The 54,938-nt window shown below is 68.6% G+C and carries 56 protein-coding genes (2 of these 56 running past the window's edge); 22 read left to right on the forward strand and 34 right to left on the reverse strand.

Annotated elements, in window-relative coordinates; all coding sequences use genetic code 11:
* The 7 genes from J4H86_RS24000 to J4H86_RS24030 all read right to left on the reverse strand — a co-directional run.
* On the reverse strand, positions 1–436 hold the 5' portion of the coding sequence (locus tag J4H86_RS24000) for a glutamine amidotransferase (RefSeq protein ID WP_236540566.1). It extends 311 nt beyond the left edge of the window; 436 of the gene's 747 nt are visible here — the first part of the coding sequence; its start codon is at positions 434–436; its stop codon lies beyond the left edge, outside the window.
* 73 nt (positions 437–509) lie between these two features.
* Positions 510–1,586 (reverse strand): phosphotriesterase family protein, encoded by a 1,077-nt coding sequence (locus tag J4H86_RS24005; RefSeq protein WP_236540568.1) that lies wholly within the window; start codon positions 1,584–1,586, stop codon positions 510–512.
* Positions 1,583–2,623 carry an ABC transporter permease gene (locus tag J4H86_RS24010; RefSeq protein ID WP_236540570.1) on the reverse strand — a complete coding sequence of 347 codons (1,041 nt, stop codon included), beginning with the start codon at positions 2,621–2,623 and terminating at the stop codon, positions 1,583–1,585. The genes J4H86_RS24005 and J4H86_RS24010 overlap by 4 nt, the downstream gene beginning before the upstream one ends.
* The gene (locus tag J4H86_RS24015) at positions 2,620–3,387 is read right to left on the reverse strand and encodes an ATP-binding cassette domain-containing protein (protein WP_236540573.1); all 768 of its coding nucleotides are present in this window, start codon (positions 3,385–3,387) and stop codon (positions 2,620–2,622) included. Before J4H86_RS24015 ends, J4H86_RS24010 begins: the two co-directional genes overlap by 4 nt.
* Before the next feature lie 2 nt (positions 3,388–3,389).
* A complete protein-coding gene (locus J4H86_RS24020) occupies positions 3,390–4,397 on the reverse strand; it encodes a substrate-binding domain-containing protein (protein WP_236540575.1) in 1,008 nt (335 codons plus the stop codon).
* On the reverse strand, positions 4,394–5,323 hold the full coding sequence (locus J4H86_RS24025; protein ID WP_236540577.1) for a carbohydrate kinase family protein: 930 nt from the start codon (positions 5,321–5,323) through the stop codon (positions 4,394–4,396). The genes J4H86_RS24020 and J4H86_RS24025 overlap by 4 nt, the downstream gene beginning before the upstream one ends.
* Positions 5,320–6,135: a BtpA/SgcQ family protein gene (locus J4H86_RS24030; protein WP_236540578.1), complete on the reverse strand. Its 816-nt coding sequence runs from the start codon at positions 6,133–6,135 to the stop codon at positions 5,320–5,322. The genes J4H86_RS24025 and J4H86_RS24030 overlap by 4 nt, the downstream gene beginning before the upstream one ends.
* Before the next feature lie 177 nt (positions 6,136–6,312).
* On the opposite strand from J4H86_RS24030, the gene J4H86_RS24035 reads away from it, so the two are divergent.
* Positions 6,313–7,335 carry a LacI family DNA-binding transcriptional regulator gene (locus tag J4H86_RS24035; protein WP_236540580.1) on the forward strand — a complete coding sequence of 341 codons (1,023 nt, stop codon included), beginning with the start codon at positions 6,313–6,315 and terminating at the stop codon, positions 7,333–7,335.
* Between the two features lie 201 nt (positions 7,336–7,536).
* On the opposite strand, the gene J4H86_RS24040 is transcribed toward J4H86_RS24035, so the two are convergent.
* Positions 7,537–8,703 (reverse strand): M20 family metallopeptidase, encoded by a 1,167-nt coding sequence (locus J4H86_RS24040; protein WP_236540582.1) that lies wholly within the window; start codon positions 8,701–8,703, stop codon positions 7,537–7,539.
* Positions 8,704–8,799: 96 nt separating this feature from the next.
* On the opposite strand from J4H86_RS24040, the gene J4H86_RS24045 reads away from it, so the two are divergent.
* Positions 8,800–9,282, forward strand: coding sequence for a GNAT family N-acetyltransferase (locus tag J4H86_RS24045; RefSeq protein ID WP_236540584.1), 483 nt, complete (start codon positions 8,800–8,802; stop codon positions 9,280–9,282).
* Between the two features lie 13 nt (positions 9,283–9,295).
* Here J4H86_RS24045 and J4H86_RS24050 read toward each other — a convergent pair whose 3' ends face one another.
* Entirely contained in the window at positions 9,296–10,054 is a 759-nt protein-coding gene (locus J4H86_RS24050; RefSeq protein WP_236540586.1) for a hypothetical protein, read from the reverse strand.
* A gap of 146 nt (positions 10,055–10,200) precedes the next feature.
* Positions 10,201–11,430: an FAD-dependent oxidoreductase gene (locus tag J4H86_RS24055; RefSeq protein WP_269134499.1), complete on the reverse strand. Its 1,230-nt coding sequence runs from the start codon at positions 11,428–11,430 to the stop codon at positions 10,201–10,203.
* Between the two features lie 232 nt (positions 11,431–11,662).
* Between J4H86_RS24055 and J4H86_RS24060 the strand changes: the two genes are divergently transcribed.
* Positions 11,663–12,082 (forward strand): Imm7 family immunity protein, encoded by a 420-nt coding sequence (locus J4H86_RS24060; RefSeq protein WP_236540590.1) that lies wholly within the window; start codon positions 11,663–11,665, stop codon positions 12,080–12,082.
* An 18-nt stretch (positions 12,083–12,100) separates the two neighbouring features.
* Here J4H86_RS24060 and J4H86_RS24065 read toward each other — a convergent pair whose 3' ends face one another.
* Complete coding sequence (locus tag J4H86_RS24065) at positions 12,101–12,907, reverse strand: PIG-L family deacetylase (RefSeq protein ID WP_236540592.1); 807 nt, start codon at positions 12,905–12,907, stop codon at positions 12,101–12,103.
* A 222-nt stretch (positions 12,908–13,129) separates the two neighbouring features.
* Positions 13,130–16,528: an AAA domain-containing protein gene (locus tag J4H86_RS24070; protein ID WP_236540594.1), complete on the reverse strand. Its 3,399-nt coding sequence runs from the start codon at positions 16,526–16,528 to the stop codon at positions 13,130–13,132.
* A gap of 286 nt (positions 16,529–16,814) precedes the next feature.
* On the opposite strand from J4H86_RS24070, the gene J4H86_RS24075 reads away from it, so the two are divergent.
* Positions 16,815–17,657, forward strand: a complete 843-nt coding sequence (locus J4H86_RS24075) for an NAD(P)H-binding protein (RefSeq protein ID WP_236540596.1) — start codon at positions 16,815–16,817, stop codon at positions 17,655–17,657.
* A 102-nt stretch (positions 17,658–17,759) separates the two neighbouring features.
* Here the strand turns inward: J4H86_RS24075 and J4H86_RS24080 are convergent, their stop codons facing one another.
* Both J4H86_RS24080 and J4H86_RS24085 read right to left on the reverse strand, forming a co-directional pair.
* The gene (locus tag J4H86_RS24080) at positions 17,760–18,548 is read right to left on the reverse strand and encodes a carbon-nitrogen hydrolase family protein (protein WP_236540598.1); all 789 of its coding nucleotides are present in this window, start codon (positions 18,546–18,548) and stop codon (positions 17,760–17,762) included.
* A 73-nt stretch (positions 18,549–18,621) separates the two neighbouring features.
* Positions 18,622–19,836 carry an MFS transporter gene (locus J4H86_RS24085; protein WP_236540600.1) on the reverse strand — a complete coding sequence of 405 codons (1,215 nt, stop codon included), beginning with the start codon at positions 19,834–19,836 and terminating at the stop codon, positions 18,622–18,624.
* Positions 19,837–20,220: 384 nt separating this feature from the next.
* Here J4H86_RS24085 and J4H86_RS24090 point away from each other — a divergent pair, with 384 nt between their 5' ends.
* Positions 20,221–20,718 (forward strand): DUF2690 domain-containing protein, encoded by a 498-nt coding sequence (locus J4H86_RS24090; protein ID WP_236540601.1) that lies wholly within the window; start codon positions 20,221–20,223, stop codon positions 20,716–20,718.
* 9 nt (positions 20,719–20,727) lie between these two features.
* Here the strand turns inward: J4H86_RS24090 and J4H86_RS24095 are convergent, their stop codons facing one another.
* Positions 20,728–21,381 (reverse strand): isochorismatase family protein, encoded by a 654-nt coding sequence (locus tag J4H86_RS24095; RefSeq protein WP_236540602.1) that lies wholly within the window; start codon positions 21,379–21,381, stop codon positions 20,728–20,730.
* A 175-nt stretch (positions 21,382–21,556) separates the two neighbouring features.
* On the opposite strand from J4H86_RS24095, the gene J4H86_RS24100 reads away from it, so the two are divergent.
* A complete protein-coding gene (locus tag J4H86_RS24100; RefSeq protein ID WP_236540604.1) occupies positions 21,557–22,000 on the forward strand; it encodes a MarR family winged helix-turn-helix transcriptional regulator in 444 nt (147 codons plus the stop codon).
* 21 nt (positions 22,001–22,021) lie between these two features.
* On the opposite strand, the gene J4H86_RS24105 is transcribed toward J4H86_RS24100, so the two are convergent.
* The gene (locus J4H86_RS24105) at positions 22,022–22,366 is read right to left on the reverse strand and encodes an ArsR/SmtB family transcription factor (protein WP_236540606.1); all 345 of its coding nucleotides are present in this window, start codon (positions 22,364–22,366) and stop codon (positions 22,022–22,024) included.
* 144 nt (positions 22,367–22,510) lie between these two features.
* On the opposite strand from J4H86_RS24105, the gene J4H86_RS24110 reads away from it, so the two are divergent.
* From J4H86_RS24110 to J4H86_RS24130, 5 genes are all read left to right on the forward strand, one after another.
* On the forward strand, positions 22,511–22,996 hold the full coding sequence (locus J4H86_RS24110) for a nucleoside deaminase (protein ID WP_236540607.1): 486 nt from the start codon (positions 22,511–22,513) through the stop codon (positions 22,994–22,996).
* A 153-nt stretch (positions 22,997–23,149) separates the two neighbouring features.
* On the forward strand, positions 23,150–23,623 hold the full coding sequence (locus J4H86_RS24115; protein WP_236540609.1) for a nucleoside deaminase: 474 nt from the start codon (positions 23,150–23,152) through the stop codon (positions 23,621–23,623).
* Between the two features lie 912 nt (positions 23,624–24,535).
* A complete protein-coding gene (locus tag J4H86_RS24120) occupies positions 24,536–25,666 on the forward strand; it encodes a TRM11 family SAM-dependent methyltransferase (protein ID WP_236540611.1) in 1,131 nt (376 codons plus the stop codon).
* A gap of 145 nt (positions 25,667–25,811) precedes the next feature.
* On the forward strand, positions 25,812–26,024 hold the full coding sequence (locus J4H86_RS24125; RefSeq protein ID WP_236540613.1) for a hypothetical protein: 213 nt from the start codon (positions 25,812–25,814) through the stop codon (positions 26,022–26,024).
* A 99-nt stretch (positions 26,025–26,123) separates the two neighbouring features.
* The gene (locus J4H86_RS24130; RefSeq protein ID WP_236540615.1) at positions 26,124–26,588 is read left to right on the forward strand and encodes a DUF6069 family protein; all 465 of its coding nucleotides are present in this window, start codon (positions 26,124–26,126) and stop codon (positions 26,586–26,588) included.
* Positions 26,589–26,647: 59 nt separating this feature from the next.
* Here J4H86_RS24130 and J4H86_RS24135 read toward each other — a convergent pair whose 3' ends face one another.
* The 3 genes from J4H86_RS24135 to J4H86_RS24145 form a co-directional block, all read right to left on the reverse strand.
* Entirely contained in the window at positions 26,648–26,836 is a 189-nt protein-coding gene (locus tag J4H86_RS24135) for a ferredoxin (RefSeq protein ID WP_236540617.1), read from the reverse strand.
* Entirely contained in the window at positions 26,833–27,747 is a 915-nt protein-coding gene (locus J4H86_RS24140; RefSeq protein ID WP_236540619.1) for a pyridoxamine 5'-phosphate oxidase family protein, read from the reverse strand. The genes J4H86_RS24135 and J4H86_RS24140 overlap by 4 nt, the downstream gene beginning before the upstream one ends.
* A 70-nt stretch (positions 27,748–27,817) precedes the next feature.
* Positions 27,818–28,270 (reverse strand): VOC family protein, encoded by a 453-nt coding sequence (locus tag J4H86_RS24145; protein ID WP_236540621.1) that lies wholly within the window; start codon positions 28,268–28,270, stop codon positions 27,818–27,820.
* A 169-nt stretch (positions 28,271–28,439) separates the two neighbouring features.
* Between J4H86_RS24145 and J4H86_RS24150 the strand changes: the two genes are divergently transcribed.
* Entirely contained in the window at positions 28,440–28,991 is a 552-nt protein-coding gene (locus J4H86_RS24150) for a CGNR zinc finger domain-containing protein (protein ID WP_236540622.1), read from the forward strand.
* 73 nt (positions 28,992–29,064) lie between these two features.
* Here the strand turns inward: J4H86_RS24150 and J4H86_RS24155 are convergent, their stop codons facing one another.
* Both J4H86_RS24155 and J4H86_RS24160 read right to left on the reverse strand, forming a co-directional pair.
* Positions 29,065–29,661 (reverse strand): flavin reductase family protein, encoded by a 597-nt coding sequence (locus tag J4H86_RS24155; protein WP_236540623.1) that lies wholly within the window; start codon positions 29,659–29,661, stop codon positions 29,065–29,067.
* Positions 29,658–30,218 (reverse strand): NAD(P)H-dependent oxidoreductase, encoded by a 561-nt coding sequence (locus J4H86_RS24160; RefSeq protein ID WP_236540624.1) that lies wholly within the window; start codon positions 30,216–30,218, stop codon positions 29,658–29,660. The genes J4H86_RS24155 and J4H86_RS24160 overlap by 4 nt, the downstream gene beginning before the upstream one ends.
* A 182-nt stretch (positions 30,219–30,400) precedes the next feature.
* On the opposite strand from J4H86_RS24160, the gene J4H86_RS24165 reads away from it, so the two are divergent.
* From J4H86_RS24165 to J4H86_RS24175, 3 genes are all read left to right on the forward strand, one after another.
* Entirely contained in the window at positions 30,401–30,631 is a 231-nt protein-coding gene (locus J4H86_RS24165; protein WP_236540625.1) for a hypothetical protein, read from the forward strand.
* Between the two features lie 95 nt (positions 30,632–30,726).
* Positions 30,727–31,746, forward strand: a complete 1,020-nt coding sequence (locus J4H86_RS24170; RefSeq protein WP_394356533.1) for a zinc-binding alcohol dehydrogenase family protein — start codon at positions 30,727–30,729, stop codon at positions 31,744–31,746.
* Between the two features lie 549 nt (positions 31,747–32,295).
* A complete protein-coding gene (locus tag J4H86_RS24175; RefSeq protein ID WP_236540626.1) occupies positions 32,296–32,877 on the forward strand; it encodes a PadR family transcriptional regulator in 582 nt (193 codons plus the stop codon).
* Positions 32,878–32,926: 49 nt separating this feature from the next.
* Here J4H86_RS24175 and J4H86_RS24180 read toward each other — a convergent pair whose 3' ends face one another.
* From J4H86_RS24180 to J4H86_RS24205, 6 genes are all read right to left on the reverse strand, one after another.
* Positions 32,927–33,619 carry a DNA alkylation repair protein gene (locus J4H86_RS24180; RefSeq protein ID WP_236540627.1) on the reverse strand — a complete coding sequence of 231 codons (693 nt, stop codon included), beginning with the start codon at positions 33,617–33,619 and terminating at the stop codon, positions 32,927–32,929.
* 167 nt (positions 33,620–33,786) lie between these two features.
* A complete protein-coding gene (locus J4H86_RS24185) occupies positions 33,787–34,038 on the reverse strand; it encodes a CD225/dispanin family protein (RefSeq protein WP_236540628.1) in 252 nt (83 codons plus the stop codon).
* Positions 34,039–34,645: 607 nt separating this feature from the next.
* Positions 34,646–35,824: an allantoicase gene (alc, locus tag J4H86_RS24190; protein WP_236540629.1), complete on the reverse strand. Its 1,179-nt coding sequence runs from the start codon at positions 35,822–35,824 to the stop codon at positions 34,646–34,648.
* 68 nt (positions 35,825–35,892) lie between these two features.
* A complete protein-coding gene (gene gcl, locus J4H86_RS24195) occupies positions 35,893–37,611 on the reverse strand; it encodes a glyoxylate carboligase (RefSeq protein ID WP_236540630.1) in 1,719 nt (572 codons plus the stop codon).
* Positions 37,612–37,762: 151 nt separating this feature from the next.
* Positions 37,763–38,656 carry a 2-hydroxy-3-oxopropionate reductase gene (locus tag J4H86_RS24200; RefSeq protein WP_236540631.1) on the reverse strand — a complete coding sequence of 298 codons (894 nt, stop codon included), beginning with the start codon at positions 38,654–38,656 and terminating at the stop codon, positions 37,763–37,765.
* Positions 38,657–38,746: 90 nt separating this feature from the next.
* Complete coding sequence (locus tag J4H86_RS24205) at positions 38,747–39,562, reverse strand: hydroxypyruvate isomerase family protein (RefSeq protein ID WP_236540632.1); 816 nt, start codon at positions 39,560–39,562, stop codon at positions 38,747–38,749.
* Between the two features lie 523 nt (positions 39,563–40,085).
* Between J4H86_RS24205 and uraD the strand changes: the two genes are divergently transcribed.
* The 4 genes from uraD to J4H86_RS24225 all read left to right on the forward strand — a co-directional run bounded on the left by uraD (position 40,086) and on the right by J4H86_RS24225 (position 43,876).
* Entirely contained in the window at positions 40,086–40,628 is a 543-nt protein-coding gene (gene uraD / locus J4H86_RS24210; protein ID WP_236540633.1) for a 2-oxo-4-hydroxy-4-carboxy-5-ureidoimidazoline decarboxylase, read from the forward strand.
* On the forward strand, positions 40,625–40,963 hold the full coding sequence (gene uraH, locus J4H86_RS24215; RefSeq protein WP_236540634.1) for a hydroxyisourate hydrolase: 339 nt from the start codon (positions 40,625–40,627) through the stop codon (positions 40,961–40,963). The genes uraD and uraH overlap by 4 nt, the downstream gene beginning before the upstream one ends.
* A gap of 83 nt (positions 40,964–41,046) precedes the next feature.
* On the forward strand, positions 41,047–41,943 hold the full coding sequence (gene pucL / locus J4H86_RS24220; RefSeq protein ID WP_236540635.1) for a factor-independent urate hydroxylase: 897 nt from the start codon (positions 41,047–41,049) through the stop codon (positions 41,941–41,943).
* A 481-nt stretch (positions 41,944–42,424) separates the two neighbouring features.
* Positions 42,425–43,876, forward strand: a complete 1,452-nt coding sequence (locus J4H86_RS24225) for a nucleobase:cation symporter-2 family protein (RefSeq protein ID WP_236540636.1) — start codon at positions 42,425–42,427, stop codon at positions 43,874–43,876.
* A 107-nt stretch (positions 43,877–43,983) separates the two neighbouring features.
* Here J4H86_RS24225 and allB read toward each other — a convergent pair whose 3' ends face one another.
* From allB to J4H86_RS24260, 7 genes are all read right to left on the reverse strand, one after another.
* Positions 43,984–45,330 (reverse strand): allantoinase AllB, encoded by a 1,347-nt coding sequence (gene allB, locus J4H86_RS24230; RefSeq protein ID WP_236540637.1) that lies wholly within the window; start codon positions 45,328–45,330, stop codon positions 43,984–43,986.
* A gap of 134 nt (positions 45,331–45,464) precedes the next feature.
* Positions 45,465–46,781, reverse strand: coding sequence for a DUF6986 family protein (locus J4H86_RS24235; RefSeq protein WP_236540638.1), 1,317 nt, complete (start codon positions 46,779–46,781; stop codon positions 45,465–45,467).
* 156 nt (positions 46,782–46,937) lie between these two features.
* A complete protein-coding gene (locus J4H86_RS24240) occupies positions 46,938–47,972 on the reverse strand; it encodes an NAD-dependent epimerase/dehydratase family protein (RefSeq protein WP_236540639.1) in 1,035 nt (344 codons plus the stop codon).
* Positions 47,969–48,586: a dTDP-4-dehydrorhamnose 3,5-epimerase family protein gene (locus J4H86_RS24245; RefSeq protein WP_330932451.1), complete on the reverse strand. Its 618-nt coding sequence runs from the start codon at positions 48,584–48,586 to the stop codon at positions 47,969–47,971. The genes J4H86_RS24240 and J4H86_RS24245 overlap by 4 nt, the downstream gene beginning before the upstream one ends.
* Before the next feature lie 235 nt (positions 48,587–48,821).
* Positions 48,822–50,303 (reverse strand): NDP-hexose 2,3-dehydratase family protein, encoded by a 1,482-nt coding sequence (locus J4H86_RS24250; RefSeq protein WP_236540640.1) that lies wholly within the window; start codon positions 50,301–50,303, stop codon positions 48,822–48,824.
* A 3-nt stretch (positions 50,304–50,306) separates the two neighbouring features.
* The gene (locus J4H86_RS24255) at positions 50,307–51,419 is read right to left on the reverse strand and encodes a DegT/DnrJ/EryC1/StrS family aminotransferase (protein ID WP_236540641.1); all 1,113 of its coding nucleotides are present in this window, start codon (positions 51,417–51,419) and stop codon (positions 50,307–50,309) included.
* A 21-nt stretch (positions 51,420–51,440) separates the two neighbouring features.
* Positions 51,441–52,106 (reverse strand): LmbU family transcriptional regulator, encoded by a 666-nt coding sequence (locus J4H86_RS24260; RefSeq protein ID WP_236540642.1) that lies wholly within the window; start codon positions 52,104–52,106, stop codon positions 51,441–51,443.
* A 632-nt stretch (positions 52,107–52,738) separates the two neighbouring features.
* On the opposite strand from J4H86_RS24260, the gene J4H86_RS24265 reads away from it, so the two are divergent.
* The 3 genes from J4H86_RS24265 to J4H86_RS24275 form a co-directional block, all read left to right on the forward strand.
* Positions 52,739–52,987 (forward strand): acyl carrier protein, encoded by a 249-nt coding sequence (locus J4H86_RS24265; RefSeq protein ID WP_236540643.1) that lies wholly within the window; start codon positions 52,739–52,741, stop codon positions 52,985–52,987.
* 276 nt (positions 52,988–53,263) lie between these two features.
* Positions 53,264–54,160: a class I adenylate-forming enzyme family protein gene (locus J4H86_RS24270; RefSeq protein WP_236540644.1), complete on the forward strand. Its 897-nt coding sequence runs from the start codon at positions 53,264–53,266 to the stop codon at positions 54,158–54,160.
* A protein-coding gene (locus J4H86_RS24275; RefSeq protein WP_236540645.1) for an aromatic amino acid ammonia-lyase crosses the window boundary here: on the forward strand, positions 54,157–54,938 show its 5' portion. 739 nt of this gene lie beyond the right edge of the window; 782 of the gene's 1,521 nt are visible here — the first part of the coding sequence; it begins with the start codon at positions 54,157–54,159; its stop codon lies beyond the right edge, outside the window. The genes J4H86_RS24270 and J4H86_RS24275 overlap by 4 nt, the downstream gene beginning before the upstream one ends.

A 54,938-nucleotide genomic window follows, 5' to 3' on the forward strand; every position in this document is an offset into this window, starting at 1 on the left:
CCGCCAGCATCTCCACCGGCAGTACCGGGGCGATCGGGGACTGGCGGAAGGCTCCCTTGGCCTCGAACCCGGTGAAGGACAGGTAGCCCCCCACCATCAGCAGCGCCCCGCCGTCGTGGACCCATCCGGCCAGGTTCGCAAGTCGGTCGTGCCCCCGCTCCGAGCGGTCGAACACGTTGGGCGCGAGCTGGATGGAGTTCGCGCCGATGTCGGACAGGACCACGACGTCGTAGGCGGAGAGGGCCGCGGCGTCGTCGGGGAACTCCTGCGGGACCAGGTGCGCGGGCAGATGGGTCACCTCGTGCCCGGCCGCCCGCAACGCGTCCCGCAGCGGGCCCACTCCCTCGGTGTAGGAGTGCGTGCTGAAGGAGTCGACCCCCTTGATGTGGGTGGTGACGGTGACCCAGCTCTCGCCAGCGATGAGGACTCGGCTCACGGAAACGGTTCCTTTCGGTCATACGGTCGTTCGGTCATGGGTTTCGTGCGGTCGGACGTGTGAGTGGGCGGGGTCAGCCCGCCGCTCCGGAGGCGGAGTCGAACAGGGAACGCGGGTTGTCGCGCAGGAGCGACGTGACGACGGAGTCCTCCACCCCGACATCGCGGAGACGCTGCGCGAACAGGGTCGGGACGTAGGCGAAACCGTTGCCTCCGTACTGGGGCAGCATGGCCTTGAGGAACACGTCGTGACTGAGCAGGATCTGGCCCGCGTGGCCCGCGCCGACCAGACGTCGCACCGCCCCGGCGGTCTCCCACGGAGGCGGCGCCTGCCCCTCACCGGGAAACAGGAAGGGCATGCCGACCATGTCGAACTCCAGCCACACGCCGCGGTCCGCCACGCCGCGCTGGTAGTCCGGGTCCTGGCCCGAAGGGTCCATGTGGCACAACACCACACCCGTGGGGGCCACGCCCTGCTCGTCGAGGACGATGTCCAGCACCTCGTGGGCACGTCGCCGCCACCCCGGCAGGTGTACGAACATCGGCACCCCCAGCGCCCGCTGGGCCAGGCAGGCCGCACGCAGCGCGGTCCGCTCGTCGGACGTGAAGTCCGGGGATACCCCGATCTCGCCGATGACACCGGGACGTGGTCCGGCCGGAGCACGGAACTCCGCCACCAGTTCCGCCGCCAGGTCGTCCTCGCCGGTGGTGGCCAGGTGCGGGGGGTGGAACCGTTGGAGGTACCAGCCACTGCCCATGACCACGTTGAGTCCGGTGCGCTCGGCGATGTCGCGCAGCGCCGCGGGATCCCGGCCGAGACCGGGCGGGGTGAGGTCGATGACGCTGCCCCCGCCGCATGTGGCGAACTCGCGCAGACTCTCCACCATGGCCTCGGTGTCGGCCAGCCCGCAGTTGTCCGGGCAGGCGTAGGGCGCCTCCCGGAGTCGCCACGCGATGTCGGCCGACACCGTGGACTCGGCCAGGATCGCCTGGTTCGCGTCCCGCGGTGGTTGGACCGCCGCCGAGAGGTCGTTGGCGAGGTGCTCGTGGGGGAGGGTGACCCCCAGCTCGGCACTGGAGATGGGGCCGGTGACTGTGGTGACGGTCACCGCCGCGGCGGCGGGGCGTCCGACAGCAGCTTCCCCGCTCATGTGGGCCGACTCAGTAGGCGCCGCATCAGGTCCGACACGTCCCGCCCCCGCAGGTTCAGCCAGATCGCCAGGATCAGCACACATCCGGTGACGATCGGGGTGAGGAAGGGGCTCATTCCCAGCAGCGTCAGCCCGTTGGCGATGGCGCCGGTGATCACGGCACCGATCACTGTGCCGAGGATGGTTCCCCGCCCACCGAACAGGTTGGTGCCGCCCAGCACCACGGCGGCGATGACCGTCAGCTCGAACGCCTGGGCGGAGTTGGCCGACCCCGACCCCAACCGGGCCGCGATCAGCAGGCCGGCCAGCCCCGCGGCACCGCCCGCGAACACCATGGCCCACATCTTGATCCGCCGGGTGTTGACGCCGGCGCGGCGTACGGACTCCTCTTGGGAGCCGATCCCCGTCACGTACTGCCCGAACCGGGTGTGGTTGAGCAGGATCGCTCCCAGGACCGCGACCGTGAGCGCGATCCACGCCGCGGCGGAGAACCCCAGGAAACTCGCGTCACCGATGCGGGCGAGGAAGAGTCGACTGTCGATCGGGACGGAATACCCCTCCGTGCGCAGCAGGGCGACACCACGGATCACCGACATCGTGGCCAGGGTGACCACGAACGGCGGGATCCGGTTGTAGGCCGACAGCCACCCGTTGACCAGCCCCCACGCGGCGCCGGCGAGGATGCCCAGCGGGATCACCACGGCGGAGTCCAGACCACTGAGCAGCAGTTCGGCGCTGATCGCGGCGACGAAGGCGATCGTGGACCCGACCGAGAGGTCGATTTGTCCCGAGGTGATGACGAAGGTCATCGCGACACCGACGATCACGATGGGCGCGATCTGTGTCGCCATGTTGGAGAGGTTGGCGAACGTGAGGAACTTGGGTTCGGCGATGCCGAAGCCCAGGAACAACAGCACGGTGACGCCCACCATGAGCAGGGTGGCCTTGTTCGTGTGGGCCCACCACTGAGCGAGCGGGGAGCCCGGAGCGGACCGGGTGCGTTCCCCTGTCGTCTCCGGCGCGGTGTCTGTGCTCACTGTGTGGCCTCCTCGGGCAGCCCCAGGTCCGCGACGTCGGACCGGGTGATCATGCGCACCAGGGACTCGATGTCCAGTTGGTCGATGGGGACGTCCTCCACGCTGCGCCCCTCGTACATCACGGTGATTCGGTTGCAGACCCGGAAAAGGTCCTGCAGTCGGTGGGTGATCAGGATGACTCCCACGCCGCGGCTCGCCACGTCGGTGATCAACCGCAGAACGGACTCCACCTCGGCGACGGCCAGGGCCGCGGTCGGTTCGTCGAGGATCAGGACCTCGGGCTTGAGGGAGACGGCCCGGGCGATGGCGACGCTCTGGCGCTGTCCTCCCGACAGTTGGCCGATCTCCTGCCGGGTCGAGGGGACGCGTACGTGCAGGTCGTTGAGGATGTCGGCGGCCTGTCGGTGCATGGTCCGCCGGTCGAGGAAGGGGCCCCGGCGGGGTTCTCGGCCAAGGAAGAGGTTGCTGGCCACGTCGAGGGTGTCGCACACGGCCAGGTCCTGGTAGACGATGCCGATGCCCTCCTTGCGGGCGGCGGCGGGACTGGCGAAGCGTACGGAACGGTCGCGGATCCGGATCTCGCCGGAGTCGTGCTGCTCCGCGCCGGCGAGGACCTTCATCAGGGTGGACTTCCCGGCGCCGTTGTCGCCGACCAACCCGAGAACGTCGCCCGGCATGAGGGTGAGGTCAACTCCGTCGAGGGAGGTGACCGCGCCGAAGGACTTGCGGATGCCGCTGAGCTCCACAAGCGGAGTGTCGGACATGATCACTGCTCCAGGAAGTACATGTAGTCGTCGATGTTGTCGGGGGTGACGATCTCCACGGGGACGGGGATGTCCGCCGGTGAGTCCTCGCCGCAGGCGAGCCGGATGGCGGCCGCCATGGCCTGGTGGCCGAACTCGAAGGTGTTCTGCTGCACCACTCCGGTGATCCAGCCGTCCCGGAGCCCCTCGACCGTTGGTTCGGACAGGTCCCAACCGACGACACTGGTCGTGTCCATGGCGTCCTGCCCACGGACCGCGGACGCGAGGCCGATGAGGGCCGGCTCCCCGGTCGCGTAGACGTACTCGGCGTCGGGGTTACCGGTGAGCAGGTTCTCCGCCGCGGTCTCGGCTTCCTCCTGCACGTTCTGGCCGTCGACGACCGTGCCGATCTCCATTCCCCCGGCCTCGACCGCCTCGGTGAACCCGTCCTCCCGTTCGAGCTGGACCGTGCTGTTGAGCGCGCTGACGACGTGTACGGTCCCTTCGCCGTCGGACTGTTCGAGGAGGAACTCGCCCATCTCCGCCCCGGCGTCGGCGTTGGCGACGCCGACCTGGGTGGAGACGGACTCGTCGTCGATGGTGGAGTCGACGGCCACGACGGGGATCCCCGCCTCGTCGGCGTCGCGCAGGGTCGGTTGGATGCCCTCGGTGTCGACGGCGTCGATGATGATCGCGTCGACGCCGCTCACCATGAGGTCGTTGATGGCGTTCGCCTGGGTGACGGAGTCGTCCTCACCGTTGACGATCTGCAGTCCCGCCCCGGTCTCCTCGGCGATGCGCTCGGCTCCGGTGTTGATCTGGTTGAAGAACAGGGCCTGCAGGTTGATGGTGACGAAGCCGATCTGGGGCGCCGCGCCGTCGATCTCGCACGACTCCGGGATGTCGGTGGGCTCGGGGATGTCCGCCGCCGCGGCCTCCTCCGCCTCCTGTTGTGCGCGAACGTCGGCGTCGCACGCCGTCAACGCCAGAAGCGTCGCCCCTAACGCGATACAGCCGGCTCTTCGCTTCATGGGGGGTCCTCCTTGGTGAGTGTGCCGCCATCGGGAGACGCGCCACGTAGCGCGACCTCCAGGTCCGAAAGGGTGGGGGCTCCCCGGGGGCCGGGGACGGTGCAGGACAGTGCGGCCGCGACCGCGGCGGTGCCGGCGGCGGAGGTGGGGGCGGTCCCGCGGTCAAGGGCGGCGAGGTAGACCCCGACGAAGCAGTCCCCGGCCCCGGTCGTGTCGACGACGGACACCGGGTGGGCCGCCCCGCGGTCCACGTGTCCGTCCGGGGCGGCCAGGCTCCAGCCGGCGGCGCCGGCGGTGACGAGCACGGTGGTGTCGAAGCGGGCCGCGAGTGTCGCGGGGTCGACGGCCGGACCGAACAGCTCCTCGAGCAAAGTCCTGCCCACCACCACGTGCTGGGCGTGGGACAGGGCGGCCTCGGCGGCGGCGCGGTCGGCGCACCCGTCGAGGTCCACGAGCAGCCGCATGCCGTCGTCCGGTGCCTGCCCGTCGGCGAACAACGCCGGTCCGGCCTCGGGCCAGCGGTAGCCGTCGACGTAGAGCCACCCGCCGCCGTGGTCGCGTAGTCGGGCCGCGGCACGGGCGACGTGCGCGGGGGTCAGCGCGTCGTCGTGACTGACGACGCTGCGTTCACCGTCGGGGGTCACCAGGATGACGCAGGTGGGGAGGGCGTCCTCGGTGCCGCACCACGAGGTGTCGACCCCGGCCTCGGCGAGGGAGTCCAGGAACGCGCGGTCGCGCGGTGTGTCGCCGACGGCACCCGCGAACCGAGCGTCGGCGCCGGCCCGGGCCGCTGCGACGGAGGCGTTGGCTCCCATCCCGCCGTGGTGGTACTCGATCGGGTCGGCGTGCACACGTTCACCGCCCCCTGGGAGACGGGGGATTCGAGCGACGACGTCGGTGTTCGCGTAGCCGCAGAAAACGATCATGAGGGGGCGATACCGCCGCGCTCCGCGGCCCGCGTCAGTTCGCGCACCCGCTCGGGGGAGACGCGTCCCCACCACCGGCCGTTCTCCTTCAACGAGGACGCCACGATCGCCCCGTCACAGGCGGAGACGAGCTCGGCGACGTTGTCGGGGGTGACGCCGGATCCCAGCACCACGGGCAGACGCGTGTTGGTCTTCACGCCCTCGATCTCCTCGATCGAGGCAGGATGACCGGTCCGGGTTCCGGTCGCGATGAGAACGTCGGCGTCGAAGAACTCCGCGTCCTCGGTCTGCGCGGCGAGACTGCGGTCGGCGACGATCGCGTGGGCGCCGTGTTTGACGTGGACGTCGGCGAAGACACGAACCGGTTCGGCGCCGATCCGGTGCCGGAACCGGGTCGCCTGGGCGGCCTGGCCTTCGATGATTCCCTCGTTGGCGACATAGGCGTTCGCCCACTGGTTGACGCGCACGAAACCCGCCCCCGCCGCCCACGCCGAGGCGATGGAGCACGCGGCCGCGTTGGACAGCACGCTCACGCCGACGGCACCGGTGACGGCCTCACGGACCCGCGCGGTGATGACGGCCATGGCGGCGGCGGTCTCGTAGCCGTGTTCTCCCGGCTTGAGGAACGGGATGTCCCAGTGGTTCTCGACGATCACGCCGTGGCAACCGTTCTCACAGTAGGCGCGGGCCTCTTCGACGGCGAAGCGGGAGATCTCGTCGAGCGGGGTTCCCCGGTAGTGCGGGCTGCCAGGCAGCGGTGGAAGATGCACGGCGCCGATCAGCGCCGGGGACTTCGTGAACAGCTCAGCCATCGCACTGGGCTTGTCCGGAAATACGCCGAGTGGGGATTCCACGCTCATGCCGCCTCTCGATATGTAATCGATTACAAAGGAGTACGGTAGAACCTACGAACACTTCACACCTCGGGTCAAGATCCACTGTGTAAACTCCCGTGAACCGGGGGTTCATGGCGAGAGTGAGGAACTCGATTGCCCCGAGCGACCATCTCCCAGGTCGCGGAACTGGCCGGTGTATCCACCGCCACGGTCTCGCGCGCGCTCTCGGATTCACGGCGGGTCTCGGCGACGACACGTCAGCGGGTCCAGGACGCGGCCCAGAAACTCGGCTACTCCGGCAACTCCATCGCCAGTGCCCTGCGCCGCAACCGCACGGACACGGTCGGAATGGTCGTCCCGAGCATCACCAACCCGTTCTTCACCTCACTGGTGGAGAACGTCGAGCACGTTCTGCAGGAACAGGGACGCCAACTCTTCCTGTGCGACTCGCGCCAGGACGCGGAGGTCGAGGCGCGACACCTGCGTTCGTTGCTGGCGCGCCAGGTCGACGGCATCATCATCAGTCCCTGTCACGACCGGCACAGCGGCGCCGCCGTTCAGGCCGCGGCCAAGCGCATCCCGTTGGTCCAACTCGACCGTCAGGTCAGCGGGACCTCCACCGACTGGGTGGGTGTCGACGACCACGAGGCCATGCGGCTGCTCATGGAGCACCTCGACGAACGTGGGGCCCGTTCCGCCGCGTTCGTCACCTCCACCATGACCAACTCCTCGACCCAACTGAGGCTGATCGGTTTCCGGACCCAGGCCCAGCGACTGGGTATCCACACGCGTGAGGAGTGGATCCAGCTCGGTGACTACTCCGTGGCCTGGGGACGCGCGGCTGGTCGGCGCATCATGGACGACACCCCACGCCCCGACGCCATCGTGTGCGCCGACGACCTCATCGCCATCGGCGTCCTCCGCGCCTGCCGTGACCGCTCGGTCGCCGTCCCCGACGACGTCCAGGTCACCGGCTACGACGACATCGACTTCGCGGACTTCGTGCACCCCGGACTCACCACCGTGCGCCAACCCCGAGAACGCATCGCCGCCGAAGCCGTGCGCCTTCTGGCCGCGACGGCCGAATGGGGCGGCACCGCCGCCCACACCGCCCTGGCGCCCACGCTCGTCATCCGCGGAAGCACAGCCCAGCGGGCACGAACGGGCGGGGTGTGACACGGCCGGTGGCCCGTCCAGGCGTGTGCCACCTCGCAGTCCACGCGCCGCCGTCGGAACCGCGCCGCGCGCCTGCCCTGCGTGGTGTGCCGCGGGGAGACGGACACGCCGGCGGCGTCCCGGAGCGGGACGCCGCTTCACCGGCTCCGGCGGGGCCGCGTCCGGCACTGGGCGCACGCGGTGTCGACCACGCCGACTGCGTCAGCCCGTGGGGATCCCGGTGGCGCACCACGTGTCGAGGAGGGCGGAGTAGACCTTGGCGGCCTGGCCAAGGCGGGTGACGGAGCACCACTCGTCGACGACGTGGCACTGTTCGGGTTCGCCGGGGCCGCAGATGACGGTTCCTTCCGCGCCCAGGAGCTCCGTCAGCACGGAGGCGTCGGTGAAGAACCGCGCCGGGGGCGCGGGCGTGGGATCAAGACCGACCTGCTCGAGGGCGTCGGACACGGCGTGTGCGAAGGGGGAGTCGGTGGGTGTGTCCACAGGGGAGAGGCGGGCGATCGTGGAGATGTCCACGTCCGGTCCCACGATCTCGGCGACGCGGGCGGCGAGGCGCTCGGAGGGGACGCTCGGTCCGTGCCGAAGGTCCAGGGCCAGTTGAGCGGCATCGGGAACCACGTTGACCTGTGCGCCCCCGGCGATGGTTCCGACGTTCGCGGTGACCGGGCCGAAGCGGGAATCGGTGGGCCAGTCGTCGGTGTCGTGCAGGCTGACCGCGGCCCGGGCGGCGGCGACGATGGCGTTACGGCCGAGGTGCGGGGCGGAGCCGTGCGCCGACACCCCGTGCGTGGCCAGCCGCAGCCACAACCCGCCCTTGTGTCCGAGGACCAGACGGTTCGAGGTGGGTTCGCCGACGAGCAGCCACCCACCCCGGCGTAGGGCGGAGCTGGGTATGTCGGCCGCTCCCTCACACCCCGTCTCCTCAGCGGCGGTGAGCACGAGCTGGACGGGACGACAGTCGTGTTGCCGGCGTCGATGGTGGGCGAGGGCGACGATGAACGCCGCGACACCCGACTTCATGTCACTGGCCCCACGGCCCGCCAGTTGGTCACCGTTGACGGTGGCGGTCCACGGGTCGCTGCTCCAGTCATCGGGGTTGGCCGGGACGGTGTCCAGGTGCCCGGTGAAGGTCAGGGGCGGGCCGTCGTCCGTGCCTGGGGTCGTCGCGATGAGCTGGTTCCGGTTGGGGCGCCAGTCCAGCGTTTTGGTGACGAGACCGGCGGCGTGGAGTTCGGCTGCGGCCACCGCTGCCGCTCCGCTCTCTCCGTCCCCGACGGTGTTGACCGCGATCAGCTTGCTCAGAAGGTCGCGCGCCTCGTGCTCCACCAGCGGTTCTCCCTCATGCCTGGGGGCGGTTTCCGGCCTCATGATAGGCAGACGACCGCCCGACGCCGTGGGCCGGGGTGAAGAGGATCACCACGGTCACGCGTATCCCCGGGCTTCGTGGGTCCTACGATTTCCGACATGCGCATCGTGCCCGCCCGTCTGGACGAACCGGACGCCGTGAAACTGACTGACGAGGTGCAGCAGGAGTACGCCCGGCGCTACGGCGAGGGCCCCGGCGACATCACGCCGTTGGAGCCGGCCATGTTCGAGCCGCCCCGGGGACTCTTCCTGTTGGCGTACGACGATGACGGCGTCCCCGTGGCGACGGGCGCCTGGCGGACCCAGGAGGACGCCGAGGAGGGCTACTCGGTCGGCGACGGGGAACTCAAGAGGATGTACGTGATCCCGTCCGCCCGTGGCCAGGGACTCGCACGGCGGATCCTCGCCCTGTTGGAGGACGACGCCCGCGCCGCCGGCCGCGCGCGCATGGTGCTGGAGACCGGCATCGCGCAGCCCGAGGCCCTCCAGCTCTACGCCTCCTCCGGCTACGAGCCGACCGCCACCAAGTTCGGTGCGTACCGGTTCAAGGATTCCAGCCGCTGTATGGCCAAAACCCTGTGAGGGCGGCCGCGCGTCAGGTGACCTCGGGGTCCTCCACCCCGAGCGGCCGGAACCCGCTGAGGACCGCGGCGACCGTGAACAGGACCAGGTCGTAGCCGATGTGCACGACAACCGCCGTCACCAGACCGTGGTTGAAGAGCACGAAGAACAACACCATCCCGATGAACCACGCGTTCAGCCACCCGAACACGCCCTGGTAGGCATGGGCCTTACGGAACCCCGCGTTCACCGAGACGATCGTCGCCCCCAGGAGCCAGCCGCCCGTGGTGAGCTCCGGTTCGAGAATGCCGAGGGTGACGACGTTGGCCACGGGGACGAGTCCTGCGGTGTAGACCCACTCCACCAACCCGAAGGTCACCAGGTTGGCCACAGCGAGGAACACGGGGGTGCCCACCAGGAACAGCCACCGGTAACGCAGCTCCTCGAACAGCCCGCTGCTGACGCTCACCCACAGTCCCAGCACCGCGTGTTCCCGTGGAGTGAAGGGGGTCGTAAGCCCGCGCGCGACCCACACACATCCCGGCACGACCGCGAGCACCAGCGCCCAGACGAACACGGGCCACGTCGCGGCCAATCCGCCCACGACGTCGGTCGGGATTGTCCAGACCACAGCGAATCCCAGCGGGTGGTCGATCCAGATTCCCCCGACGAGGTACAGGACCACCGCGCCGACGAAGGCCCCGAGCGTCGCTGTCCCCTGCCCCAGCGCCGCCTGGGCACCGAACGCGTTCACCGCGACGTTGCGCGGAATCGGCCCGTTCCACTGGCCCATCGGTGCCTCCCCAAGGATCCCTCGATGAGACGGTCCCATGGACGATCGGAAGATCCGGTGGGAATCGGGTTTCGGCCCCAATATCCGGCACCTTGGACTCCGACAGAAGTGGCGCGCGTCGTCGTCCGTTGGGCCTCCCTGGGCGTTTACCGAACGGCGGCGGGGGGCGGGTGTTCCCGCAGGGCTCCATAGGCGAGCAGATAGGGCGGGATCCGACGGGCCCACGGCGTGCGTTCCGTGAGGCGAAGAGGCAGCGGCAGGGTGGAGGCACGGGCGAAGTCGATGTCGCCCCGAAGCGCGGGGAGGACGACCCTACGGTGTGCGGCGCGTTGGAGACTTTGGATCAGTGCCGTGGTGGGCCACCGGCGCCGTTGGACGGCCGCGACGTCGGCGCGGGTGACGAGGCCACGGCGGAGTGGCTCCTCGAGGTAGCGGGCCGCGGCGACCGCGTCCTGCACGGCGAGGTTGATGCCGACCCCGCCCACCGGCGACATGGCGTGCGCGGCGTCGCCGATGCACAGAAGCCCGGGTGTGTGCCACCTGCGCATCCGGTCCAGTTGGACGTCGAGGAGCTTGACGTCGTCCCACGCTTGTACCAGGGGGCGCCCGGACATCCAGGGGAACTGGGCCAGCAGTCGGGAGTTGAAGTCGTCGATGGGATGGCTCCGATTCTCGGCGTCGGTGCCCTTGGCGATGATCGCGGCGGTCTGGTAGTAGTCACCACGGTCGATGAGGATGGTGAACTGGCCGCGGCTCACCGCGCCGACGCCGCCTTCCGGGTCGTCCGGGTGCCGGGGCAGTCGGAACCACATGACGTCCATGGGGGTCGAGAAGTCGTGGATATCGAGCTGGGGCAGCGTTCGCGCCACGGAGTCCCGCCCGTCGCACGCGACCGTGAGTGGTGCGCGCACCTCCCCGACCTCACCGTCGCGTGTGCGGTACCGGACCCCGTTGATCCGTCCGCCCTCTTCCAGGAACCCGGTGACTTCGGTGTTCATGCGCAGGGTGAATGACGCCTCCTCGCGTGCGGAGTCGGCGAGTAGGTCGAGGAAGTCCCACTGGGGAACCATGGCGATGTAGTTGTACTTGGTGCGCAGCCGCGTGAAGTCGGCCAGAGTGACGAAGCCGCCGTCCTCGCCGATGGGAACGCGCACCTGGTGGACCCGCCGCTGGGCCAGCCGTGCGAACCGCTGTGCCAGGCCGAGGTCCTCCAACAGCGACAACGTCGTCGGATGTACGGTGTCGCCGCGAAAGTCGCGGAGGAAGTCGCCGTGCTTCTCCAGGACGGTGACGTCCACTCCGCAGCGGGCCAGCAGCAACCCCAGGACCATTCCCGCCGGCCCACCTCCGACAACGCAACACCCGGCCCGCGACATCGGTCCTCCCTCAGACACCACTCGATTCGCGATAACCACTCTACGTGTCGGGACCACTACCGAGCGGCAGTCGTCGGGTCCACGGTCACGCGCTGGTTGGTGACGGGGCGGTCACCGTGAGGGGCGCCCCGACTGCCACGTGCGGTAGGTCCGGTGGGTGGAGGTGGGGGTCCCGATCTGTGGTGGACAAATGCTGTGGACGCGTCGACGGTCGTTGACACAGACTGGCGCGATGATCGAGTTTCACGGGTGGGTGAGCGTGCGTGAGAGCACCGTCGGTTTCGTGCCGCCCAACCCGAACGGATCGGAGACGCACGAACGGTTCCTGGACCGGATCGACGAGCTTGACGACGACTCCTGTCTCGTCGACGCGCGCTGGGTGAACGCCATGTTCCAGGTGACCCTCGGCGGTCGGCACAACCACAGGGGCGGCGCGGAGCGCTACCTCGAGTTCTTTCGGTGGATCGCCACCTGGGCCCCGGGGTCCTACGGTCTGCTCTACTACCGCGACGACGAGGCGGAGCACCCGGCGCGGCGCGAGGAGTTTCGGGTGTTGGTGATGGCGCGCGGTGAGGTCTCCGAGAGGATCGACCCGTTCCTGTCGCCCTGCGTTCCCGTCATAGAGGACGAGATCTCCCTCGACGACCTCTGAGCCGTCGAGGGAGCGGTGTCAGCGCAGTCCGGCGAAGAGGTCGATCTCCGGTTCGGTGACCGGAACGGAGCTGGAGTGGCGCACGAACGACTCGTGGCCGAACATCAACTGCAGCACCTCGTGGGGGAAATGCAGCGGGAAGATGGACTCGGCCTGGCTGGCGTGCGCTTCGAGCGCCTTACGCTTGGCCTCCACGTGGGACAAGACGTCCAGTGTCGCGGTGATCTCCTCGTCGGGAGTTCCGAAGTCCTCGGGCGGCTCGAAACCAAGGTCGACCCCGAGCTCGCGAGCCCGGTCCAGGGTACGGAGCATTCCGGTGCGGGACATCGCCGTGAAGTACGTCTTTTGGGGGATTCCCGTCGCCTCGGCGGCCGCCAACGCGACACGGTGGGCCTGAATGTGGTCGGGATGCCCGTAGCCACCGAAGGAGTCGTAGGTGACCAGGACTTGCGGTCGGTAGGTCCGCATGATCGCCGCCAAGCGGTCGGCGGCCACGTCCACCTCGACGTTGGTGAACGCGGCGGAGTCCTTGTTGGCGTCCCACCCCTCCATTCCGGAGTCCCGGTACCCCAGCAGCTCCACGTGCTCGATCCCGAGCAGGTCGGTGGAGGTGCGCAGTTCCCGTAGTCGCAGCTCCGCGACGGCTCCCGGGTCGTGCCCGTCCTCACCCGGTTTGATCCCGCCCGGAGCGTCCCCCTGCTCACCATTGGTACAGGTCACCAGCACGGTACGTACGCCCTGCGCCGCGTAGTGCGCGAAGGTCCCGCCGGTGCCCAACACCTCGTCGTCCGGATGCGCGTGTACCGCCATCAGGGTCAGATCCATCAGCTCACTCCGGTCTGTCTGCGTCTGCTCCACCCAGATGCAACCACCATGGAAGGACAGGCATTTCCGAAACCTCCGAGGACATGGAGTCGTTCTTCCGAGGAAGGAGGAGCGTGCGGCGCGGTTCTCCGAACCAGCCCCTGGGTCCGAGACACGAGACAGGAGTGGGCCACGCGTGTCGTGATCGTCGTTCTCGGGCGCATTCGTATCGTGGCGCCCCGGTCACATGGGTATTGTCCATACCTTCATGTGTCCAGCGAGTACCTCGAAGTGCTCCTGTTCGGCCCACCCCGGGTGGTCGCCGATGACGTACAGGCGCTGCTTGGCTCGACTCACGGCCACGTTGATGAGGTTTGGTCGCTTGGCGGCCCACTTCTTGGCTCCCGGCCGGCGCGGATCCCCACCGAGCATCAGAATCACCACGTCGGCTTCCTTGCCCTGAGTCGTGTGGATGGTCCCCGCGTTGTCCCGGTTCACCCCGTAGCTCTGGGCGGTGGTCCGCGCGCGATGGGCCACCACGCGGAAGGGTGAGATCACGAACACCTGTTCCATGTCCTGGCCCTGGTCCTGCAGGTTCTTCAGAACCCGTTCCAGGGCCTGGCCCTCACGGGGAACCCAGTGCCCCTCGCTGTAGCCGTCGGGATTGGACACGTGAATCCACAGGCTCGGATACAGGGGACTGTCATCTACGCGGGACGTGCCGTAGACCATCATTCCGTCGTATGCCACTTGGTTGGACACCGTGAACATGGGGTCAAGGCAGCGTCGATGCACACGCAGCGGTGATCCGACCCAGATGGGATCGCCGTTGGTGTCCGACAGTTCCGTACCGAACGGCGTCACGGCGTCGGTGAGGGTCTGGACCGATGACCACGCAGGAAGCCACTTCTCCGAGACCTTGTGGTGGTTGCGTAGGGCCTGTTGCGCGGTGAAGGGGAGAGTGCAGATGGGTTCCAGTTGAAGTGGGTCACCGACCGCCACGGCTCGCTTCGCGCGCCACAACGCCCCTACGGCCTGTTGGGGGGTGGCCTGTCCGGCCTCATCGATGAGCACCCAGCCGAGCTCTTCGCGCCGGATGTGCTCGAACAGGCGAGAGAACGACGCGAACGTCGTCGAGATGACGGGCACGACGAAGAAGAGGCTCTGCCACGCCGCGAGCAATGCCTGGCGGGGAGCACCCACGGGAGCGTTGCCCTTGAGGAGGCCAACGACAGCTTCCAGGTTCTTACTCATCTGGGCGGGAACAAGATGGAGGAACTCCCGGTGCAGTGCGAGGGCGGCAAGGAAGACCTCAGTGCGCGCGTGGGCCATCGTCGGGTCGTTCCAGGGCGCACTCAACTCCCGATCCGCGCTGTCCTCCTGTGGGCCAAACGACTCTGACGGCAGGTGATCACCCAACGCGCGGAGTACGTCGTGGTACTCCTCCTCTAGCTCCGCCTTCTCCCGATTCTGCCGTTCGAGCTCCTCGTGGAGAGCCGCCAACTCCGCCTCGCGCCGATACAACTCCGCGTACGCCGCGTCCAGCTCCGAGCGGGCTTGGGCGAAAGTGTTCTCCGCCTTATTCAGGGTGTCGATCAGCGTTTCACACCGGGCGGTCCATTCACGGCGTTCCCGCCCCAGAGAGCGAACCTGGCGCAGGAACCCGGGCTCTCGCGTGCGATGTTCGGCGAGTTCAGCGTCGGCGATGTCCGCCGTCTGCTGCGCGTCTAGCACGGTGTCGCGAACCATGTCGGTCCGCGCGCTCGCGACCTCCATCCGCTGCCGCGCCGCCTCGATCGAGGCAGGGCCATCGGCGACACGCTGCTGGGCGTCGTGCAAACGGCGCTCGGTTTCTTTGAGGCGCGCCCGTGACTCCCGCTCGGAGTGCGCGCGCTGGACCGTCGCGCGGAACGATTCGACCGCTTTGCGCCACCGGGAGATCCGTGCCGACTTTTGGCGCTTGACGGCCTTGAGCTCCCGGAGTACTTCGAACATTCCACCGGGTGGCGGAACGTATCGTCCGTTCTCCCGACTTCCCCAGCCCCCACGCCAGAAGTACTGGGCGAACCTCTTACGCTTTCGCATACTGCCGAGCGTCGCGGCCGCTGTTCCCCACGCGGGTTTGTCCAACAGGCGGGAACCGATCTCGGCGAAGTAGTCCACCTTGTCGCGCCACTGGTCGTCGATGGCGTCCAGCAAGGGGATCTCGCTCGTCACATTGTTGACGGCGCCGTTGTTCGCGCTGGCGACAACGATCTCATGGCCGGCGAGTTCGGGACGAAGCCAGTGGATCCGGGTCTCTCCCTCCTCCGTCTTCCATCCCGTGTGTGAGGTGAACGCGTCTGAGGGGTCGGCGAGGCGCGTGAGGGCAAGCGCGCGTTGCACCACGACGTGGGCGATGAGTTCGCGGAGTAGCGTCGTCTTTCCGGTTCCGGGCGGGCCGTTGACGGCGAAAACTCCGGCTTGGTCGCCGAGCTGTTCGATGATGCTGTTCACTGCGGCCTGCTGGCTCAACGCCAGGGGTCGCTGGTCGCTGTCGGGCCAGCGCCCCAGCGGCATCTTTCGCGGAGCAACCTGGCGAAGCACAAAGTCACTGTCGGCCCGGACGTCGGTCCGCGCCGCGATGTCGACGTCTTCCTCAGGGGTGAGGTAGTCCAAAAGGGCGGGGCCGGCGTCCCCTCGACGAACGGCTTGCGCGACACGTCCGAGGTCGCCGACGATGAAACTGTTGAGGAATGCGCTCTCGACCGGCTCCGGTTTCTCCTTCGGAGGCGCGCACTCACCACGCTCGGCGCCCCGAGCCTGCAGGATGAGGTCCTGTCGATGTTCCTCCTGCTCCGCGACATGATTGGTGATTTGCCTGCTCTCGATTCGGATCACCGGGTCACCGATGAGCTCCCCGGCCTCGGTGAGACGAATCGCGAGACGGAGCAAGGCCTCGATCTCCTTGCTTCCCAGCTGGCGGCGGACACGTGCCTCCGGCACGGCACCCGTTGCTTGCGGGGTGGCGCCGGCCGCCTGGCGAATCTCGTCGAGCGTGCCCTCTAGGAGCTCCCACACCTCTGCCGCGTCCAGTTCCACGAGCGCGTCGTCGGTACGGGCCAGGAGTTCTTCGATGGTCTCGCTGGCGTGGAACTCGGGTTCGGTCACCAGCCACTCGAAGACCCCACGGAAGCGATCCACGGCCTCTTCGAACCCGGTCAACCATGTAGAGGAAAGATACCCATCGGCCATGGTGCGTCCCGCCGCCCACGCACTGCTGGAGACGCCGTCGGTCTCCAGCAGTGCACGTCCTTCCGCGTCGACGTGAAAGGCCGCGAGCGCGCTCTGTCCCGGACGGTAATCGTCGGCGTCCTCGTCATCGATACCGAACTTTTCCTCAAGCAGATGCTGGACGTCCGCGACGTCGAAAACCCCGCAATAGACGGTGTGACGCCACTGAGAACCCGGTGCGGGCGCGGAGCCATGTTGGGCCCGGTGCTCTGCTTGCCAGGGAAAGGGACTGTCGGGCCGCTGATCGACGACAGGTGCTTTGGGGCGACGACCCTGATATGTCGGTGGCGGAATCGTATTTGGTTCGAAGTACTCGACCGCACGCCAGAAATCGACGACGTCCACCGGAGACCCCGCAGGGACCGTCACTCCATCCCCCTCCTGCCTATGCCACGCTACTCAGACTTCCTATCATCCCAAAAGGCCTGCCCTGTCAGGCTTTTTGATCTATCGGCAGGTGGAGTCGAGAAGGCGGGATTGGAATGGAAGCGCCGACAGTGCGCCATCGAGACCGGCCGCCGCGGCTCGAAAGGGCCGCGGCGGCCGATCCCCATGCGGAGAGAACGCACCCGAGCAGAGGCCGCGCGGACGAACGCTTATGAAGGCAAGCGTTTCTCCCATGGAAAGTCTGCCGCAGCCGCGCTTGGCTGGGGGCATGGAAAACGTGAGCAGCGGAGAGGTTCTCGTCCTTGGTGGCACCGGGAAGACCGGAAGCCGCGTCGTCCGGCAGTTGCGCGAGAAAGGGATCGCGGTCCGAGTCGGCTCGCGGCGCGAAGCCCCGTACTTCGACTGGGACGACCCCGGCTCCTGGACCGCGGCGGTGGAGGGGATCCACGCGGTGTACCTGGTCGACCGCTTCGCGGAACTCGGCCCCGGGACAGCCGGGGAACTCGGCGCGTTCGTCCGTGCCGCCACCGAGGCAGGAGTGCGTCGGCTGGTTCAACTCTCGGCCCGTGCCGTGGACAACGGCGGGGAGGCGGCCGTCGCGGAGACGGAGGCGGTGGTCCGGAACTCGGGTGTGGAGTGGACCATCATCCGGCCCTCCTGGTTCCAGCAGAACCTCTCCGAGTGGGACTTCTTCCGGCGACAGTTCGTGGACGGGGAATTGGTCCTGCCCGCCGGTGAGGGGCTACAACCCTTCGTGGACGTCGAGGACATCGCGGCCGTCGCCGTTGTGGCGCTCAGCGAGGACGGGCACCACGGCCAGACCTACGACGTGACCGGCCCGCGGCTGCTGTCCTTCGGGGACGCCACGGCAGAGATCGCCAAGGCGGTGGGGCGCCCGATCGGCTACCGATCGCTGTCCGAGGACGACTATCGGGCCCACCTCACCGCGCGAGGAGAGGAGGAGGCCCTGATGATGACCGAACTCTTCGGCCGCATCGCCCGCGGTGAGACCGCGCTCCTCAGTGACGGGGTACGGCGTGTGCTCGGACGTGAGCCCGGCGACTTCAGCGAGGTCATACGCGCCGCCGCCGAGGAGGGGGCGTGGAACTAGACGCCGCGCGTGCTGTGTCGCGATCGTTCGAGGACGCGTGTACCTGAACGCCACTCGGCGCGGCCCCGAGCCCTCGACGCGAGTCCCTCCACGGGCTCGTCCCTATCCCCAGAGAGAACGCCAGAGGCGAAGCAGGAACGCGCGCCAGCCGCCGTGGCGCGGGGCCGGCGCGGAAGGCGGATCGGGGGCCCGCACCGTGGCGGTCACCACGGCGCCAGGCTCCGCACCGGTGCGGACGGCGCTGCCGTCGGGGGACCAGACACCGGAGCCGCCCGCGGTCCGGGGATAGGGCGCGGTGGGGCCCGCGTAACTGGCGGCCGCGACCCACACGCCTTGCGTGCGCGCGATCTCCGCCATTCGGCGGTCCTGGACCGGAAGACGTTCGGGGCGGGTGAGGAGGCCGGCGACGTAGACGTCCATGCCGAGCTGACCCGTTTCGACGGAGTGAGTGGGGTTCATGGCGTCGCGGCAGACGGCCAACCCCAGACGCCAGCCGCCAACGGTCAGCACGACGGGCGCCGCACCGGGCAGGAACCGTTGCGACTCCTCGGCGTCGGGGTGCATCTTGCGGTAGGCGACCGAAACGCCCACGGCGTCGAAGCGCAGTATCGCGATGTGCTCGCCATCCTCCGACCGGACGGGAGCGCCGGCGAAGGCGATCGCGTCGGTGTCGGCGCAGGCGTGCACGATCACGGCCAACCGTTCGTCGTCGGCCGCGAGCGCGGCCGCGTCCAGCGCGTATCCCGTGAGCGAGAGCTCCGGGAACACGACGACCCTGGCGTTGGCGCTACGGATCGCGACCGCGTGGGCGGCGGCGTTGGTCGCCACGTCGTGTGGCACACACGCTGGTTGGGCGACGGCGAGGGTGAGGGGAGGTGCGGGGTTGTCCACGCGCACCGAGGCTACGGCGCCGACGAAACGCCGGCAAACGCGCGAAACGCCCTCCCGAGGCGCGGGAACCACGTCAATTGGAGCCGCCGGAAGTGTGGGCGAGGGCGGGTTCCGGTGTGGTGTTCGGGGCGGCGGGAGCCTGGGGGCGGGTACTGCGCAGGGAACCGGACAGGACGGCGAGGACGAGGCCGAGTAGGGCCAGTCCCGCGCCCACCAGGTTGGGGGAGGCGAGCCCGAACCCGGCGCCGATGGCGAGACCGCCCAACCAGGCACCGTTGGCGTTGGCGACGTTGAACGCGGAGTGGTGCAGTGAGGACGCGAGGGTCGGCGCGTCGGAAGCCACGTCGAGCAGCCGGGTCTGGATCATCGGGATCGGCGTCGACGCGCACACACCGATCACGAACGCCATCACGGCGGCGAACGCCGCGGTGTGCACCGCCACGTACATCACCGCGAGCATGCAGGCGAGAACCGCGATCGACACGTACAGCGAGGGCAGGAGCTTCCAGTCGGCCAGTCGGCCACCGAGGAAGTTCCCCAACGTCATCCCCGTGCCGAGTAGGGCCAGGATGATGGTGACGGAGGCGGGGGAGAACCCGGCGAGGTCCGTCATCATGGGCGCGACGTAGGAGTAGAAGGCGAACAGTCCGCCGAAACCGACAGCTCCGGTGAGCAGCGTCAGCCAGACGGCGGGACGGAGCAGGGCGCGGGTCTCGGCGGCGACACCGACTCGGGGCGCGTGCGTCTGCGCGGGTACGACGATCGCGATGGCGACCAGCGCCGCGGCGGAGATCACGACGACGATCGCGAAGGCCGTCCGCCACCCGAACTGTTGCGCGGCGAGGGTGCCCAGCGGGACGCCGATCACGTTGGAGACGGTGAGTCCGGCCATCATCAACGCGATCGCCCGTGCCCTGCGGTCGTGGGCGACCATTCCGGCGGCCACGATGGCGCCGACCCCGAAGAACGCGCCGTGCGGCAGACCGCTCACGAACCGGGCGGCGATGAGGACCTCGTAGTTGGGGGCCAGGGTGGAGGCGACGTTGCCGGCGGTGAACATGGCGAGGAGCCACAGCAGCAGCCGCTTGTGTTCCACCCGGGACGCGGCCGCCGTCAGCACCGGAGCGCCGACGACCACACCGATCGCGTAGGCGGAGATCAACCGACCCGCCTCCGGGATCGTGACCGCCAACCCGTCGGAGAGCTCGGGGAGAACCCCCATGACCACGAATTCACTCGTCCCGATGGCGAAGGCGGCGAGCGCTAGCGGGAGCAGCGCGAGGCGCATGGGGCACTCCAAGACGTGACGGGACGAGGGTGGACGACGCGCCCCGACCCAGGGCACGCACCTTAGGCCCAACGCCCAAGCCCCGGGGCGCCGATTCCCCGAGACCGGGGTGGAGCGCCGTGAGTTCGGTCTCAGCCCCGCCTCGGGGGACGGCGTTCCGCATCACGGTTCACCCGTTGATCAACAAATGCGAAAACGAGAAATATGCGACAGATTGCGAATGGTCGGAAAATGGAACTCATGGATCCGCTGTGGCGTTGGTGGGAATTTGATTCAATGCCGAACGATGGGCGGATTTCGGAGGAAATGATTTACGCTCGATTGTGTTGTTGATTATTTCTGTTTCGGCGAATTGTCGCGCCGAGGCGCGGGAGGAGGAAGGCGATGGGGAGGCGCAGGGGAGCGGTACTGGTATTCGGGCTGGTGATGGGGTGGGTGGCGTTGGCGATCCCGGCCGACGCCGATGTCGCGCCCGACGACAACCCCTCGGGCGAACGCGCGGCCGCACCGGCCTGTCAGGGGACGAATTGTGACGGGCTGGATCCCGTGCAGGCCGGCTGCGACGTTAATGTCAGTAACGCCGACAGTCAGACCGTCCCCGGCGTTGGCACGGTCGAACTGCGATGGTCGCCAGAGTGCTCGACGAACTGGGTTCGTGTCCGCGATTTCACCGGTGCCTCCTCCTCGTTGGAGATCTGTGCCGCCGACCGCGATCGTCATCGCACCATCTGTTGGGACGCCCCCAACCCCGGCGCCACCGGTACCCGTGGGGGAGATATGGTCTACTCCGCGGCGGACACGTGCGCGGAGGGCTGGATCGTGGTCGACGGCCAGTCGGTGCAGGAACGCAATCTCTGGTCGTCCGCCTGTCCGGGGCGTTGACCACCGAACTCAGCGGGCCGCGCGGGCCTCCGCCGAGAACTCGTCCACCGTGAGCACACGGCCGAAGAACGTGCCGATGGACCGCTCCGTGGCTCGCTGGGCATCTGGTGCCAAGGATCCGGTGGCGTCAGACAGGAACGCCACCTTGTAGTCCCGCATGAACGCGCTGCGCGCCGTCGACTCACAGCAGACCTCGGTCACCGTGCCGATGATCGCCACAGTGTCCACGGTTCCGGTGGCGGTGCCAGGCGCGTCGGCGCCCGCCGGGCCGGGGCCGGCGACGGTGGACAGCAGGGTCTCCAGTGGAGTGTTGTGGAACGCGTCGTAGCGATGCTTGGGCATGACGACTTCGCCGTCCCGCGGCGCGAGGGCGTCGACGATGTCCACCCCGGGGGTGCCGGCCCGCATGCCGACCCGCTTCAGCAGCGGGTTGTAGGCGGTCTCCAGGGGTGACACGTCGAAGCCGTCGTACAGGACGTGCTGGGTGTAGATCACCGAAATGCCCAGTTCGCGGCACACGCTGAGCATGCGCTGTTGCGGGGGGATCGTCTCTCGGGCGGCGGGGACCTCCATCGGCGCGCCAGGGAGGACGAAGTCGTTCTGCATGTCGATGACGAGCAGTGCGGTGCGCTGAGGACGCACCGTCCAGGCAGGCGTTGTCACGAGCGAGCCCCCGATCGGCCAGAGTGTCCGTCCGATGGTCTCAAACGGCTGTCGTCGCGGGGTCCAGGGGTGCGGCCCGGGGGCGGCAGGACCCCCGGACCCGGCGTGTTCGTTCGGGGCATCGACCACACACGAATGTCGTGGGTGACTCCAACGAATTGCTACGGTGTGGGCTATGGACAAGGGCGAACCACCGGAGCGGTTGCATGGCCTGCCGAGCTGGCTGATCAACCAGGCGGCGATACCGGCCCAACGGCTCGTGGCCGAGGCGTTGGGGGCGGCCGGGCTGCGTCGATACCACTACGCCCTGATGGCGGTCGTCGCCGAGCACGGTGCCGCCAGTCAGGCCGAGCTGAGCCGCAGAACCACCATCGACCGCAGCGACGTGGTCGGCGCGGTGAACGAACTCGAGGAGCGCGGCCTCGTGCGCCGGGCCCCCGACGCCTCCGACCGTCGCCGCAACGTGGTCACCCTGACTCCGGCCGGCACCGAGATCGTCGCCCGGCTGGACCGTGTCCTCGCCGACGTCCAGGACACACTGCTCGCCCCCCTCACGCCGGAGGAGCGCGAAACGCTCGTCCACCTGTTGGCGCGAATCGTCGCACACCACGCCCGCTGAGAGGTTCCTGGCGTCCTGGAGTCAGGTGCCCCGCCTCGCCCGACTCGCCGCGACGGCGTCGAGGATCGCGGGCAGGAGTCCGGGGAACCTACGGTCGAGGTCGTCGCGGCGCAGTCGAACGTGATGCTCCCGCCCCACGGCGACCTTGTGGGTCACACCGGCCTCTCGCAGGACGCGAAAGTGGTGCGACAGCGTCGACTTCCGCACACCCACGTCGAACTCGTCGGGGTGACAGGGATGGAACTCACCGTCGGCGAGGACGTCGACGATACGGAGTCGTGCGTCGTCGGCCAACGCGCGCAGGACAGTCCGTACGTCCAGGTCATCGACGTCGGGTTCGGGGAATGACCGTGGCGTGGCGGACATCGGTTCTCTGGGCTCCTCTGGATGGACGGACGGCCGGGCACTGTCGAACACAGTGTGAGGCATCTACTGGTCCTGCGATATGGTTCGATATCCATCGAACTTTCTTTGATGGGCCGTTCAGGCCGGACCTCCGGAGGAGTGCGCATGTCCCGAGAGTCAGACGTACGTCACCTGCGTCGCTGTGTGGACCTGGCCCGTGGGGCGCTGGACACGGGGAGCGCCCCGTTCGGGTCGCTGCTCGTCGACGCCGAGGGCAACGTTCGTGGAGAGGACCACAACCGAACCTCCGGTGGAGACGAGACCCAACATCCCGAGTTCGCGCTCGCCCGATGGGCGGCGGACAACCTTTCCCCTCGGGATCGCGCTGCGGCCACGGTCTACACCTCCGGCGAGCACTGCGCCATGTGCGCGGCCGCGCACGCGTGGGTGGGGCTTGGCCCCATCGTGTACGCCAGCTCCACCCAGCAGATCGTCACGTGGCTCTCCGACCTCGGGGTTCCACCGTTCCCGATCGCTCCACTCGCGGTGAACGACGTCGCTCCCGGCATCGCGGTGCGTGGACCGTTCCCCGAGTTCGAGGCGGAGATCCACGGCATGTTTCGGGAGCTCGTGCACCGCGCGGCTCCCTAGCACCCGGCGGCGGTGACGCCTGGCCGCTCGGTGCGCGGTGCTGGCCTCGAACGTGGGTGTCCGCCTCCGGCGACGGCGCGCCTGGGGGCGGACACGCCCGGGCGGGGCGGTCTGACTGTGCGATGGTGGTCGCAATCGGGTGAGGGAGGGCGCATGTCGGAGGAAACCCACCGGCGTCACCTACGTCGATGCGTGGATTTGGCGGCGGAGGCGCTGGACGCCGGGGACGAGCCGTTCGGGTCGATCCTCGTGGACGCGACGGGGACGGTACGCAGGGAGGATCGCAACCGGGTCGCCGACGGCGACGCGACACGTCACCCGGAGTTCGAGTTGGCCCGCTGGGCGGCGGACAACCTGTCCCCGCGGGAGCGGGCGGAGGCGACCGTCTACACCTCCGGCGAGCACTGCCCCATGTGTTCCGCCGCGCACGCCTGGGTCGGACTCGGGCCGATCGTCTACGCCGGATCCACCGAGCAGCTGCTGCGTTGGCGCGCCGAGATCGGGCTCCCGGAGGGCCCCGTCGCACCGCTTCCCGTCAACGCGGTCGCACCGGGTGTCCCCGTCGTCGGGCCGTTCGAGGAGTTCGCCGACGAACTGCGTTCCCTCCATCAGCTCGGCGCTCGCTAGTCGGCGGCGTCAGGCCACGCTGCTGTCGGCGCTCGGAATCATGTCCCCGGCTCGGGGCGACGAGGTCGGTGTGGTGCTCAGCACCGCTGTCGTCGGGCCTCCTGGGTGGCGAACGTTTATCCCACGAGGTGCCCGCACGGATCTCCGGGCGTTGCCTCACCCGGACCTCATCGCCGCGCGGTCCTACCCGGACCGCCCCGTCTGGGGCCGCCTTCCGACCGTCGCCCCCGATCCGTCCGCGTGCTGCCCCACCGAGCGCATAGGCACAGGCCGCTCTGGCCCGGTGCCGGCGGGGCCCGCGCCTCCCCGGGGGCCGGATGAGCGCGCGAACACACAGACAAACGCACGCTCTGTGGTCCGGTGAGACTGTCTCACGCGGACGCCCCCTTGGCGGCGTTGGTGGAGCGGCGAGGTGGGTGCGCACCGTGATGAGGGAGAGCGTTCGTGTCTCGGACGCTCAGGATGGCGCGTCCCAGGCGCCCCGGGGGGTGGGCATGGTGACACGGAGCCTCAGGAGTCGGCGTCGCCCGACGCCGTTGGGGCGAGGTGGCGGCCCACCGGGCCGAGCGCTCAGCGTGTCCCACCAGGGGCGCTCATTCGCTCGGGGAACCGCCGCAAGAATCGCCCACCTCCTGGCGCGCCGCGGCGAGGGGGCACGGATGCCCGTCGCGTGCCCGCGTGGGGCGTCGATGTGGGTCCCCTTCCTGAGACGCGTCGCGAGCCTCCGCGCGCACGCCGGCTCTCGGAGCCCTCGGTTCCGCGACAGCCTAGACTGGACGGCGCGGGCCCCTCCTGGGAGCGCCGCGGAACCTCACGAGGACACGAAGACATGACTCAGACCCGGCACGTCCCGCCGTCGACGGCGCGCACGACCCCCGACACGGAGTCGCGTCCCGACGGGGTACTCGTTCTGTGACTGGTACGCGTCTTGTGGCGCGGTGTGTCCGGGGGTTGGAGCACGTCGTCACCGAGGAGATCCTGCGCGAGCGTGGTGGGGCGGTCCGATGGATCGGCCACCGCGAGATCCACTGGGAGGAGGAGGTTACCGAGTCGGCGCCCGTGTTGCGGACGGCGGACGACGTGTTCCTCTTCGTCAACCGCGTGCCGGACATCGGACGGACGCGGGAGCACCTCCCGGGACTGGCCGGACTCGTTTCCAAGGTCGACCTCCACGCGTTGTTGGAGCGCCGCCGGAGCTACACGGGTGTCGGCGCCGGCACGGGGATCGAGGCCAGCGCGTCGTTCCTGGGAAAGCGGACCTACAACCGCTACGACGTCGAGGACACGCTCGGAGCCCAACTGTCGGAGGTCCTCGGGGTCGACTACTTCTCCCGTAGAGGTGAGGTCGCGCCACCACCGGGCGGCAGTGGTTGGCGGCTCACGCTCGACGGCGAATGGGCGACCCTCATGCTCCGCGTATTCCCGCGCCCCCTGCACAGGCGGGAGTACAAGCAGGCCAGCGTGGTGGGAACCGTGCGGCCCCCGGTCGCCGCCGCCATCGCGGCGATGGCGGAACTGGAGCCCGACCACACGGTGCTGGACCCATGCTGCGGTGCGGGAACTCTGCTGATCGAGGCCGGAGAGCTCCAGCCCGATGCCGACATTCGTGGCTTCGACCTGGACCCGGTGGCGGTGCGTGCCGCACGCGAGAACGCCCGGAACCCGCGCGGCAAGCGGCCACGGATCGAGGAGGCCGACGCCGCTCGGCTTCCCCTCCCCGACGCTTCGGTGGACCGGGTCGTGAGTAACCCCCCGTGGGGTGGACAGGTGCCTCCAGCCGGACGCCTCGCCGGAAGTCCCGGTCGATGGTGGCGGGAGGTGCGGCGCGTGCTGCGACCGGAGGGCAGGGCCGTGGTCCTGCTCGCCGACACCCGGGATCTCACCGTGGCCATCGCCAACGGTCTGGCGCCCAGTACGGTGCGGCGGCTGCGAATCAACGGCGCTCCCGCCCACATCGTGGCCCTGGCGCCGACACCCGAACCGACCCCCGCACCACGACCCCAGGGGCAGGGACGGCCCAAGGCAAGCAAGCGCCGTAGGTGAGGGACACCTCCCCACGGCTCGACTGACACGACAACATTGTGTGACATTGTGCGGCGATTCAGTTGCACTGAGTAGCCAGGTGAAGCGGTGTGGAACCTGGACCGCAACCATCCACCGGCGTTCCACGACGCTCAGGGAAGTCACCATGTTGAGGACCATCCACCGCACGGCCGCCGCCACGCTACTCGCCGCCGGTGCCGCGACATTCCTCGCCGCCCCAACGCCCGCAGGGGAGGTCAACCCCGGAGGAGTCCGAGTCGACGCCCCCGGGCCGGGGTACGGGCCGGACGGGTTCCTGAGCCCCGATGGGGGTGTCACGTTGGCCGACGAGGATGGTGGGCCGGGAGGCGGTAGGTAAACCCGTTCCTCGCCGGATTCCCTCGCCTTGACATCAAGTTAAGTGGAAGTTCCATTCTGGCGTGTGGATCAATTCCGCACACAGCGAGGGAGCCTTCGCATGAGTAGCACCACCGCCCGTCCCCCTGCCAGTTCCGTCTCAGATGTACGACGCTCTGGCGTCACCTGGTGGCAGGCGGCCCTGGTCGGCGCCGGAGCGGCCACCATCCTCAATCTCGCGATCTGGGGAGTCGCCGTGCTGGCAGGCGCGTCGCTCACGTTGCTGGACGGTGGCGAGGAGTACCTCATCGAGCTGGGGTCCGTCGCGTTGATGTCGGCGGCGCCCATCGTCGCCGGTGTCGCTCTCGTCGCGCTGATCTCCCAGTGGTGGAGCGGGGTCATCCGCCTCGCCCAGGTCGTGGGCTTCGTGTTCGCCGTCGGCACCATCGGCAGCGTGCTCATCTACCGAGCCGACATCGGGACCACCGTCGCGCTCACACTGATGCATCTCGTCTCCGGCGTCGTGGTCGTTCTCGCCCTCGAGGGCCTACGCCGGCGCGGTGGCGTCGCGCACCGTTCGCGGTAGATCAGCGGACGCTGACACGCCGTGGCGGAGGGCGATCCGCCCTCCGCCACGGCGGAGTGTCAATCGACGACGACGATCGCCTGGGTGGGACAGGATCGAGCGGCCTGTTCCACGTCCGAGATCTTGGCGGCGCCCGGGGCGTCGTCGTAGAGGAGGTTCTCGTCGTCGTCGAAGGTGAAGACCTGGGGCGCGGCGAACACGCACTGTCCGTGGTTCGCGCAGGCGGCCATGTCGACGTGGACTCTCATCGCGGTGCTCCATCAGGGGTGGGGACGCGTGTCGTGGGCGGATTGAATCTCGAGTACTCGACCGTTTCCCCGGAGTGGGGCCCTCCCGCGGCCACGAAGAGAACCTCCCCGACGGAGAAAACGACCTGCCTGTCCTCGGGCCGATCGCCCCAGCGCACGTTGGCCTGGCCGCTGAGCTGCAGGAATCCGCCGGACTCCAGGTCGGGGACCAACAGCCCGGCGCGGGGGTTCACCTGGAGGTTGCCCAGGGTGGTGAACATGGCGTTGCCCACGTAGTCGGGCCAGCTCACCTCGGTTGGGCCGTGGACCCGCACGAACCCCGGGTTCCCGCCGCGATGGTTGGCGTCGGCGCCCGCCGCGCTCATCGTGGCGAGGAAGAAGGTGTCCGTGCGTCGCAGCAGGTCCTGGTGCTGGGGCGCGAGTTGGGTGCCCCACGTGGGGGTGGGGGCCGCGGCCGTGTCGGTGGGCGTGGACCAGGTGCGCTTCTGGATGTACTTGGGGCAGTTGGCGAACACCTGTTGGGTGTGCAGGCGCAGACCCCCCTCTTCTCGTGGTTCGACGATCCCGTTGATCCGCATGCGTCGACGGGTTCCCGGGTCGATCGCGAGCGTGCCGACCGGGAGGGTGCTCTGGAACGCGGTCGCCAGCGGATCCGTGAGAGGGAGAGAACGTGTGGTCTCCACAGTGCGGTCGTCGGGGACCGACACGAACCCCGGGGGTCCGGTGAGCGGAGAACACCAGACACGTTCCTTCCCGTCGGAGCCACCGACGACGAGTAGGTCCTGTTCGGTGAGGAACCGTGCGGCGACCGGGGGGATCTCGGCTCTGATCGCCCTGGCGGAGAGGTCGGCTTGGTCCAACAGCGTGGCTCGTCGCTGCACGGCGCGTTCGCCGGGGTGATAGCTGTGCATCGGTAGCCCCTCGGTGGGTGTCGGACGCCGGGTGTGGGCGGCCCGTTGGCCCGTCCGCACCCGGCGCAGGTCAGAAGAATCCGCAGGTGGGTGCGGCGGGAATGGGTGTGGTGCCACCCTCGGCGCCGCTGGGGGCGTAGACCTCCAACCGGATGCCGTCGGGGTCGTAGAAGAAGACGCCGCCGGATCCGGCGCCCTCGCCGTGTGGCACCACGCCCTCGTAGGCGAACGTGACAGAGAGGTCGGACAGCCGCCCTTCCATCTCGCGGACCGCGTCAATCGATTCCACCTGGAAGGACAGGTGGTGCAGGCCCGCGACGGAGGGGGAGAACCCCTCCCGTCCCTGCTGCCACAGCGTGAGTACGAGTGTTCCGCTGAGGCCGAGGAACACGTACCCACGGTCCGGTTCGTGGCTCTCGCCGAGGACCTCGAAGTCGAACGCGCGGGTGTAGAAGTCGCGCGAGCGTTGGAGGTCGGTGACGTTGAGGCCAACGTGGCCGGTGGTCAGGCCAGACAGTGTCAAGGCACACCTCGTCCGATCGAAGGAAGTTAACCAGCAAAACGGACTTTAATGGTTAAGACTGCTCATGCGCAACCGGTGAAATAGATTTAGATGGTTAACTGCGGGTGGTTGGTAGGATTCCCGGCGTCCGGGCACGGCGGCGACCGGCGGAGAGTCAATGGAGTGAGACATGGCTCAAACAGGGCGACAGCGACCCCTTGTCGGGGAGCCGCTCGCCATCGATCTGCTCAACACCCGCTGGGTCCTGGACGGCGTACCCGGTGACCTGCTGGAGGATCTGGACGGCCTACGCCAGTGGCTGGAGGAGGCCCCACTCGCGCCCGCCCACACGCCGACCACGGTGATGCTGGAGCACACGCGTGAGACCCGCGACCTGCTGTCCCGCCTCGTCGCCGAACCGGTCTGCACCACAGTGGAAGAGCGACTGAACACGGTGCTGGGCCACGGGTCGGTGCGGCGCCTCCTGCACCACGGTGTCCCCGGCTCATTCGAGGAGTTCGACGACCCTTCCTGGGGCCCGGCCTGGCTCGCCGTAGATAATTACCTCACGCTTCTGGAACGCCGGGACCGCATCCGTGCCTGCGCGAACCCCGGGTGCGTGCTCCACTTCTTCGATACGTCGAAGAACGGAAGCCGCCGCTGGTGCTCCATGGCTGGTTGCGGAAACCGAGCCAAGGCGGCGCGGCACCTGGGCCGCTCGCGCGCGACGTCGGACGGGTAGGTCGCAGTCGAGGCACACCCACCGGCGTCCGCTTCCCAACACGCACGGCGGTTGGCGTCCGCCCGCCTCCGGACTACCCGAAAGCGGTGAAGCCGCCGAAGGAACCCTGGTGGTAGAGCAGCGGAGCCTGCGGTTCGGTGGGGGAGGCCGTGTCGGTGACCTCGCCGACGACCAGCCAGTGGTCGCCGAGCCGGTGGACGTCGTGCCAGCGGCACACGAGGTGGGCGATGGCGTCACTCAGGAGGGGCACGTTGTTCGCGCCGCGTGTCCACCGTGTGGGGGCGGCGAAGCGGTCGGCGCCCTTGGTGGCGAACCGGGCGGCGAGGTCGGCCTGCCCCGAGCCGAGGAGGTGTACGGCGAACTCCCCGGTCTGCCGTAACTGTGGCCACGTGGACGAGGACTCGGCGATGTAGAAGCCGACCAGCGGTGGAGTCAGGCTCACGCTGGTGAAAGACGTCGCGGTGAGCCCAACCGGATCCCCTCCGGCGTCGCCCGTGACGATGACGACTCCGGCGGCGTGGTGGCGCAGGGTCTGACGCAGGCGGTCGGCGGGGACGGTCGCGGCGTCGGCCGGCGGCGGAGTGGGACCCGTTGGGGGGATCGTCCGCTGGCCGGTGGGTGAGAGGGGTCGGGTCGTGCTGGTGGCGGTGCGGGCTTCGTACACGCTCATCCCCGATCTCCGGCAGGGTCTTCGTGGTCGCGTGAGGGCGGTATCTGGGGAGCGACACGGGTGGCCCACGCCGTCAGTTGCTCGTCCAACGGCGACCCGTCGCCCGGGGAGGCTGTCGACTCGATGGTGCTTTGGAGGACGGCGAGACCAGGTGTGGGGACCGTGGCGCCCAGCTCGAGCAGGAGTGGCCGCAGATGGACCTCGACGGCGAGGGTATGCGCCGGGGATCCCATCACCAGCAACGGCAGGGCGGTGACCCCGGACAACGCGTCACCGGGCAGGAGGTCGAGGAAGGCCTTGAGCAGTCCGGTGTAGGTCGCCTTGTAGGTCGGGCTAGCGACAACCAGGACGCGGGAGGAGCGAACCCGCTCCAGCGCCGCGGTCACCTCCGTATCAGGAGTGGGGGCGAGGAGTGTCGGAGCCAGGTCGCTGAGCTCGATGACGCGAGCGTCGCCGGACAGACCCCGCCGATCGGCCACGTGGCGCGCGGCGGCCAGAGCGGCGGTCGCGGTTCGGGACCCCGGCCGGGGGTTACCTACCAGCACGGATAGGGTCACAGTACGACTCCAGACCTCGCTTGTCGATTTTTCCTACTCCTATTGTATGAAATAGGTCGAGTGCTCGCCCGCCCCGGGGTTCACCGTGGGGTTGACAACCTGGAAAGTGCGTGTCGTCGCTGGTCAGAGTGGGTATCGCGAGGGTGTTGCCCGACTTCGAGTCCACCGACGGAAGGCCGCCGATGACGAGGGAGCACCCCACCTACAGCGCCGACATCCAGCCACTGTTTCGTCCCAAGGACCAGTCGTCGATGATCGGCTCCTTCGACCTGTGGTCCTACGCCGACGTGGCCGAGAACGCCGAGGCCATCATCGTACGCCTCGAGAGTGGCGACATGCCCTGTGACGTTCCCTGGTCGGAGGACGAGGTCGCGCTTTTCCGTCGCTGGTTGGAGTCGGGCAAACCCGAGTAGTCCAGGCGCGGATTCCTCGTCCGTCCCTCTGAAGTGTGGGGGGACCGGCGGCACACGGTCCGGCGACGCGTCAGGCGGGAGGCGCGGTGGGAACCATGAGTGGCGGGGGCATGGCGGCGTGGGAGGTCGCGCGGCCCGGGGCGGTCGAGTCGGGACCGCTGCGGTTCGTCCGCCGGGCCACTCCCACCCCTGGGGCGGGGGAAGTCCTCGTCCGAGTGCTGGCCTGCGGCGTCTGCCGCACCGACCTCCACGTGAGCGAAGGCGACCTGCCGGTGCGTCGGGTCGGCGTCGTGCCCGGGCACGAGATCGTGGGCGAGGTCGTGGAGGTCGGGCCGGGAGTGACCAGCCTGGCGCCGCCGGATCGTGTGGGCGTGCCGTGGCTGCGTCACACGTGTGGAGTGTGCCGGTTCTGCGTGCGGGGCGCCGAGAACCTGTGTCCTTTCTCCACATACACCGGATGGGACGCCGACGGAGGATACGCCGAGTACGCGGTGGCGCCCGCCAACTATTCCTACCGCCTCCCCGACGGATACACCGACGCCGAGCTGGCGCCTCTGCTCTGCGCGGGCATCATCGGGTTCCGTGCGTTGCGCCGCGCCGATCCGCCTCGAAACGGGCGCCTCGGGATCTATGGCTTTGGCGGCAGCGCCCATCTCACCGCCCAGGTGGCCCTGACCGAGGGAGCGCGGCTACACGTGATGACCCGCGAGGAATCCGCGCGCGAGCTGGCCTTGGAGCTGGGGGCGGCGTCCGTCCAGGGCGCCTACGACCCTCCACCGGAACCGCTGGACGCGGCGATCCTCTTCGCCCCCGTGGGCGATCTCGTGCCCGTCGCTCTGGCCGCTCTCGACCGCGGTGGGATTCTGTCCGTCGCGGGGATCCATCTCAGTGACATCCCGTCCCTCGACTACGAACGGCACCTGTTTTACGAGCGGGAGCTGCGCAGCGTCACGGCGAACACCCGCACCGACGGTGAGGAGTTCTTGGCGGCGGCTGCGCGAGTAAGGCTGTCGGTCTCGGTCACCACCTACCCGCTCGCCGAGGCGCAGCGCGCGTTGGCCGACCTCAAGGTGGGCCGTTTCTCGGGCGCGGCCGTGCTGATCCCCGGCGAGTGACGCACCGTTGGCCACGTGTATGCCGTGCGCGTGGCAGCCCCCTAATTTCGGTCACGATGTTTCGGACAGTCTCGTGGGCTTGAAGGCGAGGGAGGCGGGGCGTGCTCGCGCGGGAGACGTCGGGGAGATACGGCGGTGAAGAAAGCCGGATTCCGGCGAGGAAACTCGCGCCGGAGTGCAGAAGAATGGCGCGACCCTCCAGTGGTCGGTAATCCTTCTCCGCTTTGTCGAATCGATTACGGATTGGATTTGGCATTAGGGAATCGAGTGGGCCGGTTGATGAGAGAAATGGGTCCGCGTTGGGCGAATCCGTTCGGTCCCAGACAAGGCGAACGGGAGGGAGTTGGTGGGTGGGGGATAGGTGAGAAAGCACACCAGTCGGAGCCCGGCGCCGGTGTCGGGGAAGCCCCGGAAACCTCTGGCGTCGCGGGTCGTACGGGCCGGTATGCCTATGGGTGGGGCGTTGGCAGACCGTAGGGCATATGTCGCGGCACGTCACCACTCGGATACCCTCGCCAGGGATCTTCGTGAGGAAGGGGAATTCCGTCGATGTCGAGGACGGCTGGATCGGACGGCGATGCTGAGGACCTTCGTGAGGAGGTCCTCACGCTTTTGGCCCGGGTGCCGCGGAGCGGGATGGAGCTGATCACCGCGTTCGCGGAACGGGAGGACGACCCGCGCCACGTTCCTCCTGCCGTGATGTATCCGCTGCTCGACGCGTTGACGGCCGAGGGGCTGACCCGGTTGTCGATGGCGGGCGGAGCGGGAAGCAGGATGCGTCCGTTCGAACTCACCGAACAGGGATGGGCGCACGTGCGCGGGGGCGCCGAGGCCCAGGACCAGGCCCCATCCGCTCCGGAGACGGTGATCGGGTTCGCGAGCGCCGAGGACGCGCCGGACACCGGAGAAGCCAGCGTGATCGAGGTGCGGACCCGCGACACCGCGCCCTGGGATACAGGGTCTGCCCCCACGACGCCGCTGGAGGAGGCCACGGAACGCCTGTGGCGAGCGGTCGACGAGACCCGACGCCACGCGACCGAGACCCAGGCGGACCGCGCCCGTGAGCTTGTGGACGAGTGCACCCGTGAACTGCACGAGCTCCTGGTCGCCAGCGGAGTGCGCCCCGAGTGACCGACGGCGCGTACGGTGTCGCGTTGCCGCGCTGACGGGGCCATCGGCCTCACCGCCGCATCAGGTCGCGGCGGAGCTCCTCGGGCAGTTTCTCCACGGCGGAGCGCAGCGTGACCCGGGGGACCCGTCCTTGGTGGCGCCGGAGGAACGCCACCAGACGGTCCTCGTCGACCTTGCCGACCTCGCGCAACGCGACGCCGACGGGTTTGGTGACGAGCTCTGTGGGGTCCTCGAGCAGGATCTCCGAGACGCGCAGCGCGTCCTCGATCTCACCCTGGCGAACCAGCCAGAAGGTCGCGGTGATCGCGGTTCGACGTTCCAACGGGTCGTGAGAATCCGCCAGCTCGTAGAGCACGTCGCGCGGCTTGTCGAGGAGATAGGCGCCGATGACTCGTGGTGCGGCACGGTCGACGAGGTCCCAGTTGTCGATGCGGTCGTGACGTCGCAGGTAGAGCTCGTACAGGGTACGGCGTTCGTCGTCGCTCAGGTGCTTGTCGCGGGCCCGGAAGTCAAGGACGCTGACGGCGGCCACGCGTGCCTCGTAGAAGGAGGAGTCGAGGAGTCGTTCGACCTCCGACAGGGGCATCGACGTGAACTCGCGTGCGGTGTCGAAGGTGGACTTCATCCGGACCCCGATGATCTCGGTGTCCGGAGCCGCGACGTGCTTGCGGATCTTGGTCTTCTCCGCGTCCGACCGCAGGGTGTGCAGTCGCTCGACCAGCGCTTCGGCCGTGAGATTCATGGTGTTCCCCCCTCACCCGCATTGTGGCGCTGGGGTGTGACATCTGAGAAGGCCCACGGGCGGAGCGCCGAATCGTGTCGTCGGACGGCCTGTCCTTGGGTGGGTGGCCAAGAACAGTGGGGCGGGGCCGACCCCTGTCCGGCCCCGCGTCCGTGCAGCTCCAGGCGTCAGAGCATCGCCAGGTTCACGACGAGCGCGACCGTCCCGGCGATGATGCCGACCACCAACGTGATGATCGTGAACATCTTGGCCTTGCGCGCGCTCTCGTGCGCGCCGGCGTAGTCACCGACCGCCCACTGCTTGTTCACGCGTGCGGCGAAGATGATCGAGGGGATGGCCAGCGGCCAGCAGCAGATCACCGACAGGATGGCCGGGACCATCCAGTTGCTGGGCGGGGGGCCGGCTTGGGGGTGGGACATCGGGGATTCTCCGGATTCTTGGGCGGCCCAGGCGGGCGGGCCGCGGTCAATGGATGCCAAAATCGCTTCGGCCACGGATCGGGCCGACATGGCCGTCGGATTCGGGAGCGCGAGGACAGCCCCGAATCGGCCATTGTGAATTGGGTCGACTCGGGCGGTTCGGTCTCCCGCAGCAAGGGGACAAATTCTTACCAGCCCCTCGGGGGCAAAACCAAATGAGATCCGACTGATCGGATGAACCCCGTAGAAATGATCAAGTGGAGCCGGTTGGGTCGACGAACGACCGGGAGCGACACAAACCCAGGAATAGGCGTGTTTGTGGTCGGACGTGAACTGGCCCCATCCTGGTTTCGGTCACACACTCTAGGTGTGTGCCGTGCGCACCAAAACAGGGTGCCGCGTGGCCCTCCGGATCAGACGGCCGGTTCGATATGTGACGGATGACACGATTCGGTGGTGAAGGTCCTGGCGTGGTCCCCTGCAGCACCGGCCACCGAATGTCGCGTCGGACGGGTGCGTCCCTTTCCGAGCCTCCCGGGGGCTCGGAAAGGCAGGAACACGCGGTGGGGCCGTCGGGAGATTTTCCCGACGGCCCCCACGAACGTCACTAGCTGACCGGCCGCGTAGCGCGCACCGCCTCAGCCAGGATGGCGGGGAGCTCAGCCAGCTTGCTCGCTGGGCGGGTGACGAGCACGGACTCGACGTCCGTGGGCGACAGCCCCAGGCCGGTGAGCGCCCCGTGGGCCTGGGAGGTGGGAAGCGAGTTCACCCAGCGTAGCCACACGTCGGCGTAGCCGTCCTCGGTGAGGACCCCGTGGGCGCGCAGGCGAGCCACCCCGCCATCCGGATAGACGTTCAGCCGGATCCGGGTGGCGGCGGGGGAGTCCACCACGATTCGATGCCGAGTGTCGGGACGGACGTCGACGCGGTCGAGGATGGGAAACCAGGAGTCGGGCCGCCCGGGATCCGCGCTGGAGGCGTCACACCCCTCCAGGCTCACCGCGCCGGGGGCGTTGAAGAGGTAGTAACTGGTGTCCACCTCCAGTAGACGTATGTGCCCCTGGCCGGCCAGGTCGAACTCCACCCAGTCGTTGCCGTCGTCCCGTCGGCGGGCGTTCTCCCACCCCTCGCCCATGTTTCGGGACTGGCCCGGGCCGATGAGGTTCGTGGGAGAGGAGTAGAACTCGTCGCTGCACCCGGCGATCAGTCCGCCGTTCTCCAGGGCGGCCAGGTCCAGTCCGCCGGTCACCAGGAGCCGGGGGTCGGTGACGGGTGTGCCGTGCACCCGGAACCGGGCGATTCCACCGTCGGGGTGCATGCTGATCCGCACGTGGGTGTAGCGCCGGGATCCCGCCTCGGACTCCGGTGAGATGGCGAAGAGGTTGTCGCGGTCTCCTCCCACCGGAGAACGGGGCACCAGCGTGGTCCACGTGGCCGCCTCCAACTCCGCGTTGGTCGGGTATCCCTCCACCCCGGTCGCCTCCACGGAGATCTCCGGCGGGTAGTTCCCCTTGAACCACGACGTGTCCACCACGACACCGCGCACGAGACCGGGCACCCCGAGCCGGACGATCGCCCAGTCGCTCCCCGGGGTACGGCGGCGCCGCGTCTCCCAACCGTCGTACACCTTGCCCTTGTGCCCGAAGTCCGATGCGTCGAAGGTGGCCCGCCCCGGTCGGATGAGGTTCTCGCGTTCGGCGAAGGCCTCGTCGTTGGCGTGGACCACAGCCCCACCCAGGGTGCGGCTGGCAAGGTCCGGGTACCGGAGAAATTCCTGGTCTGACACGCTCTCTTCATCTCCTCGCAGGTGGGGGCGTCGGGCGAGGACCGCCCGACGCGGCTGACCGCCGCCGGTCAGGCGGCGGATTCGGGGAGTGGTTCGAACTCACGCACGGCGTCGATGGCCGGGCCGTGGGGAGTGTTGGCCTCGCGTTCGATCATGATCTCCACGAGAACTGGGCGTGACGTTCGCTGTGTCTCCTTTCGTGCCCATTCCAGGGCGCCGCGGATCTCCTCGGGGTCGAAGACCCGACGGCCGGCACAGCCGTAGGCCTCCATGATCCCGACGTTGTCGGATCCGTAGTCGTCGTAGTGGAGGTCGACCTCGTAGTTCATCCCGTAGGGAATCTCGGCCTGTCGGATCAGGCCCAGGTACTCGTTGTTCAGCATGATCAGCACGAAGGGCACGTTGTACTGGGCCGCCACAGCCAGCTCCTCCACGGTGTACTGGAAGCTGTAGTCGCCAACGACGCCCACGACCTCGGCGTTCGGCTCGGTGTGCTTGAGTGCCTTCTTGACGCCGATCGCGGCGGGGATCTCCCAGCCGAGTGGGCCGGCCTGGCCACAGACCTGGTAGTGGCGCGGTCGGGTCGCTTTCTGGTGCTGCCCGCCCCAGATCTGGTAAAGCCCGATGGCGGTGACGAAGTACGTGTCGTCGTCGAACGTCTCGTTGATTTCCTTGTACACCCGCGGTGCCTTGATGGGGGTGCTGTCGAAGTCCTCGCGCCGGGTGAGGGTGGCGCGCAGGTCCGCGATTCGCGCCGTCCACGCGCTCGGCCCCCGCTGGGCGCCGCGTCGTTGGGCGGTGTCCAGCAACGCGCGGAGGAACAACCGGGTGTCGGAGACGATCCCGAGGTCGGGTTGGAACACCTTGCCGATCTGGGTCGGTTCGATGTCGACGTGGATGAAGGAGCGGTGTCCCCGGTAGACGTCGAGGGTGCCGGTGTGACGATCCCCGAACCGAGCCCCGAGGGCGAGCACCAGGTCGGACTCCAGGAACGACGCGTTGCCGTACCGCTGGGAGGTCTGTACGCCCGTCATGCCGGAGTACAGGTCGTGGTCCTCGTCGATGCTGCCCTTGCCCATCAGGGTCACCTGGACCGGCACCCGCAGGTATTCCGCGAGTTCGACCAGTTCCTCGTGCGCTTCGCCGGTGATCACGCCACCGCCGGAGAGCAGGAGGGGGCGTTCGGCGGCGAGCAGCATGTCCAGCGCCCGCTCCACCTGCGGCTGGTGCGGTTCCACCGGGTGTATCGGCAGGGGGGCGTCGATGGCGCTGTCCCAGTTGATGATGCCCTGTTGGACGTCCAGCGGGAGGTCGATGAGCACCGGACCGGGTCGTCCCGACCGCGCCACCCGGAAGGCCTCCCGGAACACCCATGGAGCCTGGGCGGGTTCCTTGACTTGGACGGCCCACTTGGTGACCGGTGCCGCGATGGAGACGATGTCCACCGCCTGGAAGGCTTCCTGGTGCAGCTTGGTGCTCACCGCCTGACCGGTGACGCACACCATCGGGACGGAGTCGGCGTGTGCTGTGTAGAGTCCGGTGATCATGTTGGTGCCCGCCGGGCCGGACGTGCCGACCGCGACCCCCACACCGCCGGTGGTGCGTGACCACCCATCCGCCATGTGGGTCGCGCCCTCTTCGTGCCGGACGATGAGGTGCTCGATGCCGCTTCCCCGCAACGCGGAGTAGAACGGCAGGATGGCGGCGCCGGGGCACCCGAATATCGTGTCCACTCCCTCGGAGTGGAGGACGTCGACGACGGCGTCCATGGCTGCTGTCTGTACCATCTGCGGTGAACCCTTCGTTCGCGTGGGGGGTTCGGCGTCCGCCGGCGGGACGGGTGCGCCAACACCCTCTGACCATCACGTCTCGCGTCGATGACACACGCTGCTCGCGAGTCCGTGCGGTCAGGCCCGCCTGCGGGGTCGCCGTCCGGCGTTACCGGTGTTCGTCGGTGGAGAGCTGCTCCACGAGGCGCAGCAGCGCCGAGTGGTCGAGGCCGCCGTGCCCTTGCGCCTTCAACGCGCCGACGAGCTGTGCCACCTGGGCGCCGAGGGGGATGGTGACACCCGCGTCGCGCGCGGCCGTGGTGACGATGCGCAGGTCCTTGTCGTGTAGGGCGATCCGGAATCCGGGCTCGAAATTCCGGTTGCGCATGGCCTCGCCCTTGCGCGTGATGACCGTGCTCCCGGCCAGGCCGCCGTTGAGGACTTCCAGACCGGCGGCCGTGTCGACGCCGTGTGCCTCCAGGAACACCAACGCCTCGGCCAGGAGCTGCAGGTTGCCGGCCACGATCAACTGGTTGGCCGCCTTGACGGTCTGTCCGGCCCCGGCCGGACCCACCAGTACCGCCGTCGTTCCCAGCACGTCGAACAGGGGAGCGGCCGCGTCGAAGGCGGACTTCTCCCCACCCACCATGATCGACAGGGCGCCCTCGATCGCGCCGGCCTCCCCGCCGCTGACGGGGGCGTCGAGGACCCGAAGGTGGTGTCGCACGCCCGCGCTCGCGAGGTCACGCGCGACGTCGGGGCGGATCGTACTCATGTCGATGATGAGGCTGCCGGGCTCGGCGTTGGCGAACACGCCGTCATCGTCCAGCAGGACGCTCTCGACGTCCGGACTGTCGGGGAGCATCGTGATCACGACGTTCGCCCCCCGGACCGCCTCGGCGACGGAGCCCGCCGCGGTGCCGCCCCTGGCGGCGAGTTTCTCCGCGGCTTGTGGGGAGCGGTTGTAGCCGGCCACGGTGTAGCCAGCGTCGACGAGGTTGCTGGCCATGGGGAGTCCCATGATTCCGAGGCCGATGAAGGCGACGGTGGGGTTGGCGGGCATCGGATTCCTTGCCTTTCGTGGGTCCTTCGGGTGTGGTCCGCGACAGGGGTGGTGTGGCCGGTGGCGCCAGACAGCGGCCACACCACCTCACTAGTGGCGCCAGTCGAAGTTGGGAGAGCTGGGTGTGGTGGGGGAGTACTCCAGGCCGACGAACCCGTCGTAGCCGCCGGACCGCGTGTCCGACAGCAGCGCGTCGAGGGGGAGTTTGCCTGTCCCGGGCTCGCCCCGGCCGGGGACATCGGCGATCTGGACATGCCCGAATTCCCCGGCGTGCTGGCGAACCACGGCGTTCAGGTCGTCACCGTTCATCGCGAGGTGGAAGAAGTCGGCGAGGAAGGCGACGTTGGGGGCGCCGGCCGCGTGCGCTGAGGCGACTACGGCGAGCGCGTCCTTCGCGGTCTTCAGGGGGTAGTCGGCCGCGCCACTCACGGCCTCGATCAGCACGGTGCCGTCGATCGCTCCGACGCCCTCCGCGGCCGCGAGGATGTTGCGCAGGGCGACGCGGTCCTGTTCCTCGGAGTCGACGTCGGTCTGGCGCAGGCCGTAGAGCGCGTTGAAGGCCTTCGTGCCTGTTCGGCGCGCGATGTCCACGACGACCGCCACGTTGTCCCGGAACTCCCGCTCTCGGGCGGGGTGGGACAGCACCCCACGGTCCGGCCCAGGCATCTGGCCGGAGAAGAAGTTCAGGCCGCTCAGGTACACCCCGGCGTCGGAGATCGCCGTGACGAACGCGTCGACCTCGGCGCCGCGTGGGACGGGGCTGTCGAACGGCCACCAGAACTCGACGGCCTCGAAGCCCGCCGCGCGCGCCGCCGCGGGGCGTTCGTTGACCGGGAGCTCGGTGAAGATGAGCGAACAGTTCAGCGAGTAACGGAGCGTATGAGGTACAGCGCCGTTAGCCGGCACTTGTCCTCCCGAAGGCTTGGATGCTTCCACGACACGGGCCCCCAACTACACAGATTAATTTCATATTCCGGAATAATATTTTCGTATTGAGGTATAAGGCGAGTGTGCTCGCCACCATCCTCGATGTCAACCAGCTGCGGGGAAAGGGGGGTCACCTGCGGTGACCATCGCGTTCTCGGAGGTGTTTGGTCGTTCCTACAAGAGTGGTGGCGTCGGAGTGGGCCTGGATTGTGGCCGACTACAAAACGCTTCCGATTGGTGACGTGGGCCACTCAAATTGTTGACAGCGCTACGTGACGGCGGACTATGGTCTCCGTCATACAGAAATCAAATTCTGCACTACGAAATAGAGCTGCATCTCGTGGGTGAACGAGTCCTACCGCGGAGGGGCCACCACGCGCCACCAGGCCCGCGCCCCGACCCGTCGACGAGACGGACCACGGCACCGCCGGGCAGATCGCCGCGGTACCGACTGGCGCGGAAGGCGCGACATCACCCATACCCGCGCACCACGTGGAGAGTCATGTCCGACAGTCCCAGTGACCCACTCGCCGACCCGGGCCTGGCCCGGGTCAACGACCTCCCGCCGGAGGCGTTCCGAGTGACCTTCGCCCAATGTCTCAACGTCGAGCGCTGGGTCGAGGCCCTGCTCGCCGAACGCCCCTACACGGATCGGCCCGCGCTGTTCGACGCGGCGGATCGCCACGCCCGTGGCGTCACCGACGACGAGGTCGACGCCGCGCTCGCCCGCCACCCGCGGATTGGAGAGAAAGCGCGCGGATCCGGGCAGGAGTCAGCGTGGTCACGCGGCGAGCAAGCCAGGTTCGGCTCGACCGGCGGGTCCACCGCCTCCGGCGAGGATGAGTTCCAACGGGCGCAGGTCGCCTACGAGGCCCGGTTCGCAAGGATCTACCTCGTCTGCGCGAGCGGCCGCACCCGCGAGGACCTTCTCGGTGACCTGCGATCCCGTCTGGACAACGACCCCGCGACCGAGCGGCGCGTCGTCGCCGACGAACTCCGCAAGATCGCGCTCCTTCGCATCGGAAAGGCCCTGGACTCCGTATGAGCCACGTGACGACGCACGTCCTCGACACCGCCCTCGGTCGCCCCGCGGCCGGAGTCCCCGTCACGCTCGAAGCGCGCGCGGCGGACGACACCTGGACCCTCGTCGCCCATGGCACCACCGACGACGACGGCCGAATCAGTGACCTCGGTCCCAGCGCGCTCCCCGCCGGGGCCCACCGGATCACCTTCGACACCGCCACCTACTTCGACGCCAGCGACCAGCGCGGTTTCTTCCCCGAGATCACCGTGACCTTCGAGCTCTCCGACACCGCGTCCCACTACCACGTTCCGCTCCTGCTCAGCCCCTACTCCTACTCCACCTACCGAGGGAGCTGACCCGAACCGACCAGTGCCACCGCGGACGAGGACCCGACGCCGCGGGCGCACCCACCGCACCATCGAACGAGAAGGGAAACGCCGTGGGCATTCGTCTCGGCGAGAACCAGTACGGCAAGGCCGAGGTGCGTCTCGTCCGCATCAACCGCGACACCGACGTCCACCGCATCGAGGACGTCAACGTCACCAGCCAACTCCGTGGCGACTTCGAAACCGTGCACACCCGAGGCGAGAACGCGTCCTGCGTCGCCACCGACACCCAGAAGAACACCGTCTACGCCCTGGCCAAACAGAACGGCGGGGTTGGCGCCATCGAGGACTTCGCGCTGCTCCTCGCCCGCCACTTCGTCGACGGTTTCGAGTGGGTCACCGGCGCACGACAGGAGGTCCAGCAGTACGAGTGGGACCGGATCCCGACCGGCGACGGACCCCACGACCACGCGTTCGTGCGCCGTGGTGCCGAGACACGCACCACGGTGGTCACCAAGGACGGCCCCGAGGAGTGGGTCCTGTCCGGGTTCGAGGGGCTCACGGTATTGAAGTCGACCGGGTCGGAGTTTCACGGGTACCCCAAGACCGACTACACCACCTTGCGCGAGACCAAGGACCGCATCCTCGCCACCGACGTGACGGCGCGCTGGCGCGCGATCGGCACCAACCACGACTGGGACGCCACCTACACCTCGGTGCGGTCCCTGCTGTTGGAGACGTTCGCGGTCACACACAGTCTCGCGTTGCAGCAGTCCCTCTACGAGATGGGCAAGGCCGTGCTGGAAGCGCACGACCATATCGCCGAGATCCGCTTCTCCATGCCCAACAAGCATCACTTCCTCGTTGACCTGGAACCCTTCGGGCTGGAGAACCCCAACGAGGTCTTCTACGCCGCCGATCGACCCTACGGCCGCATCGAGGCCACAGTGGAGCGCGACGACGCACCGCCCGCGGGTCGTGCGTGGGACACCGTTCCCGGCTTCGTCTAGGCGAGCCCATTCCAGGGCGGCGGCCCGTTCGACACCCGAGGACCATCGGTCCGAGGCAGCGCCGCCCCGCGTGACCGCACGGACGGAGGACCCGGCCGGCGCACTCCAGCCACGTGCGCCGGCGGGCCACGGGTCCACCGCCGACCCGGAACACTGGCCCTGTCCACCGCCGTCTCCCAGCGATGACGCGTGACTCGAGCTGACCTGGTTCCGTCCGCGTTGTTCTCCACCTGAGCAGGGGGCTGGGGCTGCCATGAGACCCGAGAGAGGAGACGCAGCCCTGGTTCCGTCCGCGTTGTTCTCCACCTGAGCAGGGGGCTGGGGCTGCCATGAGACCCGAGAGAGGAGACGCAGCCCTGGTTCCGTCCGCGTTGTTCTCCACCTGAGCAGGGGGCTGGGGCTGCCATGAGACCCGAGAGAGGAGACGCAGCCCTGGTTCCGTCCGCGTTGTTCTCCACCTGAGCAAGGGGCTGATACTGCCATGAAACGCAGCAGACGCAGCAACCCTGGCGCCGGCGCCGCTCGCGCCGAACACCCCCCGCCCGAACGTCCTGAGGACGAGAAGCTTCCCATCCACCTTCAGATCACTTACGGGACGCAGCACATTCTGGCGATGTACGCGGGCGTGATCACCCCGCCGCTCATCGTTGGGGCCGCGGCCGGTTTGACCGTCGCCGACATCGGGATCCTGGTGAGTGCGGCCTTGCTGGTGAGCGGTTTGGGTACCCTCCTGCAGACGTTGGGCGTGTGGCGTTTCGGGGCCCGTCTCCCACTCGTCATCGGGATCTCCTTCGTTCCCGTGGCGACGATGACCGCCCTCGCCGACGAGAGCGGCCTTCCGGTCGTCTTCGGTGCCACTCTGGCGGCGGGCCTGTTCGGCCTGCTGGTCGCACCGTTCTTCGCCGGTCTGGTGCGGTTCTTCCCTCCCGTGGTCACCGGCAGTGTCATCACCGTGATCGGGATCTCGCTGGTTCCGGTGGCTGTCGGGTGGGTCGCCGCCGGCGCGGAGTCCGCGCCGGCGTCGGGTGACCTGGCCCTGGCCGGGGCGACGCTCCTCATCGTGTTGATCCTGTCCTGGGTTCTTCCCGGTGTCTGGAGCCGGATGGCGATCCTGGGTGGACTGGTGCTCGGCACGGTCATCGCCGCCCTGTTCGGCCGCGTCGACTTCAGCGCCGTGGGTGACGGGCCGGTCTTCTCGTTCGGGCAGCCGCTCTACTTCGGGTTCCCGGAGTTCGAGGTCGCCGCCATCCTCATCATGTGCATCGTCATGATGGTCATCCTCACCGAGGGTGTCGCCGACATCCTCGCCGTCGGGGAGATCGTCGGTTCCAAGGTGGACTCGCGCCGCCTCGCCGACGGACTCCGCGCGGATGCCGGAGCCACAGCGCTCGCGCCACTCCTCAACAGCTTCCCGGCCAGCACGTTCTCCCAGAACGTCGGGCTGATCGCGCTCAGCCGGGTGTCGAGCCGGTACGCCGTGGCGATCGGCGGGCTGATCCTGATCGCCCTGGGCTTGTTCCCCGTCCTGGGGCGGGTCGTCGCCATGATCCCGATGCCGGTACTCGGTGGAGCGGGTCTGGTCCTGTTCGGAACCGTCGCCGCCGCCGGCATCCGCACGCTGACCAAGGTGGACTACGACCGCAGCCTGAACCTGGTTATCGTCGCCGTCGCCATCGGCTTCGGCGTCATCCCCATCGCGGCGCCCGACTTCTTCTCGGGCTTCCCCAACTGGCTCGCCACCGTCATGCACTCCGGAATCGTCGGAGCCGCGATCCTCGCTCTGTTCCTGAACCTGGTGTTCAACGAACTCGGCAGGAGACCCTCCGCCCCCGAATCCACACCGCCCGCTTTCGCCACCCCCCACCCCCCGGTCGTCCCGACCCAACCGACTTCTCCCGAACAGGCGGACGTCGCCACGAGCCAGAAAGAGTGACCAGGACGAAATCGCGGGGGCCGGGCGGAGCGAACGCCCGGCCCCCGCGGCGCCCGCGAGGACACTCCGAGCACGGCGTCACGCTTGGCAGGCCGCGGTGGAGCGCGTCACCGGCTCAGTAGGTGGCCCCGGGGATCGTCGAGGATGACCTCCTCACCGCGAAGCCAGGTTTGGACGACTTTACCGGTGAGTTCACGGCCGTCGTAGGCGGTGACGGGGTTGCGGTGGTGGAGGGCGTGGGCGTCGACGTGGAGGGTGGACAGCGGGGCGAAGACGACGAAGTCGGCGCTGTGTCCGACCGTGAGCTGGCCCTTGCCACGGAGGCCGGCGATCTGGGCGGGGCGCGTGGCCATCCACCGGACGACGTCGGTGAGGGGGTGGCCGCGGCGTCTGGCCTCGGTCCAGACGGCGGGGAGACCGACCTGGAGGCCGGCGATTCCGCCCCAGGCGGTTCCGAAGTCGCCGGTCTCTCGGTGCTTGAGGTCGGGCGTGCTGGGGGAGTGGTCGCTGACGACGCAGTCGATGAGGCCGTCGGACAGGGCGGCCCACAGCGCGTCGCGGTTGGCGCCGTCGCGGATGGGAGGGCAACACTTGAACTCGGTGCCGCCGGCGGGGATTTCCTCGGCGGTGAGCGTGAGGTAGTGGGGGCAGGTCTCCACCGTCAGCGGTACCCCCTCGGCCTTGGCTCGTGCGATGAGCGGCAGCGCCGAGGCGGAGGACAAGTGCAGGATGTGGCAGTCGGTTCCGGTCCGCCGCGCGGTTTCGATCACCAGTTCGATCGCGGAGTGTTCCGCGGTGTCCGGGCGTGAGGCGAGAAACGACGCGTAGTCCCGACCGCGCGCGGTCGGAGCCGACTCGAGGACCGTCGGGTCCTCGGCGTGCACGATCATCGTCCCGCCGAGGTCTCCCACCGTCTTCGCCGCGTGGGCGAACTCCTCGGCGGACAGGTGGCCGAACTCCGGGACACCAGACGGGGAGAGGAAGCACTTGAAACCGAAGACGCCCGCGTTGGTCAGGCCGGGAAGGCCGTCGGCCGGGGCGTACGGTCCGGCGTTCTCCGGGACGGCGCCACCCCAGAAGCCCACGTCCACGGCGACGCGCCCGCGCGCCGCCGCCCGCTTGGTGGCCAACGCCGCCACTGAGGTCGTGGGCGGGACACTGTTGAGAGGCATGTCGACGATGGTGGTGACGCCGCCGGCGGCCGCGGACCTCGTCGCCGAGGCGAAACCCTCCCACTCCGTGCGTCCCGGTTCGTTCACGTGCACGTGTGTGTCCACCAGGCCGGGCAGAAGGACCTGGTCCCGGTCCAGTTGGACGACTCTCCCGGTTCGTGCCGTCGAGCCCCCCTCCTCCAGGGACACGATCATGCCGTCGCGGACACCGACGCTCACGGAGCGCTCTCCTGCGGGCGTGACGGCGCGGGGCGCGTGAATGACAAGATCACACTCGATCACGGGTCAGATCCTCTCTCGGCGGTCGACAAGGAAGCACGGATCAGGCGGCCCCGGCCAGGGTGAGGGACCGCCCCCCGATGCGTGATCGACGCGGGCCGTGGTGGGGAGCGGGACCACGCCACGCCGCTCGATCCCTACCCCACCCGGCGACTCGCCAGCGTGGTCAAGTCGGTCAGGGTGGCGCCGGTGGCGGACGTGACCTCGTCCTCGGTCAACGCTCCGCACCGCAGCCCGCGCAGGAGGCCGGCGGCCAAGGCCTGTGCCGTCGCCGGTTCGTCGATGACCCCGCTCCCGTCTCCGGCGAGGTAGGTGCGGAGCCGTTCCGCGGCCCGGGGGAAGGCGTCACGGAAGAACACGTACGTCGCGAGGTATCGGGTGGGCAGTTGGTGGGGGTGTAGATCCCAGCCTTGGTAGAAAGCCCGTTCCAGCGATCGGCGGACCAGGTCCGAGTGGGTGCGCCACGCGGCGTGTACCGCCTCGGTCGATCCCACGGGAAGGATGTTGGTCGAGCCGTCGGAGAGCCACACCCCGGTTCCTGCCGCGGCGACCTGCATCACCGCCTTCGCGTGGTCGGCGGCCGGATGGGCCATGCTCTGGTACGCCGCGGTCACCCCGCACGCCGCGCTGTAGTCGTAGGTGCCGAAGTGCAGGGCGGTGACCCTCCCACCGTTGGCCGCGCCGCCACCACCGGCGTGGATCATTCGGGAGACGGCCGTGGTTCCGTCGGTGTCGAGGATCGACTGGGTGGTCTCGATCTGCAGCTCGAAGCCCAGGACCCCCTCCGGGAGACCCAGCCTTTTCTCCAGCCGCTCCGTCAGCCACGCCATCGCCTCCACCTGCCGCACTGATGTGATCTTCGGGAGCGTGATCCGCAGACCGTCCGGCAGTCTGTCGGCGCCGGCCAGCACCTCCTCCAGGAACATCGTCAGGGTTCGGACACCGCGGTGCCGACCGGCCGCCTCCATACCCTTGGGGCGCAGACCCACGAACGGGGGCGCCTGTCCCGCCCGCATGTCGGCGAGGAGCGCTCGCGCGGACGCGAGGACGTGCCCGTCCTCCTCCCGGTCCGACCGGGTGCCGTAGCCGTCCTCGAAGTCGATGCGCAGGTCCTCGACCGGTTCGGTGCGCAGCTTGTCCCGTACGAGGGGGAGAGCGTCGGTGACCGCCGCGTGGTTCAACCCGAGGGCCGTTGCCAGCGTCTCGGCATCGGGCGCGTGGTCGTCCACACAGCGCAGCGCCCGCCGCCCCCAGTCCGCGCAGAGACCGGGTCGGAGCTGGTCGGCGGGTACGTAGACGGTGTGCACGGGCTGACGGGAGGGGGAGTCCCCGGGATACCGTTCCGGTAGTCGTGCGTCTTCCGCCACGAGCTGGGTGTCCAACGCCTGCAGCAGGGTCTGGAGCTCACGGTCGTGGACTCCTCGGTTCGCCGACTCGGGGACCTCGCCTGTCATGCCGCTCCCTTCGGGGTCAGTGATACCACGACCCCCATCCACACATTTCTAGATTGTGGATGTCAAGTTCTGCTATATGAAATTATTCTGCGCTGTTGTCGACCAGGGGCTCCCTCATCACCGAGATCTCGGGAACGAGGTGGGACGCCGGCGCGATCACGGTTCGGCGATCGCGCGGGCATGGATCAGGTGGGACACGGTGCGTTCCAGTCCCTGGTCCAGAGGTACGGTGGGTCGCCACCCGGTCCGTCGGCGAAACGCGGTGGCGTCCACGCGGTAGCTCTGGAAGTCGGGTGGAGTCGCGTGTGCCGGGGGTTCGACGCCAACCACGGGAACGGGGGACGTACCCGTCCGCCACGCGACGGCCTCGCTCAGACGGGTGAAGATCCGATCCAGACTCGTGCACTCCTCCGATCCGAGGAGCCAGTGCCGTCCCACGAGCGCGTCGGGCCGATCGAGCGCGGCGACCACGGCGCTGGCGGCGTCGTCGACGTAGAGCAGGTCGCGTTCCACCGAACCGTTGTTCCACAGGGTGAGTGGGTGGCCCGCCAGGCCACGACGGATCATCGCGCTGACGATCCCGTGGTCGATCACGGAGCCGTGCGCCGGGGCACCGAAGATCGTCGGGAACCGCAGCGAGACTCCGCGGACCAGCCCCCGCCGCGTGCCCTCGAACAGGATCCGTTCGGCCGTGAGCTTTTGCCGGTCGTACGCGCTGGCGGGCGCGTCGACCTCCGAGCCGTCCAGCCGCGGCCTCGTGTGCACGCCGACCTGGCTCACCGACCCCGCGAGGAGACACAGGGGTGGAGTCGACGGCGGGTCGGCCGCCAGCGTGTCGAGGAGATCGCGGACCGTACCCACGGTGACCCGGTCGCCCGCGGGATCGTCGTCGGAGAACCGCCAACTCCTCTCACCGTCGTGGTGACGCATCAGGTGGACCACGGCGGTCGCGTCCTCGACCAGGCCGGACAGCGCGCCGTCGTCCGTCACGTCGACCGCGCGGGTCTCGATGTCGGCGACGGGATCGCTCGGGAGCGGGATGTGGCGCCGCGCCACCAGCCGGAGACGCACCGGCCTGCCGGCGAGCAGCCGCACCACCGCCGAGCCGATGAATCCCGTAGCCCCGAACACCACGACGCGGGGCGCGGGTTCACCCGACGCGGGCGTCAGACCGCGCCCGCCCGGCATCATCGAGGCTCCTTCTCGGTGAGGGCCGCCTGCAGCCGAACACACTCCGCGTAGTCGGGGAGCCCGCCCTCCGCCCGGACGGTGGCGAGTGTGGGTGCCCCGGTGTCGCGCGGGGAGAGCACCAGTGACCCGTCCCCGGCCAGGGGAAGCGCGAGCTCGGGGTCATGGACGGTGACGGCCCGCTCGTGCTCGGGAACGTAGCCGCCGGAGAGCATGTAGGTGATGACCGTGTCGTCCTGGCGCACCTCGTACCCGTGGCCCAGGCCCACGGGGAGGAAGATGCCACGTGGCCGCGCACCGTCCAGGTCGACGCTGTCCCACGCGCCGAAGGTCGGTGATCCCACCCGCAGGTCCACCACGAAGTCGCGTACGTGCCCCTGGGAGCAGTACACGTAGGTCGCCATCCCGGGCGGAGCGGTCGTGAAGTGGATCCCCCGGAACACCCCACGTCTGGATCGGCTGTGTCCGATCTGGGCGATCGGGAAGAGCGGGTGGCCGGTCGCCAGCTCGAACGGTCCGCGTTGGAAGGGGGCGACGAACGCGCCCCGTACGTCTGTGAACGCCCGGGGCGTGAATTCGTAGGCTCCGGTGATGGTGAGTGGTCGAACGTGCATCATTGACCTTTCACGTGGTCGTCACGCCGCGGTCCGGCTTCCGCCGCGGCGGGCTCACCCCAGGTGGTGTGGGCGGCCGAATGGGCGAATGGGCGAAGGTGGACGTTGGCTTCCTCGACTGGTCGCGTTGGGTGGGGGACGAGGTTCGGCCCTCCGCGGCCCCGAACACCGGGGAATCGCGCCGGCCCCGGTGATGCGGTCGGTCGGACCGGCGCGTGATCCTCACCTGCCGGACGGGTCACCAGAGGCTGTGCAGGCAGGCGAGCATGGTTCGGGTCTCGATCGTGAGTTGGTGGCCGAGCTCAGCCAGGGTGAGCAATTCCCCGACCGTCACCCAGCGGTAGGAGGGCGGCAGCGCGTCGACGTCTGACGGTCGGGACCCCGGGTCGACCTCCACCACCTGGTAGCGCGTGTCCGCGTGCAGGAATCGACCCCCCTCCTCGGAGAGGACGGTGTCCAGACGCGTCCTGGACGCACCCGAGGCCCCCGCCGCCGCCAGCACCTCGGCCGACGGCTCGTGGTCACAGGGGTCGACCCCGCCGGGAACACGGATGGAGGGCGCCACCTCCACCACGTGCCGAAGCCCGGGTTCCGGCGCGGCGCGCACCAACAGACGCAGGACACCCTCGACGATCATCACCACCAGCACACAGTGCCCCTGGCCCCGTGGGGCGAGCAGCGGCTGCCCCCAGGCGGCGACCTCCCGGGAGGCGGTGTGGACCCGCGCCGCCGTGATCCGGAAGTCGCGTCGCGCGCCGTCCACGATCTCCAGCGCCGAGCGCTCCCACCCGTCGATCTGGCGCAGCGGGATCGGGCGCGCGCTCCAGGGGGTGGCCGCGCGCAGCGCCGTCAACCAACGCCGCAGTTCCCCGTGGCCACCCGTGCGGTCCGTGTCGGCAGGGAGGGAGGTGTAGGACCGCCGCAGCGCCGCTCGGAACCCGTTGTCAGGCAGTCGGGTGTCCGGCCCAGCGAGTGGAGCGGGGGCGAAGGGGAGGCACCCCAGGATCGACCTCGCGTCCATGTTGACGAGGTGGTCGGCGGCGACGAGGCGGCGCAGACGCGCCAGCGGGATCCAGCGGAAGCTCTCGTGCTCCGGCACCGAGGAGGTGACCTCGACGACCATGTTGCGGTTCTGCTTCTGCCAAAACCAGATGCCCTGCTCGGACTGTAGGGAGTCCGCCAGCACCGCGTCACGCGGAGGGTCGGTGAAGTACTCCAGATAGGGAGGAGAGCTCCCGCCGTGCACCCGCGCCTGGTTGCTCGCGGTCGCCTGCACGGTGGGGGATAACTGGGGGCCGTCGATGTTTCCGGGCTCAGCCTTCGCCTGCACCAACACCCGCAGTACGCCAGCTCGCTCCTGAACCAGGAATCCCAGGATCCCAGTCTCCGGCTGGTGCAGGATCGGCTGGTCCCGCACGGTGACGCCGTGCCGACGGACGCGCAGGCCGGTCACGGTGAAGTACCGCCCACTGTCGTGGGCGAGGTCCCCGGACTCCCGGTCGAACCCCCACGTGGAGAGCGCGTCGAAGGCGACGGGACGTGCGAGCATTCGGTCGTCGCGGCGCCGCTCGTTCCACCAGGCGCGGAACCAGCTCCACTCCGCGCCGTCGACGAGGGGTTCCTCGGCCGACCGGGTGAGGCGCTCGACGGTGTCGAACTCTCGCGAAGGAAGCGAGCGGTGCCCGGTGCCGGCCGGGCCGCTCGGAGGTCCTCCCGGCATGGTCTACCCTCCCGCCGACAGCACCTTCCGGAGTCCCTCGATGACGCGGTCCTGGGCGGCGTCGGTCAGCGACGGGAACATCGGCAACGAGAAGATCCCCTCGGCGGCCTTCTCGGTGCGGGGAAGTGATCCCGCCCCGTATCCCAACGAGCGGAACCCGGTCATGGTGTGGACGGGCCAGCGGTAACTGACGTTGAGGCGGACCGAGTGCCGGGCCATCTCCTCGATGATCCGGTCGCGGTCGGGGTGGCGCACCACGTACAGGTAGTACACGTGGTCGTTGCCGGGAGCGACGGTGGGCAGAACCAGGTCGGTGTCGCGGAGTCCGTCCGCGTAGCGCTCGGCGATGTGCCGACGCCGCGCCACGTAGGTGTCGAGCCGACGCAGTTTGCGGACCAGGATCGCCGCCTGCACCTCGTCAAGGCGACTGTTGTGGCCGGGAAGACGCTCCACGAAGTAGCGGTCCTCCATGCCGTAGTAGCGAAGCCGGCGCAGTGCGGCGTCGGTGGTGGCGTCCGCGCTGAGGACCGCACCGCCGTCACCGTAGGCCCCGAGCACCTTCGTCGGATAGAAGGAGAACGCCGCCGCGTCCCCCATGGTGCCGCACGTCCGCCCGTGGTGGCGCGCCCCGTGCGACTGGGCGCAGTCCTCCAACACGACCAGGTCGTTCGCGCGGGCCACGCGCAGGACGGGCTTCATCTCCACACACTGCCCGTAGAGGTGCACCACCAGCACACACCTCGTCCGGGAGGAGATGAGGCCCGGGAGGGACGCCACATCCATCAGGTAGGTGTCGGGATCGACGTCGGCGAAGACCGCCTTTGCCCCCACCGCGTCGATCGCGACGACGGTCGGTGCCGCGGTGTTGGCGACGGTGATCACCTCGTCCCCAGGCCCGACGCCGAGGGCGCGGAGGGCGAGGACGATGGCGTTGGTCCCGTTGTCGACACTGACACAGTGCGGTACGTCGTGGTAGCCGGCGAAGTCGTTCTCGAACCGGGTGACTTCAGCGCCCAGGATGAGGCGTCCCGAAGCGAAGACCTCGTCCACCGCTTCGAGGATCTCGGCGCGTTCCTCGTGGTACTCGTCCAGGTATCCCCAGACATCGACGGTCATGATGACTCCCACCTACGCCGGTCAGTCGAGTTGGTCGCGAGCGGAACCATCGGTGGACAGCTCCGGAACGACGTCGCTGTCGGGCGGCCCCTCCAGGCTGTCCCCCGCCGACGCGTCAAGGACGGAAACCATCCAGGTCGCCAGGTCCTGCCCCGCGCTCGCCGCCGCCTTCTCCCACAGGGTCTTGCGTTCGCTCGTCACCTTCATCTGTATCTGCGCCTCGGGCGTCGGCGCCGGGGCTGTGCTCTGCGCGGCGGCCTTGAGCCGTCTCCGTAACTCGTTCCGCGACCAACCGAAGCGTGAGGCCCGATCCAGCCATTGGTCCTGTTCCTCGGGCGCGAGGGAAACGACCTCGCTGTGGTGCTGGAAGCTCAGGTCCTTTCGACGTCGTTTCACCGGAAAATGCCGCGCGACCCACGCGTAATTCCTTAATGTTTGGTAGCTTAAAGGCGTCCCCTCCAGAGCGATGCGGTAGCGATCCGGGTATTTCGACTGGCCATACATCAGCCAATCTCCCAGCCACCAGCCAGAGGCGTCCCAGACGAAGAAAATCTGTTCGCCCAGTTTGGCCCATTCCTCCAGTAGCAGGTCCGCAGGGAGCTGGAGGAACGAACGCTGGGCGGAATGGGTCAGTTGAGGTATCGGTGGGTAGGTGATATCGGTTCCAACGGAGCTGGGGTCCGTCATAACCTGGCTGTTCCTTCCATGCTCGGGTAGGCCATGTGCGCAGTGTCCTTACTGTGCGGGGGCGGGGCACGTGTGTCTGCTCGAATGATTGTCCACGAACGAGTGAGCTGTGTCCATGCGAGGAAAGGTGAATTCCGGCCGAATGATTATGTGTTGTAATCATTCGATCACTGAAAGTGTTGCACTGATGGATTGTCCGGGTGGCAATCGATATAGGCTCCGACGTTGTTTTTCGTTCGAATGTCCATGCTTTAGTAGCTCCTAGCCAGCGGTTCGGCTCCGTGTAATGCGTGACCCGCCCTGCCGTGTGTCGTGGCTGATCGACGTGGCTCGCCGCGCAATTGGGGTATTGCTGACTGTCCCGCCGGCGAGACAGTCTTCACCTTTTATTCGCCCTTCGGGTGGGTGGTCTGTCCGGGTTGTCGGGGGGCTCGCTTGGCGTGATCAGCACATGGTGTGACTGGTGGTCAATGCGCAGAGTAACGGGATCGCGATTGCGAACACAGAGCGTGGTCGCGCTCGGGTGGGCGTTCTGTTCGCGAAAAACCGGAGAAAGTCTTTCTGGAGCGGTGAATAGTATTGTTCGTCTCCCGTGTCTGGCCTCGTCGCGGTGAGCGACGTAGATTGCTGCCATGCCAGAGCGTGCGAATATCGACTTTGATTCTGTTGTCAAGATGATCGAAGAAGTCTCGGGTGTTTCGGGGGATTCGGTCCGGAAAGACAGTCTTCTCGTCGAGGACCTGGATATCGACTCCCTCACCATGGTGGAAATAGCGTTCAATCTGCAGCGGGAGATCGGGATCGAGATCCCCGACGAGAAGCTCGCCGACGTACGCACCCCTCAGGACCTCCACGACTTGTTGATCAACGGTGACCACTAGCTGGTCTCGGCATCGCTGGGGATCCCCGAACCATCACTGAGCAGAGGCGGCACCGTGACTTTTCTCGATACCTCCCCCGAGGAGCTGCTGAGTAATGGCACAGCGGCCCCGGAAATCAATGACCGTCCCTGGTCTGTTCGTTGGGACCACGAGAGTGGCGCCGCTGAGCGAATCGCCGCGCGGTTCCCCCCGCTGGTTGATTTCCATACCTCGGGGAGCACCGGGGAGTCCCAACGGTGGCGTAGGTCGTGGGACCAACTGTGGCGGGAGGCCGGCATGTTGGCCGACCTGGCGGGGCGAGACCGGCCGGACGCCGTGCTGTCCTTCGCTCCGCCCCGCCACGTCTACGGGGCCCTGGCCACACTGCTCATGCCGGCGCGCCTCGGCCGCCCCGCCTGGTACCGGCCCCAATACTTCGGGCATATGCCCGCGCCGGCCGGCAGGCGATGGACCATCGTGGCCGTGCCGTGGACGTACTCCATCCTGCTCCGACAACGAGCGTGGATCGAACAGGTGAGCCACATATCGGTGCTGCACAGCACCGCCATGCTTCCGCCGACGGCCGAACGACTCCTACGTCGCCTGGGGCCGGACAAGATGTCGCTCACCGAGATCTTCGGGTCCACGGAGACCGGGGGTATCGCCTGGAGAACCAGAGAACGTGACGACCCACCGTGGAACCTCTTCGCCGACGTGGAGTACGCGAAGACCACGGAGGACGGACGGGAGGCCCCATTGGTCGTCCGCAGTCCCCGGTTGGCGATCGGAGCGTCGGGAGCCCGCCTGGATCTCTGGGAGACGGGCGACTACGTCACCCCCGACGGCGACCGCCGCTTCCGTTTCTCCGGTCGAAGGGAACGGCTGGTCAAGGTCAACGGTCGACGCGTCAACCTCGACGTCGTGGAGTCGGATTTCCGGTCGGTGCTGCCCTGCGCGGACCTGGCGTGCCTGCCCATGTCGCACGACGTCAGCGGAGAGCACATCGAGCTCCTCATCGTCCCCGGGCCCGACGGCGTGCGCGGGGAGGACGACGTGCGAGGCCGGCTCGCCGCGGCGCAGGGGCAACTCCAGCCACGCCAGATCACCTTCGTTCCGAGTATCGACCGGTCGGACTCCGGCAAACCGCGACAGCGACAGCCTGGCTCCCCCCACTCCCTGGAGGTCACCGAATGAAGACGCCGACGACGCACCCCACGCGTGAGACCGTGGGCGCGCGGGTGGGGAGTCTGTTGCGCGATGCGGCGGAGGACGCGCTGATAGCGCCCTGCTCGGCGGAGGAGCTCGCCGGGATGCGCGCCAGCGTCCATACGCTCGCCGACACCGTCGCCACCGACCAGGTCTACGGGGTGACCCGCGGCTTCGGCGCCCTCGTCGAGTACGAGGCGGCCGCGTCGCGGCTGGCTCAGGGAACGGGGCTGATCTCTCACCTGGGAACCGGTCAGGGTGAGCCGCTGAGCCCCCAGGTGAGTCGACTCGTGCTGTGGTTACGGTTGCAGAGCATGCGTCGCGGGTTCTCCGCGGTGGAGCCGGAGTTCTGGGACCAGATCGCGGGTCTGTGGAACCGCGGGTTCACCCCCGTCATCCCGTCGGAGGGCACGGTCAGCGCGAGTGGTGACCTACAGCCGCTCGCCCACGCCGCCCTCGCCTTCACCGGCTTCGGCGAGGCGTGGACTCGCGGCGACACAGGACAGTGGACCCGCCAGCCGGCGCAGGACGCCCTGCGTGCCCTCGGGCACCACCCACTGAGATGGCCGGCGCGAGAGGCCCTCGGCTTCGTCAACGGCTCCAGTGTCAGCCTTGCCGTGAGCCTGGTGAACCACCGAGAGAGCCTGCTGATCGCGCGTGCCGTCGCGGCCCTCACCGCACGGATCGTCCGCCTGCTCCAGGCGACCCCCGAGGCCTACGACGACGCCTTCGCGACCGCCCGAGGCCAGGCCGGACAACGGACGGC

Origin of the sequence: Spiractinospora alimapuensis (assembly GCF_018437505.1) — a bacterium.
In the GTDB taxonomy this organism is placed as follows: Bacteria; Actinomycetota; Actinomycetes; order Streptosporangiales; family Streptosporangiaceae; genus Spiractinospora; species Spiractinospora alimapuensis.

Excerpts from the sequence above, each read along its gene's own strand:
- J4H86_RS24040 (WP_236540582.1), bottom strand. The coding sequence starts at position 8,703 with ATGAGGCCGGAAACCGCCCCCAGGCATGAGGGAGAACCGCTGGTGGAG.
- J4H86_RS24260 (WP_236540642.1), bottom strand. The coding sequence starts at position 52,106 with ATGACGGACCCCAGCTCCGTTGGAACCGATATCACCTACCCACCGATA.
- J4H86_RS24200 (WP_236540631.1), bottom strand. The coding sequence starts at position 38,656 with ATGCCCGCCAACCCCACCGTCGCCTTCATCGGCCTCGGAATCATGGGA.
- J4H86_RS24065 (WP_236540592.1), bottom strand. The coding sequence starts at position 12,907 with ATGGATCTGACCCTGATGGCGGTACACGCGCATCCGGACGACGAGGTG.
- J4H86_RS24110 (WP_236540607.1), top strand. The coding sequence starts at position 22,511 with ATGTCCCGAGAGTCAGACGTACGTCACCTGCGTCGCTGTGTGGACCTG.
- J4H86_RS24135 (WP_236540617.1), bottom strand. The coding sequence starts at position 26,836 with ATGAGAGTCCACGTCGACATGGCCGCCTGCGCGAACCACGGACAGTGC.
- J4H86_RS24100 (WP_236540604.1), top strand. The coding sequence starts at position 21,557 with ATGGACAAGGGCGAACCACCGGAGCGGTTGCATGGCCTGCCGAGCTGG.
- J4H86_RS24105 (WP_236540606.1), bottom strand. The coding sequence starts at position 22,366 with ATGTCCGCCACGCCACGGTCATTCCCCGAACCCGACGTCGATGACCTG.
- J4H86_RS24005 (WP_236540568.1), bottom strand. The coding sequence starts at position 1,586 with ATGAGCGGGGAAGCTGCTGTCGGACGCCCCGCCGCCGCGGCGGTGACC.
- J4H86_RS24235 (WP_236540638.1), bottom strand. The coding sequence starts at position 46,781 with ATGACAGGCGAGGTCCCCGAGTCGGCGAACCGAGGAGTCCACGACCGT.
- J4H86_RS24020 (WP_236540575.1), bottom strand. The coding sequence starts at position 4,397 with ATGAAGCGAAGAGCCGGCTGTATCGCGTTAGGGGCGACGCTTCTGGCG.
- J4H86_RS24225 (WP_236540636.1), top strand. The coding sequence starts at position 42,425 with ATGAAACGCAGCAGACGCAGCAACCCTGGCGCCGGCGCCGCTCGCGCC.
- J4H86_RS24155 (WP_236540623.1), bottom strand. The coding sequence starts at position 29,661 with ATGAGCGTGTACGAAGCCCGCACCGCCACCAGCACGACCCGACCCCTC.
- J4H86_RS24175 (WP_236540626.1), top strand. The coding sequence starts at position 32,296 with ATGTCGAGGACGGCTGGATCGGACGGCGATGCTGAGGACCTTCGTGAG.
- J4H86_RS24030 (WP_236540578.1), bottom strand. The coding sequence starts at position 6,135 with ATGGCTGAGCTGTTCACGAAGTCCCCGGCGCTGATCGGCGCCGTGCAT.
- uraH (WP_236540634.1), top strand. The coding sequence starts at position 40,625 with ATGAGCCACGTGACGACGCACGTCCTCGACACCGCCCTCGGTCGCCCC.
- J4H86_RS24185 (WP_236540628.1), bottom strand. The coding sequence starts at position 34,038 with ATGTCCCACCCCCAAGCCGGCCCCCCGCCCAGCAACTGGATGGTCCCG.
- J4H86_RS24150 (WP_236540622.1), top strand. The coding sequence starts at position 28,440 with ATGGCTCAAACAGGGCGACAGCGACCCCTTGTCGGGGAGCCGCTCGCC.
- J4H86_RS24240 (WP_236540639.1), bottom strand. The coding sequence starts at position 47,972 with ATGATGCCGGGCGGGCGCGGTCTGACGCCCGCGTCGGGTGAACCCGCG.
- J4H86_RS24255 (WP_236540641.1), bottom strand. The coding sequence starts at position 51,419 with ATGACCGTCGATGTCTGGGGATACCTGGACGAGTACCACGAGGAACGC.
- J4H86_RS24115 (WP_236540609.1), top strand. The coding sequence starts at position 23,150 with ATGTCGGAGGAAACCCACCGGCGTCACCTACGTCGATGCGTGGATTTG.
- J4H86_RS24015 (WP_236540573.1), bottom strand. The coding sequence starts at position 3,387 with ATGTCCGACACTCCGCTTGTGGAGCTCAGCGGCATCCGCAAGTCCTTC.
- J4H86_RS24130 (WP_236540615.1), top strand. The coding sequence starts at position 26,124 with ATGAGTAGCACCACCGCCCGTCCCCCTGCCAGTTCCGTCTCAGATGTA.
- J4H86_RS24075 (WP_236540596.1), top strand. The coding sequence starts at position 16,815 with ATGGAAAACGTGAGCAGCGGAGAGGTTCTCGTCCTTGGTGGCACCGGG.
- J4H86_RS24090 (WP_236540601.1), top strand. The coding sequence starts at position 20,221 with ATGGGGAGGCGCAGGGGAGCGGTACTGGTATTCGGGCTGGTGATGGGG.
- J4H86_RS24140 (WP_236540619.1), bottom strand. The coding sequence starts at position 27,747 with ATGCACAGCTATCACCCCGGCGAACGCGCCGTGCAGCGACGAGCCACG.
- J4H86_RS24060 (WP_236540590.1), top strand. The coding sequence starts at position 11,663 with ATGATCGAGTTTCACGGGTGGGTGAGCGTGCGTGAGAGCACCGTCGGT.
- J4H86_RS24170 (WP_394356533.1), top strand. The coding sequence starts at position 30,727 with ATGAGTGGCGGGGGCATGGCGGCGTGGGAGGTCGCGCGGCCCGGGGCG.
- J4H86_RS24125 (WP_236540613.1), top strand. The coding sequence starts at position 25,812 with ATGTTGAGGACCATCCACCGCACGGCCGCCGCCACGCTACTCGCCGCC.
- J4H86_RS24025 (WP_236540577.1), bottom strand. The coding sequence starts at position 5,323 with ATGATCGTTTTCTGCGGCTACGCGAACACCGACGTCGTCGCTCGAATC.
- uraD (WP_236540633.1), top strand. The coding sequence starts at position 40,086 with ATGTCCGACAGTCCCAGTGACCCACTCGCCGACCCGGGCCTGGCCCGG.
- J4H86_RS24265 (WP_236540643.1), top strand. The coding sequence starts at position 52,739 with ATGCCAGAGCGTGCGAATATCGACTTTGATTCTGTTGTCAAGATGATC.
- J4H86_RS24050 (WP_236540586.1), bottom strand. The coding sequence starts at position 10,054 with ATGGGCCAGTGGAACGGGCCGATTCCGCGCAACGTCGCGGTGAACGCG.
- J4H86_RS24180 (WP_236540627.1), bottom strand. The coding sequence starts at position 33,619 with ATGAATCTCACGGCCGAAGCGCTGGTCGAGCGACTGCACACCCTGCGG.
- J4H86_RS24045 (WP_236540584.1), top strand. The coding sequence starts at position 8,800 with ATGCGCATCGTGCCCGCCCGTCTGGACGAACCGGACGCCGTGAAACTG.
- J4H86_RS24270 (WP_236540644.1), top strand. The coding sequence starts at position 53,264 with ATGTTGGCCGACCTGGCGGGGCGAGACCGGCCGGACGCCGTGCTGTCC.
- gcl (WP_236540630.1), bottom strand. The coding sequence starts at position 37,611 with ATGGTACAGACAGCAGCCATGGACGCCGTCGTCGACGTCCTCCACTCC.
- J4H86_RS24085 (WP_236540600.1), bottom strand. The coding sequence starts at position 19,836 with ATGCGCCTCGCGCTGCTCCCGCTAGCGCTCGCCGCCTTCGCCATCGGG.
- J4H86_RS24250 (WP_236540640.1), bottom strand. The coding sequence starts at position 50,303 with ATGCCGGGAGGACCTCCGAGCGGCCCGGCCGGCACCGGGCACCGCTCG.
- J4H86_RS24165 (WP_236540625.1), top strand. The coding sequence starts at position 30,401 with ATGACGAGGGAGCACCCCACCTACAGCGCCGACATCCAGCCACTGTTT.
- J4H86_RS24245 (WP_330932451.1), bottom strand. The coding sequence starts at position 48,586 with ATGATGCACGTTCGACCACTCACCATCACCGGAGCCTACGAATTCACG.
- J4H86_RS24055 (WP_269134499.1), bottom strand. The coding sequence starts at position 11,430 with ATGTCGCGGGCCGGGTGTTGCGTTGTCGGAGGTGGGCCGGCGGGAATG.